The sequence below is a fragment of the Bacillota bacterium genome (assembly GCA_013314855.1).
Lineage (GTDB): Bacteria > Bacillota > Clostridia > Acetivibrionales > DUMC01 > Ch48.
The window spans coordinates 1-46,089 of the sequence record JABUEW010000018.1 but is presented as its reverse complement, the minus strand read 5'-3'; the positions used below and the strand labels follow the sequence as shown (position 1 = coordinate 46,089).

The window sequence follows — 46,089 nt, the reverse complement described above, 5'->3', positions numbered from 1 at the left end:
AACTAAATGCTCCAAGTCTTAAGAGCCTGTAAATTCACTTCGGGGCAAATCAAACTCGCAAAATAATTTGAATGGAATTTAATAATATTTCAATGTAATTATTTTGCTCATACAGTTGATTTGCTTACCCCTCGTCGGATTAACAGGCTCTATAAGACTTTCCGCAATGTTACTTCCAGCATTTTCTTCAAAATTTGAAAATGCGCCCGAAAGAGTTACTTTTAGTTGTTCTAATATCGCCTGTACTTAAATAGATTATAGTAGGATTAATAATTATAATCTGTTGGGGGTACAGGTATGGTTAGACAGACATCTCAAAATGTAAAGAGTCCGAATGTAAAGAATTTAAGTCTTTTTGCTTTATTGAAAGGAGTTATTTTTGCTTATATAATAACAATTCCTTTCTTTATTGCTTTTGCACTGATATTAACTTATACAAATTTCCCTGAAAAATACATCTCTTCTGCAGTTATGGTCACTACAATAGCGAGTATACTCTTTGCCGGATCAGCATCAGCAAAAAGCTTAAAAAGCAGGGGCTGGCTTAATGGAGGTTTTGTTGGATTATTTTATATGTTAATATTATATTTTTTAAGTAGCTTTGTATTTAGGAATTTTCTTGTAGATAGGTATGTTTTAACAATGGTTCTAATAGGAGTATTAGCTGGAGCAATTGGTGGAATTTTAGGGGTAAATTTTGGGACAAGGTCAAAGTCGAGGAAATGGAAACGCAAATAAATGCGCCCCGACTTGTAGGGCTTGTAGGTCTTATACTTTTCAATCCAAAATAACTGTGCTATAATATACAGGGTTACTTATGAAACTTATGAAAATATTTGCAAGGGGGATTATACAATGAAACATATAAAAACAATAAACACTTCTACTCTGAAGAATACGATTAAAAACGGAGGTTGTGGTGAATGTCAGACATCCTGCCAGTCTGCATGCAAAACATCATGTACTGTAGGGAATCAGAGGTGTGAAAAGAATTAGCATTGAAGGTATTTTCTAAGCGTTAAAACTTTACAGATGGAGGTTCTTGAAACCTCCTTAAATTTTCTCAAAATTTGGGGATGGTTGGAGAATTAAAATTATGCTGCATAAATTTACCCTTTATGGAACAAACATTGTATTGGATATTAACAACGGGGCTGTCCATGTATTTGATCCTGTTGCTTTTGAAGTATTGGACTATATTAAGGATTATTCTGAAAGGGAAATAATTGAGATATTAGGTGGCAAATATGGGACGAGCCAGGTGTATGAAGCTATTGAAGAAATTAAGCAATTAAAAGATAACGGTTTGTTGTTTTCCGAGGATATATATATTAATATGGATATTAATGGGATCAATAACAGAAAAAGCGTTTTAAAAGCTATGTGCCTTCATGTTTCCCATGACTGCAACATGCGTTGTAAATATTGTTTTGCATCAAAAGGAGACTTTGGTTCAGGAAGAAAGTTAATGAGCAGTGAAACAGGAAAAAAGGCAATTGATTTCCTTATTAAAAATTCCGGGAACAGGAGAAATTTGGAAGTGGACTTTTTTGGCGGAGAACCTTTGATGAATTTCCAGACTATAAAAGATATTGTTTCTTATGCAAGGAATAAAGAAAAACAACACGGTAAAAATATCAGGTTTACAGTTACAACCAATGCATTACTTCTTAATGAGGAAAATATTAAATATATTAACGAAAACTTTGTGAATATAGTTATGAGCCTGGACGGGAGAGAATCAGTTAATGACAGAATGAGAGTAAGAATGGATGGCTCAGGCACATATAGACATATTTTAGAAAAAATAAAAAAGGTTGCAGAGTTAAGGGAACAAAACAATTATTATGTACGTGGGACTTTTACAAGAGAAAATCTGGATTTTTCAGAGGATGTATTACATCTTGCAGATGAAGGATTTAAACAGATATCTATTGAACCGGTAGTTGCTCCGGATGGTTCAGGTTATGAAATTAGGGAAGAAGACCTGCCTGATATCAAGAAAGAGTATGAAAAACTGGCTTTTGAATATGTAAAGAGAAGGAAAGAAGGGAGAGGATTTAATTTTTTTCATTTTATGATTGATTTAGAACACAGCCCTTGTATTGAAAAAAGGTTTAAGGGATGTGGCTCCGGATTTGAGTATATTGCAGTGACCCCTGAAGGCTATATTTATCCCTGCCATCAGTTTGTTGGCTTAGAAGAGTTTAAGATGGGAAATATTTATGATGGTGTTTTAAACCATGATATAGTTGATATGTTTATGAACTCAAATATTTTAAACAAAAATGAATGCAAAAAGTGTTGGGCAAAATTTTATTGTGGCGGAGGTTGTGCAGCTAATGCATACCACTTCAATAATAGTATTGATCGCCCATATGGAATTGGTTGTGAACTAGAGAGAAAAAGAGTAGAATGCGCTCTTTGGATTAAGACACAATTGCTATGATATTCCATGTAATAATGAAGCTTATAAGTATTGACTCATTATTACCATAGATATATAATATCCACATATGAAAATGATTAAAGGGGGAATTTTTTGACATGAAACAAAACAACTGGCTCGGTTTTTTGTTTGTTATAGTAATGATCTGCCTTCTGATATATTTAGCTTTTGATGGAGGTAATGCAATAGGCATACCTGGTATTAAGGACACCAGGTTAGGAATTGATATAAAAGGTGGTATATATACGACTCTTTACCCTGATATTCCTGAAGGTCAAAAACCAAGTGAAGCAGATTTAAACTCTGCCAGGAGGATTATAGAGACAAGACTTGAGAGTAAGGGTATTTTTGATAAAAATGTAACTGTCGAAAAAGAAAATGGAAGAATAATTGTTGAAATACCTTTTGCACCTGGAGAAGAGGATTTTAATCCTCAAAAGACAGTTGATGAGATTGGAAAAACAGCACTTCTTACATTTCAGGAAGTTGATGAAGAAAAGGTGGATGAAAATGGCAGATACCTTCCTACAGGTAAAATAATAATTGAAGGTAAGGACGTAAAAAACGCCGGTGTAGGAACAAACCCAGATACTGGCGAGGTTGTAGTCACTTTGGAATTAAATAAGGAAGGTGCAGAGAAATTTGCTGAAGCTACTGAAAGATTATTGCAAAAGAAAATTGCGATATTTATGGACGATGTGCTAATAGTAGCACCTACTGTTAATAATGTAATAACAGACGGAAATGCAATAATTACAGGACAGAGAACCGCAAAAGAAGCTGGAGAATTAGCTGATACAATAAGAGCAGGTGCTCTTCCCTTCAGAATGGTTGCAAAAGAGATTAACTTAATAAGCCCCATTCTTGGTGAAGGAGCTCTTAAAGTTACAATAAGGGCAGGTATAGTTGCTTTAATTCTTGTAGCTCTTTTTATGATTGTATACTATAGATTAGCAGGACTTATTGCAGACATTGCCCTTACAGGGCTTATTGTGATTACATTGCTTATTCTTTCTGCAATGGGCATAACACTTACTTTACCGGGTATAGCTGGTATTATTCTTTCCATTGGAATGGGTGTTGATGCTAATGTTGTTATATTTGAAAGAATTAAAGAGGAGATAAGAAATGGAAAAACTGTAGGTGCAGCGGTTGATGACGGTTTCAGGAGAGCATTTACAGCTATCCTGGACTCCAATGTTACTACGGTATTGACAGCTGCCATACTATATTGGCTTGGTTCCGGCCCAATTAGAGGATTTGCAATAACACTTGGGATGGGTGTAGCATTAAGCTTCCTTACGGGGGTTACTGCTACAAGAATCATGTTAAAATCAATAACCGGTGCAAAATTTACCAGAAGTCCTAAGACGTTTGGCATATAAGGAGGTGTAATAATGATTGATTTAATGAGCAAAAGAAAGTGGTTTTTTGTACTACCAATTATTATAATTCTTGCAGGAATTATCGGACTTATAATAAATGGATTGAATTATGATATCCAGTTCCAGGGAGGTACTATTATACAGATAGAAATGAACGACAGCAATTTTGATGTAAATAAAATTGGTGTTATATTAACAGAAATGCTGAATAAAAAGGTATCTTCTCAAAAAATTCAGGCATATAATCCTCAAAATGAAGATGAAAAGATTAATATTCTGATGCTAAAAGTACCAGGAAGCGATACTTTAAGCGATGCTGAAGTGAATAGTATAATTGACATGTTATCAAAAGACTATAATGCTAAAAGAATTTACCAAATGCAGAATGTTCAGCCTTTTATTGCAGATGAAATAAAACAAAAAGGAATAAAAGCCATATTGGTAGCTTCTGTATTAATTATTCTCTATATATGGTGGAGATTTAGTACTATATCAGGACTACCTGCAGCTTTAACAGCGCTGATAGCCTTGATACATGATGCATTTATAATGCTTTCCGCTTATACAATTTTCCAAATACCTTTAAATGAATCATTTATTGCGGCTGTGCTTACCATACTGGGATATTCATTGAATAATACAATAATTATATATGACCGTATAAGAGAAAATAGTAACAAGATGAGAAAAGTGCCTGTAGATGAACTTGTAAACAAAAGCATAATACAAACTCTTAGAAGGACAATAAATACATCTGTTACAACAATTATAGCGATATTTATTGTTTATATATTTGCGGCATTAAACAATATACAGTCTGTTAAGGAATTTGCTTTTCCTTTAATAATTGGGCTTATAGCCGGAACTTACTCTTCATTGTTTATTGCGCCAACATTATGGATGATGTGGAAACAAAAGGAATCAAAAGAAAGAATTGTAGCAAAGCAAGTGAAAGCGAAAGCCAGATAATTTTAGGCAATCAAACAATTGCATTGTAAAATTAATAATTGAACTGGTTTAAGACTTAAACTTAAAACTTAAAACTGCTTTGATCCTTTTAATGAGGACAGAGACAGGATATGGGTTAATTAATTACTTAACAGTCAGAATTAAGGAATTGATATTTGCGTATTATTATCATTTGGGTAGCATAAATTATAGGTGATAAATACTTTAAATTATATTAAATTAGCCAATCCTGTCCGGGATTTCCTGTCCAGGATTGGCTAATTTAATTTACAGGAGGAGGTAATTTAAGTGAAAGAGAAATTTACGGTTGCTGATTTCAAAAAAGCAAAATTGAACGGGAGAAAAATAACAATGCTTACCGCATATGACTATCCTACGGCAAAGATAATAGAGGATGCAGGGATAGACTCCATATTGGTAGGTGATTCTTTGGGAATGGTTGTACTTGGATATGAAGATACAACAAAAGTAACCATGGATGATATGGTACATCATATAAAAGCTGTTTCCCGGGCTGCAAAAAGAGCCATGGTTATAGGAGATATGCCTTTTCTCTCATATCATGTAGGTATACATGAAAGTGTAAAAAATGCCGGAAGGCTTGTGAGTGAAGGGGGTTGCAGGGCGGTAAAGCTTGAAGGAGGAAGAGAAGTAGTTGAAGACATAAAAGCAATTATAAGTGCAGGTATACCTGTTATGGGACATTTAGGTTATACGCCTCAATCTATTAATATTTTTGGAGGTCACAAAGCCCAAGGGAAAACTATGGAAACAGCACAAAAAATTCTTGAGGATGCCCTTATACTTCAAGAAGCAGGTGTATTTTCCATCGTCCTCGAATGTGTACCGTATAAACTTGCAGCATTAATAACTGACAGGCTTGATATTCCTACAATTGGTATAGGTTCGGGCAAGGGATGTGATGGCCAGGTTTTGGTAACACCGGATATAATTGGGATGTTTAGAGATTTTTCTCCTAGACATTCTAAAAAATATATTGATTTTGCAAATATGCTTGAGGATACTGTAAAGAAATATATTTATGAAGTAAAAGATGGAATATTTCCCACAGAAGCAAATTCTTTTACAATAGATGATCATATAATTGAGTCATTAAAGTAGAGTTAACCAAGTTTGCTTTTGGTATATCGATATAATTAAAGATAAAATAAGTATAAAAAATGTATGAACAACTGGGAGGAGATAAATTGTGAAAATAATTAAAAGTATAAAAGAAATGAAAGACATTATAAAACAGGAAAAGACATTTGGCAAAACTATAGGACTTGTACCTACAATGGGTTTCCTGCATGAAGGACATCTTTCATTAATAAGGACATCTTCAAGTAAAGATGACATTATAATCGTAAGTATTTTTGTTAACCCTACTCAATTTGGGCCAAATGAAGATTATGACAAATATCCCAGAGATTTGAAAAGAGATGTTTCTCTTGCAGAAGATGCAGGGGCTGATTTAATCTTTGCACCTGATGTAGAAGAAATGTATCCCCAAGGGTATAAAACTTATGTCAATGTTGAAAATATAACTGAGGTTTTATGCGGCAAATCCCGACCAGGACACTTTAGGGGAGTCACAACAGTTGTAGCAAAACTATTTAATATTATACAGCCTGATAGAGCATACTTTGGACTTAAAGACGCACAGCAGTATATTGTTATAAAAAAGATGGTAGAAGACCTAAACATGAACCTGGAGGTAGTTCCATGTCCGATTGTTAGAGAAGCGGACGGGCTTGCCATGAGTTCAAGAAACATCTATCTTTCAATAGAAGAAAGAAAAGCCGCATTAATTTTATCCAAATCTCTTTTTGAGGCTGAAGATATGGTTAAAAGTGGGGAGAGGAATGCAGAAAAAATATTGGAAAGAATATATAGTATAATAAGCAGCGAGAAATTGGCCAATATTGATTATATTGAAGCAGTTAATGCAGATACACTGGAAAAAATAAGTGAAATCAAGGGTAAAGTACTTATTGCATTAGCAGTTAAAATTGGAAATACAAGACTAATTGATAATATTATTGTGGAGGTGTAGAGCTATGTTCATAACTCTTATGAAATCAAAAATTCACCGTGCTGTTGTCACTGAAGCAAATATAAATTATATGGGCAGTATAACTATTGATAGGGATTTAATGGATGCAGCAGGGCTTCTAGAAAATGAAAAAGTCCAGGTATTAAACGTAAATAATGGGAATAGGTTTGAGACATATGTAATACCAGGAGAAAGAAAAAGTGGAATAATATGTATTAATGGGGCAGCTGCTAGACTTGTCCAGCCTGGCGACATTGTAATCATTATTTCTTATGGACTTTTTGATATAAAGGAGGCACAAGATTTCAAACCCAACGTTATTTTTGTAGATGAAAAAAATAAAATAATTTAAGGTACGAAGGATTCTATCTAATATTAAAACTAAAATAGATATTTAATTTGTTTTAATATGATGGTTTTTAAAGGTGTGCATAAGCGTATGCCTATTTTGTGTTGTCCATTTTTGAGAAAAATAATTAATGATGATGCTTTTAATATTTAATAACAAACAAAACGATAATGGCAATTTTTCAGTATTAAATTAATTGATTTTGAAAAATGCAATTGATTTTTATGTTGTTGTATGTTATAGTTTTTAATGAGCAAGTGAGAAGGATGGTATTATGACTAAGGGACAAGCTGAGGCAAAAATAAGCGAAGCGGTGAGTAAGTTTGAGATTGAATTTATGGGCAGAGGGCCAAAGCAAATACGGACATTGATTATTCAAGACCTAATAGTGATTAGACTCAAGGGCTTTCTAAGCCAGTCAGAACAAAAATTGGCAGAGAACAGTCAAGGAGTTGAATTGTTAAAGAAGGTCAGGGTAACACTTTTTGAAATTGGCAGAAGTTATTTAGAGGCTCTCATTAAAGAAGTTGTAGATGTAGATATTATAAGTACTCACTCTGATGTCAGTACTAAAACTGGTGAAAAAATCATAGTAATAACTGTTGGTGAGAATCTTGAAGATAGATTTAACAAATAGAATAGTTCAAATTGGAAGACCAACCGAAAGGTTATAAATAACCAGTCGGAGCGTAAGCCAATGTTTACTTTCTCGTAGGGGATGTAGATATTGGCTTTTGTTATATTAAAACGTAAAAATTTAAATTTGGAAGACCAAGCGAAGGGTTGAAAAACCAGACGTAGTGTAATCCAATATTTGTTGGCTTTTAATGTGCCGATGGATATTGGATTTTTTAATTTGAAGTATTATTGTACTACAGATGAAGAGAAACCAGTCGCAGCGTAATCCTTTATGCACGAAGAGTTGGGAGGTGTTTTCAGTTTAGTTTGGATTTGCTGAGTGTAAGCTTTTATATCAATTAAAATTTGAAAGGAGTTTTGGATTATGCTAAGCAGCAAGGTTTGTTTTTCTAACAGTTTACTTTCTGATGAAAAGAAAATTTGCGATACTGGCAAGGATTTAATTCAAAGCAAGAATTTTTATATCCTGATGGAAAGGTTTTGTAACATAATTTCCAAGGAAGATGCCCAGTTCGATTTATTTCTGAACAAGTATTTCAATGATGAAGGATATGTTGATGTCTGGAGAATTCCTTATCTGCTGATGGATATTTATAATTGCAACTTTAAGTTTCACAGCAAGACCCTTGACAGTTATGAATTTAAAAGCTATTTTACCCGGTTTTTAGGACTTTTTTACAACTATTGCTTATCCGAGTATAAGCCGTATCTTATTGATGAGCATAATCTAAATGAAGAAAAAAGGACTGTACTGCAAATAAAAACCAACCAGCACCTAATGAATATTGTAATGGATACTTACAGCAGAATTATAGAAAATCTTGAATCGTATAAAAGAGCAGAATAGGATGTGGTATGCAATGGAGAATGTTTTAAATAAAATGATTTTACCTGATGAATTGAAAACAATATTGGCCAAGGGTATGAAGATTACGGTTCCTGAAAGCCGCAGTGAACTTCTTGACCTTGCGCTGGGCGGAAATGACAATAACTTTTTTGAGGTTGCTTACGCTGTGCCCGGAAAAGGACGTGTCGTTGAAGCTACAGTTGCAAGATGCAAAAACGGTGCTGTCATTAATTACACCGACCCTTATATAAGAAGACGTGACCCTGACTGCATGGTTATTGCAGACAATGGAAAATCTGACAAGCAACGCTACAGGGACAGGTATGGCAGTGAATTTGCCTCTCTCAGAAAAATGACCTTTGAATGGCTATCTGAACAAAACCTTATACTCATGCCGTTTATGGCGGGAGGAGAAGAACTTGGCTATCCCGTTCTTCTTGTCGCCCCGGACAATGCAGGCTTTTTTGCAGGGGGACTTGCCGATTTGCAGGGTTTCATACCTGGCAGCAAGCTGGAGGAAGGCTTTAAACCAAAAGCAATCATATACCTTGCTCCGACTTTCAGACACACTCATTTCAAAGGAAAGCAAATGGTTGTACACAACAGGCTTGATGACGTATATGAGCTGTTTTCATACAACCTATACCCTGGTCCAAGTGCAAAAAAGGGTGTATATGGGGTGCTCTTGAAAATTGGCGAGGATGAAGGATGGGTAACCGCACACGGTTCAACCGTTATGGTGATTACTCCTTATGAAAACGTTATAACAATAATGCATGAAGGAGCAAGTGGCGGTGGTAAAAGCGAGATGAATGAGCAACTCCACAGGGAACTTGACGGAAGAATACTCATCGGTAAAAACCTTGTAACTTCAGAAAAAATATACCTTGAACTTAAAGAAACATGCGAACTAAGGCCTGTAACTGATGACATGGCTTTATGCCATCCGAAGCTGCAGAACGGTAGCAGGAAGCTGGTTGTAAAAGACGCAGAAAACGGATGGTTTTTAAGAACAGACCATATAAAGAAATACGGAACAGACCCATATCTTGAAAGTATGTGCATCCATCCAGTGGAGCCTTTGATTTTTTTGAATTATGATGCTGTACCGGGTTCAACATGCCTGCTCTGGGAGCATACCATGGATGCTCCGGGAAAGCCATGTCCAAATCCAAGGGTAATAATGCCGAGAAGGTTTATTCCGAACATTGTTGATGAACCTGTTGAAATTGATGTTAGAAGCTTTGGTATACGTACACCTCCCTGTACTAAAGAAAAACCCACTTATGGCATAATTGGGCTGTTTCATATACTTCCCCCAGCTCTTGCATGGCTGTGGAGATTAGTAGCACCACGGGGGCATGACAATCCTAGTATTACGGACACCGAAGGGATGACCAGTGAAGGTGTCGGTTCTTACTGGCCTTTTGCCACAGGCAAGATGGTAGACCAGGCAAATCTCTTGCTAAAACAGATAGTAGATACATCAAACACAAGGTATATATTAGTACCGAACCAACACATAGGAGCTTACAAGGTTGGTTTCATGCCCCAGTGGATTGCAAGGGAATACCTTGCCCGCCGTGGCAGTGCAAAGTTCAGTCAGCAGCAATTGGTTGAATCAAGGTGTTCTCTTCTAGGATATGCATTAAGTAGCATAAAAGTGGATGGAACATTTCTGCCAAAGGATTTATTGGAGGTTGATAAGCAGCCGGAGGTTGGCAACGAAGGGTTTGATGCAGGAGCAAAACTACTAACCAATTTCTTTAAAAAACAGCTGGCAAAGTTTGTTACTCCCGAGCTTGACCCGCTGGGCAAGCAAATAATTGAATGCTGTATATGCAATGGCACGGTTGAGGAATATTTAAAATTTATACCAATGAAGTTTTAAACAGGGTGATAGAAATGGCAGAGGAAAAAAAACACAAGGTGTTGCAGCCTCCAGCAAGAATTGGAATCATAGGCGGTGGGCAGCTTGGCAAAATGATAACTGTTGAAGCCAAAAGGATGGGGTATCATGTAACAATACTTGACCCGACCCCATCCTCACCAGCCGGTCAGGTAGCGGATGAGCAAATAACAGCTTCATTTATGGATAGGAGCGCCATTAAAAAGCTTGCTGGAGAGTGTGATGTCATAACTTATGAGTTTGAGCATATAGACGCTGATATGTTGATTGATCTGGAGGTGAAGGGATATAGTGTATATCCCTCCGGTAAATCCCTTATATAACAGTAGGTCTGATAATTGTTACTGTCATCACGTTTTTATCTACATATGTTTTATAAGGCAGGTAGTGCAAAGGATTTATGAAATGAAAACCTCATGAGAGGATGCAACTATGTAGTTCCAAATATAAAGGCACCAGGTATATTATCAAAAGCAGGGATACAGGTTTCAATTTGGAAAGGAGAGTATATATGACAAAAGGACAGATTGAAGCAAAAATCAGCGAAGCAGTGAGTAAATTCGAAATTGAATACATGGGACGCGGACCCAAACAAATCAGGACAATCATTATACAAGATTTGATTGTTATTCGTCTTAAAGGCTTTCTCAGTCAGTCTGAACAGAAACTGGCTGAAAACAGTCAGGGCATAGAGCTTGTGAAAAAAGTAAGGAACACCTTGTTTGAAAGCGCTCGAGAGCATCTGGAAAGCCTCATTAAACAGGTTGTTGATGTAAACATTGTAAGTACACATTCAGATGTAAGTACAAAAACTGGTGAAAAAATTATTGTAATTACTGTTGATGAAAACTTGGAGGAGAAACTGCGGAATAAGTAATTTGAACAAAGTTAACATATAATTAACATAGAAATATCCTGCATTTCGCAAATAAAAAAATTCAACATGTAATTAATTAAGGTTTTATAATTATGATTTATTAAAAACATAATCTACCAACAGACTGCCAATAATAATTTCTGCCAGTATTGTAAAGCTGGCTTTTATTATTGAGGTTGCAATAAATTCGATGTATGAGCCGTAATTAAAGACTATACGGTTAAGGACAACAAGTAGAGTACCAAGGGCAAAAAACACAAGGAAAATATTGATCCCCCACTTAATTGCTGTTTTAGTATGATTATTTAGTTTACTTAATTCTGTAACAATTTTTTTAATATTTTTATTTATAGCTGTTTTGATACCCAATTAATACACCCTTCCTAAAGAAAAGAAAAATATAATTGTTCTTTTATGTTAACATAAAGTCATGTATTCATCAACAAGAAAAGTTTTCCATGAATAAATCATATTGTCGGACGATAGGTTATATACGCAGATAGTTGTATATTATGCCTAATAATGCAGGAAAATTGTTAAAACGGGCAACAGATTTTTACTTTAAACGCTGTGGCTTTTCTCTATAATATACTTATGCTTTAAATAACCATAAATAAAATACTAATGACAAAGGGGGATAAAACTAATGGTAAACAAGTATTTTAAAAAAAGGATGAATGTTTCAATGAAAGATTATTTACCAGATTTTAAGGGTCCAATAAGTTTGGAGTATTATTTACTGGAATGTGAAGATTATGAAAATACTTATGAATTTGGACCAATTATAGGTTATGGAGTTGAAGTAGTAAAGGTATTTAAGAATGAGCCTGTGGAAAGTAAATCATTTAAAAATATAACCCACTGTAAGGACACTGCAGTAAACATTATTGATGTACTTGCAGAAAATACTGTCACACCCATAGAACTTCCTTATGTATTAGATAATATTATAGGGCTATAATTATCAATTAAAAGGGAAAAGCACACCTGTTATGTTTAGGAATCTTAACAAGTGTGCTTTTTATTTATATAGTATAAAAATGTAAAAATACGAAAAAAATATCAATAAAATTATTTTATATAAATGAAGGAGATTTAGCTTGTTATGTAGAATATATTTTATAAAACGTCACTCCTCTCATCACCTATGTATAAAAAGGGATGAGTTTTATTTTGGAATTATTTTTAGATTATTTGTTGAAAAAAGGAGGATAATTAATAAATTATGTCGAAAAAATAATATATAAATTAATAAGGAGATGAGTAAAGTTATAAGATGATAAATGTATAATTATTTACCGGAAGAACTAATCGAAGAGGTTAGATTGAGTAATGATATTGTAGATGTGGTCTCTGAATATGTAAGGCTTGAAAAAAGAGGGAAATATTTTTTTGGATTATGCCCTTTTCACAATGAAAAAACACCCTCTTTTAGTGTTACACCGGCAATGCAGATTTTTAACTGTTTTGGCTGCAATAAGGGAGGAAATGTTATTCATTTTATAATGAATATAGAGAACCTTGATTTTATAGAAGCAGTGAAGTATCTTGCAGATAGAGCTGGAATTAAGCTACCTGAAGGAAAAAGGGCAAAAGATGATGAAGCAGCTAGGTTAAGGCAGGAAATATTGGAAATAAATAAGACAGCTGCCCGTTACTTTTATGAAAACATTGTTTCTTCAACGGGAGCAATGGCAAGAGAATACTTAAAAAAAAGAGACATCCTTGATAGAACTATGAAAAGGTTTGGGTTGGGGTATTCTTTGCCTGAAAATGATCATTTGTATAAATACCTTCTAAATAAAGGATTTAGTAAGAAAGCAATAATAGAAAGCGGGTTGATACTGAAAACTAATAAGGAAGATTATATTGACAGATTCAGAGATAGGTTGATGTTTCCTATATTTGATGTAAGAGGCAATGTAATAGGATTTGGAGGAAGAGTGCTAGGCTCTTCGATGCCTAAATATATGAATTCTCCTGAAACTCTGGTATACAACAAGGGCAGTAACCTTTATGCATTGAATTTTGCCAGAAGTTCAGGTGAACGAAAACTGATTGTTGTGGAGGGATATATGGATGTTATATCCCTTCACCAAAATGGAATAATAAATAGTGTAGCTTCATTAGGCACAGCACTTACTGAAAATCAAGGCCGTTTGTTAAGAAAATACGCAGAAGAAATTATAATGTCTTTTGATGCGGATACGGCAGGACAGACAGCTACTATAAGAAGCCTGGATTTACTCTCGGGAATGGGTTGTGTTGTAAAGGTTTTGACTATCCCTGAGGGAAAGGATCCTGATGATTTTATAAGAAAAAGTGGAGCTGATGAATTCAGGAAATTAATTGATAATGCAATGACCCTTGTTGAATATAAAATCAACTATTTAAAAAGGCAAATAGATACTAATAATGTAGAAGGAAAAATTAGATTTATAAACAGGGCTGCAGAGGTTCTGTCAAAGTTGAATAGCCGTGTTGAAATAGAGATTTATGTTAAGAAAATTGCCGGGGAATATGGTATAAGTGAAGAGTCATTGTATGCAGAAGTATTAAAACAATTATCTCCAAAAAAAATTTTTAAAGAGGTGAAAACCTATACCGATAATAAAGAAATAAAAAGTTTAAAACCGAAGGAGTCCAATAAGGAAAAAGATATATGCTATGCTGAACTGCTGTTGTTTGCAATATTGTGTATTGACAATAGCTTATATAAATTGATAAAGGATAAAATAAGTATTAATGACTTTACTAATACTAACAAAGAAATTGCCACAGTCGTCTTCAGGAGACTTGATGAGGGTGCAGGCATTATTACGGGAGAACTCCTTAATATTATGGATACTGAAACGGCCGGCGAATTTGCAAGAATAATTGAAAAAGATTGCAACTTTGAAGATATTGGCAAAGCTGTACTTGATGTAGTCAATAGAATAACTGTTACAAAACTGAAGGAAAGAAAGAAGGAAATATTAAAAATTCTGAAAAATAGGGATAGTATGGAAAAAGAAGAAGTACGACAATTATTAGAGGAAATAAATATATTAGTCAGAGAACTAAAAAACCATTAGTACTTCCAAAGAAAGGAGGGGTAATACTTGAAGGCTAATAACGAAGTAAGAAAAGCCATTTTAAAAGAACTTATAGAAAAAGGGAAAGCAAAAGGCATGCTTACTTATAAGGAAATAATGGATGCTTTTGAAGAAGTTGAGTTGGAGCCAGATCAGATTGATAAAATATATGAGACTGTAGAAAATATGGGCATCGATGTTGTTGGTGACCTGGAAGAAGAAGTTGAAGATATTCAGATTATTGACGAGGAGATCGATTTAAGCATCCCTGAAGGGATAAGTATAGATGACCCGGTAAGAATGTATTTAAAAGAAATAGGAAAAGTTCCTCTCTTAACTGCCGAAGAAGAGATTGAGCTGGCTAGAAGAATGGAAGAGGGGGATCCTGAAGCAAAGCGGAGACTTGCTGAAGCAAACTTAAGATTGGTTGTAAGTATTGCTAAAAGATATGTAGGAAGGGGTATGCTTTTCCTTGACCTTATTCAGGAAGGCAACTTAGGCCTTATAAAAGCAGTGGAAAAGTTTGATTACAAAAAAGGTTACAAATTCAGCACATATGCGACCTGGTGGATAAGGCAGGCAATTACAAGAGCCATAGCCGACCAGGCAAGGACAATAAGAATACCGGTCCATATGGTTGAAACTATTAATAAGTTGATAAGGGTATCCAGACAATTGCTGCAGGAATTAGGCCGAGAACCATTGCCAGAGGAAATTGCTAAGGAAATGAATATGCCGGTTGAAAAAGTAAGAGAAATAATGAAAATTTCTCAAGAACCAGTATCCCTTGAAACGCCTATCGGCGAAGAAGAAGATAGTCATCTTGGTGATTTTATTCCTGATGAAGAAGCACCTGCACCAGCAGAATCAGCAGCTTTTACTTTATTAAAAGAGCAGTTGATGGAAGTATTAGATACACTTACACCAAGAGAAGAAAAAGTATTAAGGCTAAGGTTCGGCCTTGATGACGGTAGGGCAAGGACTCTTGAGGAGGTTGGCAAAGAATTCAATGTTACCAGAGAGAGAATAAGGCAAATAGAGGCAAAGGCTTTAAGAAAACTGAGACATCCAAGTAGAAGTAAAAAATTAAAAGATTATCTTGATTAATATTAAGATATAATGTAATATCAGTAGAAATAAGTAGCTATAGAGTTATAAATTAATAAAAATGGTTATTATCAATAATTATAATCTTGACCGCATATAGTGGTGCAAGTATAATATAATCTGTACAAAGGCTAATTTATTCCTCAATAGCTCAGTCGGTAGAGCATGCGGCTGTTAACCGCAGGGTCGTAGGTTCGAGTCCTACTTGAGGAGCCAAGTGGGCCTTTAGCTCAGTTGGTTAGAGCAACCGGCTCATAACCGGTTGGTCCGGGGTTCGAGTCCCTGAAGGCCCACCATTTTATTTTATACACGCTTTTCTGTGTAGCTTTCAAAGTTTTCTATATAATTTAGCTGAAGAGTAACATTTGTTTTGGATGGAGATTTGTAGTTTTTGGGTGGATTAATTATATAGCTATTGTTTAGGATTATTGTTTCTTCTGGAGATTCCGTATCTTTTATATTTTTTCCCCTAAAATTTTGGATCATAGCTTATTTACACCTCTAACATAATAAAAAGTGGACACTGCTAATAATATTGTGTACAATAAGATTAAAAAAATTCACTGAAAAATATCAGTATATTTATGTAGGAGGTGCTTTTAAAGGTACAATATACAATGTGCCGGGAAATATGGAGTTAAAAGGAAGGCTTGGTTCAATTGCTAAAAAAGTTCCTAAATGCAATATAGTGTGTGATATAGGTACTGACCATGTGTATATACCTATATGCCTTTTAAAAACGGGCATATGCAAGAGAGCTGTTGTAACAGATATAAATGAAGGTCCTGTTGCTAGAGCTCAGAAAAATATTAAAGAATATCACTTGGAAGAGTATATTGAGGCAAGAGTTGGAGATGGATTAGAGCCCATAAAGGACAATGAAATAGATGTTATAATAATTGCGGGTATGGGAGGAAAGCTAATTGCAAAAATACTTGGTGAGGGAATAACAAAAGCAAAAAGGGCACGCCTTTTAGTGCTGCAGCCTATGAATTCGGAAGAACTGGTTTCTGCTTGGTTGTATGAAAATGGATTTGAAATACTAGATGAAGAGTTAATAAAAGAAGGGAATAAAATTTATAATATAAAAGTAGCAAAGTGGACGGGTAAATTAAAAGCATATAACGAAATTGAGATATATTTAAGTGAGAAGTTGATTTCTAAAAAAAGCCCGGTATTAGAAGAATACATAAGTAAGAAAATAACCATGCTAAATAAGAAAATATCGGGCATGAAATTATCTAAAAGTATTGACATAATTGAGCTACAAAAGTATATTTCTTTAAAAGGCGGGATACTGGAAGTATTGAAGCAAATAAAGCAAAAAAACGTGGTTGAAGGAGGCTGCAAATAATGGCAATTAAATGCAAAGAAGTAGTAGAGTTCATGGAGGAAATTGCTCCGACATACTTGGCGGAGGAATGGGATAATGTAGGACTGATTATAGGGAACTTTGAGAAGGCGGTAAAACATATTCTGGTATGCCTTGATATTACTTCACCTGTTGTAGAATATGCTGAAACGGGAGATGTAGATATGATAATATCCCATCATCCTCTGATCTTTAAACCAATTAAGGGTATACATATGAATGATTGGAAAGGGAATTTGATTTCACGTTTAATAAAGAAGGATATTTGTGTTTACTGCACTCATACCAATCTTGATTATGCAGAAGAAGGAGTAAATTGGCATCTTGCACGTTCTATCGGCTTAACTGAAATAAAAGACCTTGAAATAACCAAATCGGAGAAACTTTATAAAGTTGTAGTATTTACACCAGCTAATAGCGTAGATACTGTAAGAGAGGCTATGAGCAAAGAGGGAGCGGGATGGATAGGGAAATACAGCGATTGTTTTTTTATGGCAAAAGGAATCGGCACATTTAAACCTTTAGATAATGCAAATCCATATATAGGAATTCAAGGGATTTTGGAGAAAGTGGAAGAGTACAGACTTGAGACTATAGTACCAGGAAGAAAGCTTAAAAAAGTAATTGGCGCAATGCTTAAAGCTCATCCATATGAGGAAGTCGCTTATGATATATATCCTCTGGAAGCAAAGGGAAAAGGTTATAGCCTTGGAAAGGTGGGAATACTGTCACCCCCACAGAGTCTAACAGAATTTATAGGTAATATTAAAAAGAGTTTAAAAACAGATTGTATAAGATTAATTGGCAATATTGATGAAAAAATTAATAGAGTAGCGGTTTTTGCAGGAAGCTTTGATGAAACAATTTTGAAAATAATGACAGGTAATATTGACATTCTTATTACAGGAGATGTTAGATATCATACTGCAATTGAAATGGCTGAAATGGGAATGTGTGTAATTGACGCCGGACACTTCAGTACTGAAAATATTATTATTCCTCAAATAGTTGATCAGCTTAAAAATAGATTTCCTGAAATTAGTATTACGGGAAATACAATGGAAATGGCTCCTTTCAAATACTATTGACAATGTATATCTTCAGGCTTATAATAAAAATGCAATAAAGCAATAAATTTGAAATAATGATGAGTAAGCCAGACAGCCGCGTATACAAGCCTAAAGGCTTTATATGAGGAAAGTCCGGGCTCCGTAGGGCAAGGTGCCGGGTAACTCCCGGTGAAGGCGACTTCAAGGAAAGTGCATAGAAAATAACCGCCTGATTTGTATCAGGTAAGGGTGGAAAGGTGAGGTAAGAGCTCACCAGCGGTCAGGCGACTGGCCGGCTTAGAAAACCCCACCTGGAGCAACACCATAAAGAGGGACATTAAGGTGGCCCGCCAGTCCTGGGTAGGTGGCTTGAGCCATACAGTAATGTATGGCCGAGATAGATGGCTGTCTAATACAGAACCCGGCTTATAGGCTTACTCAAATTAAATTGTGAAAACTCAAGGGTTACACCCCTTGAGTTTTTGTTGTTAGTAGATTTTTACATGATAAAGATTAAAAACCGGTATAAATGAAAATAATATTACCGGACCTGTATTAAAAACAAGGAAGTTAAGAGAAGGAATATGGTGGAGAGTGGTAGGTAGTATGACAGGAGAAAACAAGGTTACATTTAGCAAGATTATTGATAAAGACAAATGTGAAGGAAAAATCAGTGAAAAGGCCAATGGGTCTCAAGGACATGAAGAAATAGTTGATGCAAGCGAAATAAGCCGTAGCCCTGCAGTAAAAAATTCTAGGGGTAATATTCATTGCCTTACCATAATAGGGCAAATAGAAGGCCATATTATATTGCCGCCGCAAAATAAGACGACAAAATACGAACATGTGATACCTCAGCTGGTAGCAATAGAAGAGGAAGAAGAAATAGATGGACTTTTGTTGATTTTAAATACTGTAGGAGGAGATGTGGAAGCAGGGCTTGCAATTGCAGAAATGATTTCAAGTATGTCAAAACCCACGGTTTCTTTGGTATTGGGAGGAGGTCACAGTATTGGTGTTCCTATGGCAGTAGCAGCAGACTATTCTTTTATTGCACCTTCAGCAACAATGACAATACATCCTTTAAGGCTAAATGGACTTATTATTGGAGTCCCGCAGACATATGAATATTTTGACAGAATGCAAGAAAGAGTTGTACAATTTGTCTCCAAGAACTCCAATATAAGTAGGGAAAAATTCAGGGAATTGATGCTTAAAACAGGTGAGCTTGCAAATGATGTTGGGACTGTTTTGTTTGGAGAAGAAGCGGTACAATACGGACTCATAAAAGAATTGGGGGGACTTTCACAAGCTCTTGAAAAGCTTTATGAGCTGATTCAAATCAGGAGAAAAGAAAAACTTGAAAAACAGTTGCAAGGAGAGGGTTTGATGTGATACTTTACACAATCGTGCCATACAATGTTATTTTTGGATATAGTGCCGATAAATACAGTGAGTTATTTGAAGTTGAATATTTGGGAGAAAAAGTGGAAGTTTATTCTCTTCAAGATAATGAATATGTTATTAACAGGATAGTCAGCACATCACCAAAAACATTTTTGAAACCTGAATTACAGCCCGGTACCATTATTAAAGCCAATTTTGAGAAAATTTAAACAACGCCTGTTTTTCTTTAGCTGTCTTTTAGCCTGGATTATACTCTTTGTAATTCATTGCAGGCGTTGTTAAGTATGTAAATTAAATATAGTTGATTATTTATAGTTGATTATTCAATTTTAAAAATGCTAATCTCATTCATAAGTTTATTTGCAGCTTCGTTCAACTCTTTTGCATAAGAAGCCAGCTCTTCTATGCTGGATACCTGTTCTTCAATTGATGCTGTAACTTCCTGTGAGTATGCGGCAGTCTCTTCAGAAACTGAAGAAATATTTTGTATGGCAGTAAGGGCGTCTTCCTTATTCTTTTCCATTTCGGAAATGGAATTCATTATCTGGCCTATTTTTTGAACGAGGAGGTCCATAGAAGATGATATATTTTTGAAAACCGAAGCAGTATTTTGGACAGCAGTATTTTGTGAATTAATTATACCCTCTGCCATTGTAGCCTTTTCAACAGTTTTAACGGTCTGGGACTGAATAGATTTTATCAGTGCTGCAATTTCACGGGAGGCGGCCATAGTCTGTTCAGCAAGTTTCCTTACTTCACTGGCAACAACGGAAAATCCTCTGCCCATTTCACCGGCTCTTGCGGCTTCAATAGCTGCGTTTAATGCCAATAAATTAGTTTGGCTGGCAATTTTTGATATTACATCTACAATTTCACCAATGGAATCAGAATTTTTCCCTAGTGCCTGTATATCTGAAATGATCATGTTAGCAATATCAATGGTTTTCATAGATTTATCTGTTAATTCTTCGACAGAAGATATTCCCTTGTGTGTCAAAGCCAGTGTTTCTTTGGAAAATTTTTCGATTGACCTGGCATTTTCAGCTACATTATTAATTTTAAGTGCTAATTCGCTCATTTTTATTGTACCCTGTTCTGCATCACTTGCTTGAGAAGATGCACCCTGGGCAATTTCCTGTATTGCAACGGATATCTCATGTGAAACTTGAGAAACGTCCTGGCTAGTATTTGAGACTACAGATGCTGATTTAGAAACAGTTTGAGTAAGGTCAATTACTTGCTTTATAAGTCCTCTCATATTGGTAATCATGGAAGAAATACTACCTGACAAAAATCCCAACTCATCCTTTCGGTCAGATTTGGATTCTACAGTGAGGTTGCCTGTTGAAGCTTGCTCTGCAACATAGGTTATCTTATTAATAACCCGTCCGATTCCAGTTGCCATAACTGTTACAATTACTAATGCAAAGGCTATTGAAAGTATGACCAGAACAGCAGTTACACTTGCAATCCTCTTTGCGGCACCAAGAAGGGCAGATTCCGGAATAAGGCTCATAAGAGTATAACCGGAACTGCCGATTTTTTGATACAACATAAGATATCTCTTTTTATGTATAGACACTGTTGATGAACCATTAATATCTTCGCTTTCCTTAATTGACTTATAAAAAGAATGACTTGTTACATCCAATGGCGTAACGGTTTCATCTTCTTTGCCGCTTTTTACACAGGAATAATCATAACCGTCGGGACTTATGAAATGAATTTCACTGCCTTCATTGAGATTCATATTGTCAAACAACGAATCAATAATTTCAAGCTTAAGGTCTATTAGCAAAAGTCCTATCGGTTTTGAAGAATTTATACTTCTTATAATTCTGGCAGCGCTTATTGAAAAATCAGATTTTTTATCATATACAATTTCATCCAGTTCGCTGTGATTCCCAAGCCATACCAGTTTCCCCTCTCCTGAAGATATCAACTGGTACACTCTTGTCTCTTTTATTGCATTGTAATCAAAATTGTATTTTATGTTGGACGCCATTGAAAAATACTTGCCTTCCTCTCCAACAATCAATACATTTGAAACATCCTTATTTGAAAAAGTGTACCTGGAAAAAGCTTTTTCTACGTCCTGCCTTAGTTGGAACATCTCATAGTCGGTTTTGGTCAGCCTGCCGTCCTTATTTGAGAGATAGTCTTGAATAGTCTGATCCAGATAAATTTGCATGGAAAATGAATCAATATTTTGGAACAATAATTCTAAGTACTTGGAGGCTTGGAGCATAGTATCTTCCGTTGAGTTTCTAGTAATATTTTTAATAGAGCTTGCGGCGGTTGAATAAGAAATAATACCTAGTAGAACCATTGGGATGATTAAGGTTGTAAATGCAACAATCAATTTATTACGGATACGGTAAAACGTAACTCTGCTAAAAAGTCTTTTCATTGAAGGTAAGTCTTTAACAACTTTTGAGGCTGCAGTGACAACGCTTTTAGAAGACTTTTTTGTAGACTTCTTTGAAGATTTCCCAAATAATTTCATAAGTAACTTTACCCCTCTTTCTGCAGATATTAACATAATATACATTATCTGATTATCATTTTTAATTATAATACATATTGTATTGGTTTTCCATATAATTTTCAAAAATTTTTTGAAATTGTGTAATATTTTGTAGATTATACTTAAAAACACACTCTGGAAATTTCAGTTAAACTATGATATCATAATAAATAAAATATATATAATTAAAAAAATATTAGTTGCAATATTTTCGGAGGTGTAACAGTGAGTCTTCAAAAAAAACAAAAGAAAAAATATCAAATAAAGAAAAAGCTTGATAAAAAAAACAATAAAAAACTTAATAAGGGAATTTATGCTGAAATAGCCGGAATACTAATTTTAGCCTTAGGGTTACTTATATTTCTAGGTTACTACATAGATAATTCAATAGGAATTTTTGGACTTTTGATAAGAAAACTACTTATGGGTATAGCAGGAATACCATCTTTCCTAATCCCTGTATTGGTAATAATTTACGCAGTGCTTATAATATTTAGAAAGGATAAAGCTTATATAAAAACGAAAGCCACATATACATTTACGTTGTTGGTTTTAATCTCGTCAATTTTTCAAGTAGGCACCTACCAATATAGCTATTATCAAAACCGTACTCCAATAGACTGTATCCTTATGTTTTACAGGGAAGGCCAAAATCTTGTTGGAGGAGGAGTTTTGGGAGGAATTGTTGCACTACCCCTCCTTTTGGTTTTTCAACCATTAGGTACTATCATTATATTAACTTCTTTGTCCATAATAAACATAATATTGTTAACTGATATTTCAATATATGGATTAGCAAAAAAAATAAGAGCTGATTTGGTAAATGGTGTGAAAAAACTTATTGAAGGCATTAGAGAGGGAAAAGAGAGTAAGGATGTTTATAACATTGAAGAAAATAATATGTTATTAAACGATGAATTACACAACGACAGTGTAGAAATTAACGTTAATTTGCCGGGAATTCAGGTTAATCCTGAAATTGATACATCAAATAAATTAGATGAATTAAAAGTTATTGATTTCCAAAAACGAAAAGGATCTAAATCTAACGGGAAAATACGGGAAATACTTTATAAATATCCTCCTATAAGTCTATTAAATAGTAATACGGAAAATGGTAAAAGTGTCCGTGTCTATAAAAGCATTGCCCTTGAAGGAGCGAAAAAGCTTGAAGAAACGCTTAGAAGCTTTGGTGTAGAAGCAAAAGTTGTTAATGTTACCATGGGGCCTACAGTTACCAGATTTGAAATTCAGCCTAATACAGGGGTAAAGGTTAGTAAAATTGTGAGTCTGGCAGATGATATTTCATTAAACCTTGCTTCTTCAGGAGTACGAATAGAAGCTCCTATCCCTGGGAAAGCAGCAGTGGGAATTGAAGTGCCCAATAAGGAAATCACCCCGGTCTTTTTAAGGGAAGTTATTGAATCAAAAGAGTTTAACCAACACTCTTCAAAAGTAGCTTTTGCGGTAGGAAAGGATATATCCGGAGAATGTATAGTAGCCGACATTGCAAAAATGCCGCATTTACTAGTTGCAGGCGCTACAGGATCAGGGAAAAGTGTGTGTATCAATAGCTTAATTATGAGCATTCTTTATAAATCATCTCCTGATGAGGTAAAATTGCTTTTAATTGACCCAAAGGTAGTTGAGCTTAGTGTATATAATGGTATTCCCCATTTGCTCATACCTGTAGTAACCGACCCTAAAAAGGCTGCAGGTGCCTTAAATTGGGCTGTACAGGAAATGGTAAACAGGTATAAATTGTTTGCTGAAAAAGGAGTAAGGGATATAAGAGGATATAATGAAGAGGTTGCCCAGTTAGGAGAGCAGGATTTTTTGCCTTTGGTTGTGATTATTATTGACGAGTTGTCTGACCTAATGATGGTGGCTCCGGGTGATGTAGAAGATGCTATCTGCCGTTTGGCACAGATGGCAAGAGCAGCAGGAATGCATCTTGTAGTAGCCACTCAACGGCCATCGGTTGATGTAATTACAGGTCTTATAAAAGCAAATATCCCTTCAAGAATATCATTTGCAGTATCGTCTCAGGTAGATTCCAGAACTATACTGGACATGGGAGGAGCTGAAAAATTATTAGGTAAGGGAGATATGCTTTTTTATCCTGCAGGGCAGCAAAAGCCTATAAGGGTACAAGGAACTTTTGTGAGTGATAAAGAAGTTGAAAAGGTTGTAGAGTTTATCAAGTCACAGTGCAATACAGAATACGATAATAGCATAATAGATGAGATTGACAACAATATTTCGAATGATGATAATATAGAAGAAGAATGTGATGAGCTTCTTCCACAAGCTATTGAAATGGTTATCGAGGCAGGACAGGCATCGGTTTCTCTGCTGCAGAGAAGGTTTAAAGTAGGATATGCAAGGGCGGCAAGGATGATTGACCAAATGGAGGCCAGGGGTATAGTAGGAGGATTTGAAGGGAGTAAACCTAGGCAAGTACTTATAACAAGACAGCAATGGCTGGAAATGAAAATGTCGGAAGGCTTTAAATGACAACAGTATTTAATTCTTGACACTTAGTTTAAAAAAGATTACAATTAATTTGTGCTAAGAACACCAATAATTTAACCAATAGTTTAGGTAATATAAAAATGTCCATTGAAAACTGAATATTGAGGAGGTGTGAGTTATTATTGAGTTTTTTACAGGATTAGCAGTAGGCATATTAATTGCAGTTATTGCTTCATTTATAATGTTCCGGTTTGGGATTAATTATAGAAAAAGGGTTGCTGAGGCTGAAATAGGTAGTGCCGAGCAGGAATCAAAACGGATATTAAGTGAAGCCCTAAAAGCAGCTGAAAGTAAGAAAAGGGAGGTTCTTCTTGAGGCTAAAGAGGAAATTCATAAAAGCAGAATTGAGCTTGATAGGGAAATAAAGGAAAGAAGAAATGAAATTCAACGTTTTGAAAGAAGACTTATGCAAAAAGAGGAAACTCTTGATAAAAAACTTGAATTACTGGAACAGAGAGAAGAGCTTCTTAATAAGAAAATTAAAGAAGTTCAAGAGCAGCAGGTGAATGTTACAGAGCTTCAAGAAAAACAATTAAAAGAGCTTGAAAGGATATCAGGGCTCACAACTGATGAAGCCAAAGAGTTTCTTTTAAAAAGTGTTGAAAGTGAAGTTAAACATGAAATGGCAATGCTTGTTAAAGACCTTGAGGCTAAAGCAAAGGAGGAAGCCGACAGAAAAGCAAAAGAAATAATTGCTTGTGCAGTACAAAAGTGTGCTGCTGACTATGTATCGGAAATTACTGTATCAGTGGTACCACTTCCCAATGATGAAATGAAAGGAAGAATAATAGGCCGGGAAGGAAGAAATATCAGGACTCTGGAAACATTAACAGGTATTGATTTGATAATCGATGACACACCAGAAGCTGTAATCCTTTCGGGATTTGACCCGATTCGTAGAGAAATAGCGCGGATAGCCCTTGAAAAACTGATTCTTGACGGAAGGATCCATCCTGCAAGAATTGAGGAAATGGTGGAAAAGGCTAAAAAAGAAGTAGAAAATATTATAAGGCAGGAAGGGGATAATGCTACATTCGAAACAGGAGTACATGGATTGCACCCTGAATTAATCAGACTTCTTGGAAAGCTTAAGTTCAGAACAAGCTATGGTCAGAATGTTTTACATCATTCCATTGAAGTTTCCAAAATTTCCGGGATGATTGCAGCAGAACTTGGTGTTGATGTAACGCTTGCAAAAAGGGCAGGTTTGCTGCACGATATAGGAAAAGCAATCGACCATGAAGTTGAAGGCTCACATGTAAATATCGGAGCCGATTTGGCAAAGAAATATAAAGAAGGAAATGATGTTATAAATGCAATCCTGGCACATCATGGAGATATAGAAGCAACATCTATTATTTCTGTAATTGTCCAGGCAGCTGATTCAATGTCGGCGGCAAGGCCGGGAGCAAGGAGAGAAACGTTAGAGTCATACATCAAGAGAATTGAGAAATTGGAAGAGATAGCCAACTCTTTTGATGGAGTTGAAAAGTCTTATGCTATCCAGGCAGGAAGAGAAATCAGGATTATTGTTAAACCTGAAGATGTTTCAGATGAAGAGGTTGTACTGAAGGCACGTGAAATAGTCAAAAGGATTGAATCTGAACTTGAATATCCAGGTCAGATTAAAGTAAACCTTATTAGAGAAACTCGAGCTATTGAATATGCAAAGTAGGGATTTTAATAAAAAGCGTGGAAACACGCTTTTTTGACTTTTTTGAGGAAACAAAGAAATGGAGGATTATATATTGAAAATATTGTTTGTTGGTGATATAGTTGGAAATCCTGGAAGAAAAGCAGTGAAGGCAATTATACCTGAAATGAAGAAAAGTATGTCGATAGATTCCTGCATAGCAAACTGTGAAAATGCTGCAGGGGGGATTGGCATAACATATGCTGTGGCACAGGAATTATTTAACACAGGTATTGATGTGATTACTTTAGGAAACCATGCTTGGTCCAAAAAAGATATTTTTAATTTTATTGATACAGATACAAGAATTGTTAGACCCGCCAATTATCCCCAGGAATTGCCCGGAAAGGGTTCCACTATTGTTCGTACTGAAAAGGGCGTAGTAGGTGTCCTAAATTTAATGGGCAGAGTTTTTCTGGAAAATACTGATTGTCCTTTTAAAGCAGCAGAAAGAGAAATTCAATACCTGAAAAACTTCACAAAATTAATTGTTGTAGATATGCATGCCGAAGCTACCTCGGAAAAATACGCTATGGCCTGGTATTTGGATGGCAGGGTAAGTTGTGTGTTGGGTACGCATACCCATGTCCAGACAGCAGATGAAAGGATTCTTCCTTTAGGGACTGGATATATAACTGATGTGGGAATGACAGGGCCTTATGATGGAATACTTGGAGTGGATAAAGATATTATTATAAAAAAGTTTTTAACCTCTATACCTATGAAATTTGAAATAGCAAAAGGGAGTGTGCAGTTTAATGCTGTTGCTCTGGATATTGATGATAAAAATGGATGGACAACTAAAATAAGTAGAATAACGCAAATATTAAATGTATAAAATTTATAATAAAATCTTAGTTAAAAAAAAAGGATTTTTGAAATATTTGTAGAATATGTATATTTAGTAATGTAATAAACATTAATAATGTAATAAACATTAATTAAAAACTATTATTTTTGCTCGGGAGGTAAACTTTTATGGATGTTTTAAAGGTCTCAGCAAAATCCAATCCAAATTCTGTTGCAGGGGCATTAGCAGGTGTTATTAGAGAGAAAGGTACAGCTGAAATGCAAGCGATAGGTGCCGGTGCAATTAACCAGGCTATAAAAGCTATTGCAATAGCTCGCGGCTTCGTAGCACCTTCTGGAATGGAGCTTATATGTATACCTGCATTTACAGACATAGTAATTGATGGGGAAGAAAGAACTGCCATTAAGCTAATAGTTGAACCCAGAAAATAGCTGTAGAAATAGGTTGTATAAGGAGTGAAAATTTTAACAGCTTGAGAACTCAAAAAACATTTAATAATTTGGGCACTATTCATGCATTGTTTTTTATTATAACGGTTTTACTGTTGAGTGTGTCTGCCTGTGATATCAATGAACTCGGCAATGGAGACAATAAACAAAATATTACATTGCTCAATAAACAAAATTCCGTCAATATAGTGGACAAAGGTCCTGTTAAAGGCGGGACCCTTAAATTATTCAGCACATATCCGGATACCCTTGACCCAATTACTACTAAAAATATTTATATTCAAAAATATATAGGTCTTGTATATGAAAGCATGGTAAAGCTTGAAAAGGATCAGCGCCCGTCAACCTGGCTTTCTGATGGTTGGTATGTATCAGAAGACGGGTATACCTGGACATTTCATATAAGAGAAGGTGTTACTTGGCAGGACGGTTTCCCGTTAACGGCTGAAGATGTGGAATTTACAATAAAAACCATAATGAGTCTTGAAAATGATTCAATCTATAAATTCAACCTGTCAAATGTCAATTCTTTTGCAGCTGTTGATAATAATACAATTAAGATTATATTGAAAAAACCAAATTCATTTACACCTGAGTTAATGACTTTCCCAATAATACCAAAACGTTTTTTTACTAAAGGAAACATGGAAGATGCTTATAAAACCAAATTTCCGCCAGGTACGGGGCCTTACAGTATAAACTCATATGAAGAGAGAAAAAATATTACACTTAAAGCAAGCAGGACATGGTGGTATAAAAAAGTTAATAATGCTGAAGATATACCTTATATTCCTGAAATAAGTATTCAGTTATATGAGTATTCAAAAGATCTTTTCAATGCTTTTCAGATGAGAACAGTTGATGTCATTAATGTTGAAAACGAACAATTCAATAGATATTTTAATAAACCTGATGTGTTTGCAAAAAAATTTATTAGTAATAAATTTGATTTTTTGGTTTTAAACCTTTCAAATTCATTTTTAAAGGATAAGGCAGTAAGACAGGCAATAGCTTCATCTATAGATAGGAAGGAAATAATAGAAACGGTTATGCTGGGGCAGGCTGTACCTTCCGGTATACCGGTAATTCCAGGGTCGTGGATTTATAACTCAGATAATGCATTTGAAGCAGAAAATGTTGAACTTGAAATTTTAAATCAGGGGAGGCCTGTTAAATTAGAAATATTAGTAAATGAAGAAAATGAAACTAGAGTAAAAGTTGCAGAAAAAATCAGTGATTGTTTAACGGAAATAGGGATTAACGCTAGTGTCCGTAAAGCAAAGTGGGAAGACGTTTTAAAGCTTGTTAATGGGAAAAGATATGATATAGCCCTATTGGGATGTACAGTTCCTTCTTTCCCGGATATATCATACCTGTATTCAACCTGGTACATGCCCTATTCTTTATATACCGGCAATACGACGGTATATAATATTGCGGGTTTTAATAATGAACAGGTAAATGATTACATCCATCGCATATTTGAGGAAAATGATTATGAGGTTAGGAAAATATTGTTTTCAGAAATGAAGAATATTATTGATGATGAAGTTCCATACATTGGATTGTACTTTTACTATGATGCAATCTTTTATAATAAGAATATCAGGGGTGACCTTGACCCTTATACATGGGATGAGTATAATAATATAGTCAAATGGTATATTACTGAATAAGGGGATTAGTAATGGGAAACTTAATTTGGATTATTACAATTGCACTAATTATTGTATTTGATCAGGCAAGTAAATATATAATTGTAAAGAATGTAGAATATAATAGTTTAATACCGGTTATTGATAAGTTTTTTTATATTACTTACCATGAAAATAAGGGTGCTGCTTGGGGAATACTGCAAAATAGGGTGTATATTTTTATACCTTTAACGATTATTTTTTCTGTTGTAATGGGATATATTCTCTTTAAGACAGAGAACAAGATGCTGAAACTGTCATTGTCGTTTGTCCTTGGAGGAGCAATAGGAAATTTGATTGACAGGGTTTCAAAGGGCAGTGTTGCGGATTTTTTAGATTTTTATTTCGGCACATATAATTTTCCAACATTTAATGTTGCTGACTCGTTTATAGTAATAGGTACAATTACCCTGGCCATATTTATTTTATTTTTTTACCAAAAACAAGCGTGACGCCATGGAGGTTTAATGAAGGAACAAATAAATCTATTGTCGGATGTAGATAATAAAAGAATAGATACTTGGCTTGCCGGCAAACTGACATGGCTTTCCAGAACTTATATACAAAAGCTTATCAATAACAACCTGGTCCTTGTTAATGGCAGCCCTGTCAAGACAAATTATAAGCTTAAGATTGGGAATGAGGTATGTGTAACCATCCCTGAAGCGCAAAAACTTGATATTGTACCTGAAGACATTGAATTGGATATAATGTATGAAGATGACTCCATATTAATAGTAAACAAACCTAAGGGAATGGTTGTGCACCCTGCTGCAGGAAATTATTCTGGCACTTTGGTTAATGCCCTTATGAGTTACTGTGGAGAAAACCTTTCGGATATAAACGGCATTATAAGGCCCGGCATTGTTCATAGGCTGGATAAAGATACCTCGGGTATCCTTGTTATTGCAAAAAATAATGAGGCTCATAGAGAGCTTTCCCGAAGCCTTAAAACACACAGTATAAAAAGAGTATATGTTGCACTGGTTAAAGGAATAATAAAAGAAAACACTGGAAGAATTAACCTGCCCATAGGACGACATCCTGTTAATAGAAAGAAAATGTCTGTTAATACTAAGAACGGTAGAGAAGCAATAACATATTTCAGAGTGCTTGAAAGGTTTAACAGGGCTACATATGTAGAGTTAACGCTTGAAACGGGCAGAACTCATCAAATTCGTGTCCACATGTCTTATATCGGCCATCCGGTAATAGGAGATGAAGTTTATGGGGGAAAGGACAAAGATTATGGATATGTAATAAAAGGTCAGGCCCTTCATGCAAAATTGCTAGGGTTTAATCATCCTGTAACAGGTGAGTATATGGAGTTTGAAGCAGAACTTCCTCAAGATTTCAAAGAGTTATTGGACAAACTGAGAGTAGAAAAATGTCAAAAACTATAGACAAGGGATAATACATATGATAATATAATTATTAATTAAATAGGAACCTTTTAAATAAGTCCTGTGAGGCTGCAAAGGTGTGTAGTGTTTGGTCCGGTTAGCGCTGGACATTAATTGTAAATAATAATTAGCTTCTTGTATTCTTTGCAGGGAGCTTTTTTAATACTAGGAGTGGAGAATATGCTGGAAAAGGCTCAAATAATGGATGAAATTGAAATAAAAAGAGCAATTTCACGGATAGCTCACGAAATAATTGAGAGAAACAAGGGAACAGATAATGTAGTATTAATAGGAATACAAAGAAGAGGCGTTCCTCTTGCTAAGAGAATAGCCCGAAAAATAGCTGAAGTGGAGAGTAAATCTGTCCCCGTAGGTATATTGGATATAACTTTTTATAGAGACGATTTGAGTATGCTGGCTGAGCATCCTGTTATTAATGCAACAGAAATTAATTTTACTGTTACTGATAAAATAGTTATACTTGTTGATGACGTCCTATATACAGGAAGGACGGTTAGAGCAGCCATTGAGGCAATCATGGACCTTGGAAGACCTAAAATGATCCAATTGGCAGCGCTGATAGACAGAGGCCACAGGGAATTACCGATAAGGGCAGACTATGTAGGAAAAAATGTCCCCACCTCAAGGAATGAATTAGTTAATGTTAAGCTGGCGGAAATAGATGGAGTAAACAAGGTAACCATAACCCAACCGGGTAAAGGCTAAAGTTTCCGGGAAAATAGTAAGGATAAAATCCTTACTATTTTTTTAATAATATTTTAATAATATAATGAGGAAAACTATACTCTTTAAAAGGATGGGAGAGAATGAACCTGAAAAGAAAAGATTTACTGGGACTTAAGGATATATCTGCTGAAGAAATTGAATATATTCTGGATACAGCAAAGACAATGAAAATGATATTAATGTCAAACAATAAAAAAACTCCTCACCTGCAAGGTAAATCAATTGTAACTTTGTTCTATGAAAACAGTACAAGAACGCGTCTTTCTTTTGAACTCGCATCTAAGTATATGGGAGCAAGTTCAGCAAACATTTCATCAACCGCCAGTAGCGTAGCAAAAGGTGAATCCCTTATTGATACAGGAAGGACCATAGACAGAATGGGTACGGATGTCATAATAATAAGACACCCTATGTCCGGTGCACCTGCTTTACTGGCAAAAAACGTGAAATCTTCGGTCATTAATGCCGGCGATGGAATAAATGAACATCCTACACAAGCCTTGCTTGACATGTTCACTATAAAGGAAGTCAAAGGAAGTTTGAAAGGCCTTAAAGTAGCTATTATTGGAGATATTTACCATAGTAGGGTTGCCAGAAGCAACATATGGGGGATGACTAAACTTGGAGCTAATGTTTGCGTTGCAGGTCCTGCAACTTTGTTGCCTCCATTGATGGAAAAGTTAGGAGTTAAGGTTTACAATACAGTTCAGGAAGCTTTAATTGATGCTGATGTGGTAATGGGATTGAGAATACAATTGGAAAGACAGAAAAAAGGGTTATTTCCTACTATAAGAGAATACTCAAGATTCTTCGGATTAGATGAAAAACGCCTGATGCTGGCTAAAAAAGACGCATTTGTCTTACATCCCGGTCCGGTAAACAGGGGTGTGGAGCTCACAACATCAATAATTGATGGTGAACAATCTCTTATTAATGAACAGGTGACTAATGGTGTAGCAGTAAGGATGGCACTTTTATATCTTTTGACAAGAAGGGGTGGTATGAGTGAAGCTGCTAATTAAAAACGGACATGTTGTTGATGCAAGAACGGGAAGAAATGGAGTTTTTGATATTGTCATAGAAGACGGAATAATTCGGGAAATAGGTAAAGACATTGAAATTACAAGCAGCGACTTGATTGATGCGACAGGGAAGTATGTAATACCTGGGCTTGTAGACGCTCACTGCCATTTGAGGGACCCGGGATATGAGTATAAGGAAGATATAGAATCAGGAACAGCAAGTGCTGCAATGGGAGGTTTTACTTCAGTTGCATGTATGCCCAATACAAATCCTCCAATTGATAATCAAACCGTCATAAAATATATAATTAATAAGTCAAAACAGGAAGGTTATGTTAATGTATATCCTATAGGTACAATAACAAAGGGACAAAGAGGTGAAGAACTTGCGGAAATTGGTGAACTTAAATTTGCAGGTGCAGTTGCAATATCAGATGATGGAAAACCTGTTATGAATTCTTCTTTAATGAAAAAAGCCCTTCAATATGCATCAATGTTTGATATTACTGTAATCTCCCATTGTGAGGATCTGGATTTGGCTGATGAAGGTGTAATGAATGAAGGTTACCAATCTACCATTATGGGGTTAAAGGGAGTTCCTTCTGCTGCCGAATCTGTAATGGTTGCAAGGGACCTTTTGCTTGCTGAATATACAAATACAAGTATTCATATTGCTCATGTAAGTACCGAAGCTTCTGTAGACTTAATACGCAATGCAAAAAAAAGAGGAGTGAAAGTAACTGCTGAAACATGTCCTCATTATTTTTCGTTGACAGAGGACGCTTGTGGAGATTTTAATACAATGGCAAAGGTAAATCCTCCTCTTAGAACAAAAAAGGATGTAGAGGCTGTAATAGAAGGCTTAAGAGATGGGACGATTGATATTATTGCCACAGACCATGCACCTCACCATATTGATGAAAAAAATATTGAGTTTAATCTGGCCGCAAGTGGCATGGTAGGCTTTGAAACGGCCCTACCCCTGGTAATTACATACCTAGTTGACCCTGGAATCCTAACTATTGAAGATGTGGTAAGAAAAATGTGCTTTAATCCTTCCAAAATATTAGGACTGAATAAAGGTGTACTTGGAGAAGGGCGGACTGCTGATATAACTATTATTGATATAAACGAAGAACAAATTATAGATGTAAATAAATTTAAATCAAAAAGTAAAAACTCGCCTTTTGATGGTTTTAGACTAAAAGGTGTTGTTTACCATACAATAGTCAATGGGAAAGCTGTTGTTAGGGAGAAGGTATTATTATAATAAAATGGGAAAATGATTAAAAGGAGGAATTTATAAGAACATGTTTATAGACAGACTCATTACTCAGATAAAAGAAAAGAACAATCCCACGGTTGTGGGGCTTGACCCAAGAATTGAGTTTGTGCCGTCATTTATAAAACAAAAGGCTTTTAATAATTATGGCAAAAATTTAAAAGGTGTTTCCGAGGCAATTTTTGAGTTTAATAAAAGAATAATTGATGCAGTAGATGAGCTGGTACCCGCACTAAAACTCCAATCGGCATATTACGAGCTGTATGGAATATATGGAATTGAAGTACTCGATAGGACTATTCAGTATGGACGCAGTAAAGGACTTGTAATCATATGTGACGGAAAAAGAAATGATATAGGGAGTACTGCTGAAGCATATTCTTCAGCATTCCTGGGTAGAGTTAGGATCGATGAAGATGTGTGTGAAACTGTTTTTGATGCGGATGCATTAACGGTAAACCCGTTTTTAGGTTATGACGGAATAAAACCTTTCATCGATGACTGCAAAAGCTATAATAAAGGCATTTTTATATTGGTTAAGACTTCTAATAAATCCTCAGGACAACTCCAGGATTTGCTGACCCATCAAGGTAAAAGTGTTTACGAAATATTAGCAGAGTATGTTAATGATTGGGGTAAAAGTTTGATTGGGAAATATGGTTATAGCAGCGTGGGAGCTGTAGTAGGAGCTACATATCCTAACCAGGCAAAAATATTAAGAAGTATTATGAAACATGCATATATACTTGTCCCGGGTTATGGAGTACAAGGCGGGACCGCCAAAGATGTAGTGCATTCCTTTAATTGTGATGGACTTGGTGCTATTATTAATGCTTCCAGGAGCATAATGTATGCATATGCTTCTGAAACCTGGAAAAATAAATACAGTGAGGAAAAATTTGACGAAGCTGCGAGGGCGGAAGTCATTAGAATGAGAGATGATATAAACAGAGAATTGGGAGTAGGCAAAACATGTCCTTAATGTTACAAGAAGAAATTGTGTGCAATCGAGAACTTGTCACTGGTATTTACCAACTAACCTTTAGATCGGCATATGTATCCCAAAATGCAAAGCCGGGGCAGTTTGTAAATATAAAGTGTTGTGAGGGGTTTAATGCAATTTTAAGGCGGCCTGTCAGTATTTGTTCAGTTGATAGGGAGAATAAAAATGTGACTATTGTATTCCAGAAAAGGGGTACAGGTACAAGTTATCTTGCTAAAAAGAGAGCCGGCGATGTTTTGGATTTGATTGGTCCCTTAGGGAGTCATTTTGACCTTTCTGAAAATTACAAAAACATTGCTGTTGTGGGCGGAGGTATAGGGATATTTCCACTTCTATTTTTATTGGAACAAAAACAGTGTGTCCACAAAACTGCATACATTGGATTTAGAAGCAAAAACTATGTTGTACTGGAAGAGGCTTTTAAGCACAATTCTCATGAATTGATAATATCTACCGATGACGGTAGCCTGGGTCAGAAAGGTTTTATTACTGATTTACTGGAAAAAAGAATTCTAGAAGAGGGAATTAAAGGGGAAAAGTATGATATAATATATACATGCGGTCCTGGGCCAATGATGAAGAAAGTTGTAGAACTAGCTTCTAAAGCAGGGATAAAGTGCCAGGTGAGCCTTGAACAAAGGATGGGATGCGGTATTGGAGCATGCCTTGCTTGTGCATGCAAGATAAAGTTAAGGGATGATTGGCAATATAAGAGAGTGTGCAAAGATGGTCCCATCTTCTGGGGAGAAGAGGTGGATTTTGATGACTAATATAGATAGTAACAGTAACAGGCTTGAAGTTGACATAGCCGGCATTAAATTTAAAAACCCTGTTATTGGAGCCTCGGGAACTTTCGGTTTTGGACGGGAATATTCTAATTACATAGATTTAAACAAGCTCGGAGGTATTTCAGTCAAAGGGCTTACCATAAAACCCAGGAAGGGAAATAAGCCCCCCAGGATAGCTGAAACTCCTGCGGGAATATTGAACAGCATAGGATTGCAAAACCCCGGGGTTGAAGTATTTATAAAAGAGGAACTGCCCTTTCTTAAAAAATTTAATACGGTTATTATAGCCAATATTGCAGGAAATGTTATAGAAGAATACTGTGAATTGGCAGAAATATTATCGGACACAGATATTGACGCTTTTGAGTTGAATGTCTCCTGCCCTAATGTTAAGGAGGGGTGCGTGGCTTTTGGCAATACCGTGGAAGGTATATCGGAAATAACAAAGCAGGTTAGGAAGTATTGCAAGAAACCGCTTATAGTAAAACTGACCCCCAGCGTAATGGACATTAAAGAGATCGCTCTGGCGGCGGAAGCTAATGGTGCAGATGCCGTTTCCTTAATAAATACTATTTTAGGGATGGTAATTGACATACATAAAAAAAGGCCGGTATTGGCCAATAATTTTGGGGGACTATCGGGTCCTGCAGTTAAACCTATAGCTGTAAGAATGACTTATGAAGTTTCTCAAACCGTTAAAATACCTGTCATAGGAATGGGAGGAATTTCTTCAGGGGATGATGCGGTTGAATTCATGCTTGCTGGAGCTCACGCGGTAATGGTGGGAACATGGAATTTTGTAAATCCCAATGCCTGCATTGAAGTTATAGAAGGTATTGAAAAGTACCTTGAAAGGTACAATTATTGTAGTATATATGATATAATAGGAAAACTGGAGTTGAATGGGTGAAGACTTAAGTTAGATGGGTGAAGATATGGCAACAAGATTAATAATTGTAAGGCATGCTGAAGCAGAAGGAAATGTAAACAGGGTGTTTCACGGATGGACTGATTCCGAAATAACCGAAAAAGGGCATGTCCAGGCTAGGCTTGTAGCAGAACGCTTAAAAAATATGGATATAGATGTCATTTATTCCAGCAGCTTGAAAAGGACTTTGCAAACTGCGGCTTATATTGCAAAGGCTAAAGGTCTTCCGGTAATCCGGACAGATAAGTTAAAGGAAATAAACGGTGGTGAGTGGGAAAATATGCCCTGGGATGTGCTGCCGAAGAAGTGGCCTGAAGAATACGATTCATGGGAAAACAAACCTCACATCCACAAAATGCCCAGGGGTGAATCCATGAAAGAGTTTCAGAACAGGATTGTTGAGGAGTTTAAATATATTATTAACAAGAATAAAGGGAAAAACATTTGTGTTGTTACCCATGGTACAGCAATCAGGTCCTTAATGTGTTTTTTTTACCACTGCAGCCTTGAGGAAATGATTAATTTTCCATGGTATGACAATACGTCTGTTACAATAATCGATTGTGAAAGAGGCAAGTTTAGTATTGTGACTGAAGGGGATACTTCCCATCTAAGTAAGGATATGAAGACACTTGAAAACCAGGAATGGTGGCTGGAAAAAATGAACCGGCAAGGTAAAGGGGAGGATGAAGGTCTTGGATACAATACATGAAAAGCTTGTACAATGGCTTTTTGAAACCGGTGCTTTAAAGGTTAGCCAGGCTGATAAGCCTTTTTGGTATACTTCAGGTACCATAGGCCCCTATTATATTAATACTCATTTTCTTTACGGAAATGAAGAAAAGGCAAATAAACTACTAGAATTTATTAATGATTCAAAAGATGACATATATGCATTCCCTATGGAATTGATGAAGCAACTGTGGGAAAACTATTGTAGTGATAGGATTTATAAAAGCCTTATAGACCAAATGTGTATGTTTATTAAAGAAAATATTGATACAAATACAATAGATTATATTTCCGGAGGAGAGAGAAGAGATTGGTTTTTTTCCTTTTTAACAGCAAAATTGCTTGATAAACCACATTTAACAATATATAAAGACCTTACAATATATGAATTTTATAAGAATGAGGTAAATTTGCCGGATAACTTGAATAGTAAAAATGTCCTCCATATAGCTGATTTAGTAACAGAAGGATCAAGCTATGAGAGGGCATGGATACCTGCAATAAGAGATATTAACGGGCAGATTAGGTGGAGCGCTGTAGTAGTAGACAGAAGACAAGGTGGAAAAGAATTACTGGCACGATATGGAATAAACCTTTACCCAATGCTGGAGGTAGGAAAGGAAACTTTCAGGAAGGCTTTGGATATAGGGTTAATTAATGTTGACCAGTATAATGTGATAAATGAGTTTATAGATGACCCTAAAGGTTCAATGAGAAACTTCCTGATAACACACCCTGAATTTATTAAAAATGCTTTAAATGCAGGGGGAAAAGAGGCTGAAAGGGCAAAACTTTGTATTAAAAATAACATATATGGTATATATTGGCAGATAAAAATGTGAAAGGGTTTTGCAGATGGTGAATAAAGAAAATATGACTGTAACTGCAAAGGAAATGGAATTGCAAAGGAAATTTATGCGGCAAGTTGCAGAATTAAACCAGGGTATGGGTAAGAAATACCATATAGCTACTTTTGGCTGCCAGATGAATGAAAATGATTCTGAAAAGCTTGCCGGAATGCTAACTGAAATGGGGTATGAAGAAACCGATGAAATAGAAGAAAGCCATGTTATTATATATAATACATGCTGTGTTAGGGAAAATGCAGAAAACAAAGTTTATGGGCACTTGGGAGCCTTGAAGAGAATAAAGCATGAGCGGCCTGACACAATTATTGCTGTTTGTGGTTGCATGATGCAACAGGGGGATGTTGTGGATCATATTATTTCGAAGTATAGGCATGTTGATCTGGTTTTTGGCACGCACAATCTGTATAGGTTCCCGGAGCTTTTATACTCACTATTGAAAGACAGACAGGTTTTGGTGGATGTATGGAATTCAGAAGGTTCAATTATTGAGGGTATACCTATAGTGCGTAAAGATGGAGTAAAGGCATGGGTTACTATCATGTACGGCTGTAACAACTTCTGCTCATATTGTATTGTACCCTATGTGAGGGGAAGAGAAAGAAGCAGAAGTATGGATGATATTGTTAATGAAGTAAAAGCATTAGTTATACAGGGTTATAAAGAAATAACACTACTAGGACAAAATGTGAACTCCTACGGGAAGGATCTGAATAATAAATCCAGCTTTGCAGAATTACTTTACAGGATAAATGAAATAGACGGATTAGAAAGAATACGTTTTATGACTTCACATCCCAAGGATTTGTCCGACAGCCTTATATATGCCATGAAAGACTGTACTAAGGTTTGTGAACACTTACACCTGCCTTTACAGGCTGGAAGCAGCAGGATTCTTAAAGAGATGAACAGAAGGTATACAAAAGACCAATATCTTGAGCTGGTAAAAAAGGTTAAAGAAAACATCCCCGGCATTTCCATTACAACAGATATTATTGTGGGTTTTCCCGGAGAGACGGATGAAGATTTTATGGATACCATTGACGTTATAAAAAAAGTAGAATTTGACACAGCATATACTTTTTTATATTCAAAAAGGAAGGGTACTCCTGCAGCAGAGAGGGATGACCAGGTGCCGGAAAATATTAAAAAGAAAAGGTTCGATTTATTAGTTGAAATACAAAACCGGATCAGTAGAAAAATAAACAATTCCCTGGTAAATCAAACTGTTGAGATATTAGTTGAAGGACCTAGTAAAACAAACCAAGAGATGTATACAGGAAGGACAAGAACAAATAAAATTGTGAATTTCAGTGGAAATAAAGCTCTGGTCGGAAATATAGTAAAGGTAAAAATCAATAAGGCTCTCACATGGTATCTTGAAGGTGAGGTAGTATAATGAGCAGCTTGACACCTATGATGCAGCAGTATATTGAGATAAAAGAGCAATATAAAGACTGTATATTGTTTTTCAGATTAGGGGATTTTTATGAAATGTTTTTTGAAGATGCAGAGATTGCATCAAGGGAGCTTGAAATTACTCTTACTGGCAGGGATTGCGGGTTGGAAGAAAGAGCTCCCATGTGCGGTGTACCGTTTCATTCTGTCGAGCCCTATATTTCAAAGCTTGTTAATAAAGGTTACAAGGTAGCAATATGCGAGCAGGTTGAAGATCCAGCCCTTGCAAAGGGTATAGTAAAAAGGGAAGTAATAAGAGTTGTGACGCCCGGTACTGTAACAGAATCTTCAATGCTTGATGAAAAAAAGAATAATTATCTTTTGTCAATATATAATAATAAATACTTTTTCGGACTGGCTGCCGTGGATATTTCCACAGGTGAGTTTTCAACTACTCAGATTGTTTGGGGAAATACAGTAAGCAAGCTTATGGACGAAATAGGAAAGTATTCTCCATCTGAAATAATAGTAAATACAGGACTATACAATGATAATTCAATTATACGAAGTATCAAAAGAAGATTTAGTACTTATATTTACCCTTTTGATGATGAGTACTTTAAACAAAGTAATGCTGTGGAAAGAATAAAGTTCTGCTTTAATGATGTTGAATTCCTTAAAAGTGGAAAAGATTTATCAATTTGTGCATCAGGAGCATTATTGGCATACCTGGAACAAACTCAAAAGGTTAGTTTTACACATATACAGGATATACATTCATATGAGATTGAAGAGTTTATGGTTTTGGATGTATCTTCAAGAAGGCATCTTGAGCTTACTCACACTATGAGAGATATGACAAGGAAAGGGTCGCTCTTATGGGTATTAGATAGGACTATAACTGCTATGGGTGGTAGGACAATAAGAAAATGGATTGAACAACCGTTAATTAAAGTGGATGATATTCAGGAAAGGCTTGATGCTGTTGCTGAAATGAAGGACAAGTATATGGTCCGCATGGAGATAAGGGAGCTGTTAAAAAGTGTTTATGATATCGAACGGCTGATGAGTAAAATAGTAATTGGCACTGTCAATTGTAGAGATCTGGTATCTTTGAAAAACTCTATCGGACAGGTCCCTTATATAAAAAAACTTTTAAAAGAATGCTATAGCAGTTTAAATGTAAAAAATTATCATAGGATGGATACCTTGGACGATATTTATGACCTTATTGATAAAGCAATTGTTGATGACCCCCCTGTTTCTGTAAAAGAAGGAGGAATAATAAAAAGTGGATACAATAAGGATGTGGATAAACTTAGGAAAGCCTCTACAGAGGGGAAAAATTGGATTGCAGCCCTGGAAGCATCAGAAAGGGAAAAAACAGGTATAAAAAACTTGAGAGTGGGGTTTAACAAAGTATTCGGTTATTATATCGAGGTTACAAAATCCTACTATTCTCTTGTGCCTGATAATTATATCAGGAAGCAAACCCTTGCAAATTCTGAAAGATACATTACTCCTGAGTTAAAAGAAATAGAGGATACGATATTGGGAGCAGAAGAAAAGGTAGTAGAATTGGAATATAATTTGTTCATTGAAATCAAGGAAAAGATAGCAGGCCAGGTAAGCAGAATAAAAAACACTGCAGTAAGTATAGGAGAAGTTGATACAATATGTGCCCTTGCCGAGGTAGCTGATAGGGAATCCTACTGTATGCCTGAAGTTAACAGGGAAGGTGAAATAATAATAAAAGACGGGCGTCATCCTGTAGTTGAAAAAATGATTGAAAGTGGGGCCTTTGTCCCTAACGATGTTTTTCTTGACATGGAAGATAACAGAGTTTTAATTATTACCGGACCTAACATGGCAGGTAAATCTACTTATATGAGACAGGTTGCTCTGATAGTACTTATGGCTCAAATAGGTAGTTTTGTACCTGCATCTTTAGCTAAAATCGGAGTTGTAGATAAGATATTTACACGGGTTGGAGCCACTGATGACCTTGCTTCAGGACAAAGTACATTTATGGTGGAAATGTCTGAAGTAGCAAACATTCTTAATAACGCTACCGCAAGGAGCCTGCTTATTCTTGACGAGGTAGGCCGGGGTACCAGTACTTTTGACGGTTTAAGCATAGCGTGGGCTGTGATTGAATACATAAGTGACAAGAGTAAAGTAGGTGCAAGAACGCTTTTTTCTACTCATTATTACGAATTAACTGACCTTGAGGGCAAAATACCTGGTGTAAACAATTACTGCATTACAGTAGAAGAGAAAGGGGATGACATTGTTTTCTTAAGGAAAATTGTACGAGGAGGCGCAAATGACAGTTATGGAATACAGGTGGCAAGGCTTGCCGGACTCCCGGAGCAGGTAATTAAAAGAGCGAGAGAAATACTTAATGAACTGGAAGAGGCAGATATAAGCAAAAAGGAAACCAGGATACGGAAAAGTAAAAAACCCCTGGAAGGTCAGATTGATATATTTTCATACAGTGGTTTCAACAAAAAATATGATGAATTGATAAATGAAATTAAGAAGGTAGATGTTACGTCATTAACTCCTATTGAGGCCCTAAATGTTTTATATAACTTGCAACAAAAAGCTTTAAAGTGAATAAGCGAAGTAAATTTGATGTATAAACTTAACAGATAGATATGGAAGGATTGAACATGCTGTGGGGAAAATTATAACTCTTGATGAAGGTACAATAAATAAAATAGCAGCAGGTGAAGTGGTTGAAAGGCCTGCATCAGTCGTAAAGGAGCTTGTTGAGAATTCCATAGATGCCGGTGCTTCACGAATTAACGTGGAGGTAAAAAATGGTGGTGTTTCTTTTATTAAAGTGATAGATAATGGTAGTGGTATTGAAGAAGATGATGTAATAATAGCTTTTGAGAGGCATTCTACAAGTAAAATAAAGCATTCTGACGATCTTTCCTCTATTTTGAGCCTTGGATTCAGAGGAGAAGCCCTTGCAAGTATTGCTGCCGTTTCAAAAGTTGAAATGGTTACAAGGACACTAAATAAACCATACGGTATACAGATTTATGTACAGGGCGGCAATATTGAATATATTAAACAGACAGGTGCGCCTGTAGGAACTTCAGTTATTGTAAAGGATCTGTTTTTCAATACCCCTGCCAGGTTTAAGTTTTTAAAAAAAGATACTACGGAAGGGGGATATGTATCGGATATTATAAGCCGTATTGCTTTAAGTAATCCTGGGATATCTTTTAAGCTTGTAAGTAATGGGGCTACCATTATCCACACTCCTGGCAACAATGATTTGTTAAGTACTATAGTAAGTATTTATGGAACGGATATAGGAAAATCTGTTATAGAAATAAGTTATAAGGATGACCTAATAAGGATTACGGGTTATGCAGGAGGAGCAGAAATATCCAGGTCAAATAGAAATTATCAGTCATTGTTTGTAAACGGAAGGTATGTAAAGAGCAAATTGGTGACATCTGCAATTGATGAGGCTTACAGGACATATTTAATGAAAAACAGGTTTGCCTTCATAGTATTAAAAATAGAAATAGATCCCTCTGCCATAGATGTAAATGTACATCCAGCAAAGATGGAAGTAAGGTTTTCTGATGAGCAGAGTATATACAGGGCTGTGTACCACGCAGTTAACAACGCTCTTTCAAGAGGAAGCAAAATTATTGAAGTGAAGACCGAAAAGGAAACGTTTTTTAAAGAAAGCAGTCCCGGTTATGTTAATCAGGATATCCAAGCTCAGCCCGGGCAAAATTTGTACAAGTACAGTCCGGATAAGCAAAGTCCAGTTGTGCAAAATCGGGTACAGAAAAATGAGGATATAGAAAATGAGTCTTTAAGAAATCTTGAAGCGCAAAACAGTATTTCCCGGGATATAACAGGTGCACATATTATTGGTCAACTATTCTCTACCTATGTTTTGTTACAAAAAGATGACTATCTGTTAATAATTGACCAACATGCAGCCCACGAACGAATTATTTTTGAGGAAATGAAAAGCAGATTCTCCAGTAATAAACCCATGTCCCAAACACTTATGGTACCTGTAGTAATAAATTTGACTCATCAGGAAATAAAAACATTGGATGAAAATAAAGAATTTTTTAATAGGTTGGGTTTTATTTATGAAGAATTTGGCAATAATTCTATTGTGATAAGAGCTGTGCCATATGGAGGATGTGATGGGAATGAAAAGGAAATGTTTTTGGAACTCCTTGATATTGTTACATCTCCTGTAAAAGAAAATAATAATATTATTACCGACAGGGCACTATATAAAATTGCATGTAAAGTTGCCGTAAAAGCCAATATGAATCTTGACAACAAGGAGACTCTGGAAATGTTAAAAAAGTTGTCAGGGCTTGGGAATCCTTATACATGTCCTCACGGAAGGCCAACTATAATAAAAATATCCAAGGATGAATTGGAAAAAATGTTTAAAAGAAGATTGTAGATGTAGATAAGGTATAATAAGTATAAGGAGGTTAAGAACGGATTGGATAATGTAATTGTTATAGTCGGCCCTACAGCTTCCGGGAAAACAAAAATATCCGTTGAATTGGCCAAGTATATTAATGGGGAAATTATTTCTGCTGATTCCATGCAGATATACAAGTATATGGATATAGGAACTGCTAAGCCCACAGAGGAAGAAAAGGGAGGAATTAAACACTATTTGATAGATGAGGTTACTCCTGACCAAGAATTTAGTGTAGTCCGCTTTCAGAGTCTTGCTTTAAAATATATAGCAGAAATAATAAATAAAAACAAAATACCAATCGTTGTTGGTGGGACGGGACTTTATATAAATTCACTAATATATAATATTAAATTTACTGAAATGGATACAAATTGGGAGCTAAGAAAAGAGTTGCAGTCCCTAGCCAAAGAAAAAGGCAATGAGTTTTTACACAATATATTGATGAAAATTGATGCAGAAGCTGCAAAAAGGATACATGTAAATGATACTAAGAGAATCATCCGGGCCATAGAAGTTTATAGAATGACTGACAGAACTATTTCATACCATCAGCAAATATCCAGATGTGAGCCTCCTATCTATAATTTTATTATATTTGGTATTAGAATGGACCGACAAAGACTTTATGAAAGAATAAACAGGAGGGTTGATGAAATGATAGAAAAGGGATTGGTTAAAGAAGTAGAAAGTCTTGTAAAAATGGGTTATGACAAATGTTCTGTTGCAATACAGGGGCTTGGCTATAAAGAAATTCTTTGGTACTTGAAAGGTGAAGCTACCCTGGATGAAGTTGTAAATTTACTTAAAAGAGATACAAGAAGGTATGCAAAAAGGCAGATGACATGGTTTAATAAAATTAAAGAAGTTATCTGGTTAGATGTTGACGAAGGTTATTCTAAAGCTTTAAAAAAAATGGTAGAATACATAGAAAGATATAGAAAATAAAGAAAATGTTATTAAGTGTATTGAAACTTATGGAATATTCTAGTAAAATTTATTTAAAGAATACTCATGTGAAAGATAAAAAAACTTATACAAGAGGAGGTTTCTTCGTGAATAAAAGTAATATTAATTTACAGGATGTATTTTTAAATCAGGTAAGAAAAGAACACATTACTGTTGTTATTTACCTTACCAACGGTTTTCAGTTAAAGGGAGTAGTAAAAGGTTTTGATAATTTTACAGTTATTTTGGACAGCGACGGGAAACAACAACTTATTTATAAACATGCTATATCTACAGTAAGTCCATTAAAACCGGTAAATCTTATTTTTAGCAATGATAGTGGAAAGGAACAGGCAACACCTTAAAAATAGAGCCTTCAAAGGCTCTATTTTTAGTCAGAATATTATTGTTGTTTGACTGTATAATTTTATTGTTGTTTGACTGTATAATTTTAAAGTTTTCTAAAAACTCCTATAACTTTTCCCAAAATTGGTATATTGTCCTTGACAATAATTGGGTCCATGTAAGGATTTTCCGGTTGCAACCTTATAAAATCCTTTTCACGATAAAATGTTTTTATTGTTGCTTCGTCTTCAATTAATGCTACAACAATATCTCCATTTTCTGCCGAATTCTGTTGTCTGACAACTACAAAGTCACCATCAAGTATTCCTGCATTGATCATACTTTCTCCCTGAACTTTTAGCATGAAAACTTCACCACTTTGTGCAATTTCTGCAGGAAGGGGAAAAGAATCCTCTATGTTCTCTACGGCAAGGATAGGTTGACCTGCGGTTACTCTACCTACAATAGGGACATTTACTATTTTTTTACCACATAAATATATTTCATTAGTTGTAAAAGGCTTATTATCAGCGTTATCAATAATTCTTATAGCTCTAGGCTTTGATGGGTCCTTTTGAATAAGTCCTCTTTTCTTTAATTTTTCAAGATAAGTGTGCACTGTTGAGGTTGATTTAAATCCAACTGCATGGCAAATTTCTCTTACAGAAGGGGGATATCCTTTTTCCTTTACTTCATTATTTAAAAACGCGAGTATTTCTTTCTGTTTATCTGTAAGATTTTCTTCCATCTGCTTTTTCCTTCTAACTTTTTTATCCATAATTCCACCTCGTTTTACGAAATAATTTTAAACATTTAATACTTCTTTACTATAATATTATAACATTTATTTTTGAGTTGTCAAACGTTTGTTCGTTAATGGGCACATTAATGTTACTTTCAGCATTTTCTTCAAAATTTGAAAATGTGCCCGCCATTAGAT

At 35.5% G+C, this 46,089-nt stretch carries 43 protein-coding genes, 2 tRNA genes and 1 other RNA gene; 43 read left to right on the top strand and 3 right to left on the bottom strand.

Annotated elements, in window-relative coordinates:
• Nucleotides 1-297: 297 nt before the first annotated feature.
• The 13 genes from HPY74_04800 (at nucleotide 298) to HPY74_04740 (ending at nucleotide 11,480) form a co-directional block, all read left to right on the top strand.
• Nucleotides 298-738: a TIGR04086 family membrane protein gene (locus HPY74_04800; GenBank protein ID NSW89997.1), complete on the top strand. Its 441-nt coding sequence runs from the start codon at nucleotides 298-300 to the stop codon at nucleotides 736-738.
• A 117-nt stretch (nucleotides 739-855) separates the two neighbouring features.
• Nucleotides 856-996 carry a six-cysteine peptide SCIFF gene (gene scfA / locus HPY74_04795; GenBank protein ID NSW89996.1) on the top strand — a complete coding sequence of 47 codons (141 nt, stop codon included), beginning with the start codon at nucleotides 856-858 and terminating at the stop codon, nucleotides 994-996.
• Nucleotides 997-1,096: 100 nt separating this feature from the next.
• On the top strand, nucleotides 1,097-2,449 hold the full coding sequence (gene scfB / locus HPY74_04790) for a thioether cross-link-forming SCIFF peptide maturase (GenBank protein NSW89995.1): 1,353 nt from the start codon (nucleotides 1,097-1,099) through the stop codon (nucleotides 2,447-2,449).
• Nucleotides 2,450-2,547: 98 nt separating this feature from the next.
• Nucleotides 2,548-3,834, top strand: coding sequence for a protein translocase subunit SecD (secD, locus tag HPY74_04785; protein NSW89994.1), 1,287 nt, complete (start codon nucleotides 2,548-2,550; stop codon nucleotides 3,832-3,834).
• Nucleotides 3,835-3,846: 12 nt separating this feature from the next.
• Complete coding sequence (gene secF / locus HPY74_04780; protein ID NSW89993.1) at nucleotides 3,847-4,803, top strand: protein translocase subunit SecF; 957 nt, start codon at nucleotides 3,847-3,849, stop codon at nucleotides 4,801-4,803.
• A gap of 288 nt (nucleotides 4,804-5,091) precedes the next feature.
• Nucleotides 5,092-5,925, top strand: a complete 834-nt coding sequence (gene panB, locus HPY74_04775) for a 3-methyl-2-oxobutanoate hydroxymethyltransferase (protein NSW89992.1) — start codon at nucleotides 5,092-5,094, stop codon at nucleotides 5,923-5,925.
• Between the two features lie 88 nt (nucleotides 5,926-6,013).
• A complete protein-coding gene (locus HPY74_04770) occupies nucleotides 6,014-6,859 on the top strand; it encodes a pantoate--beta-alanine ligase (protein ID NSW89991.1) in 846 nt (281 codons plus the stop codon).
• 4 nt (nucleotides 6,860-6,863) lie between these two features.
• Nucleotides 6,864-7,211, top strand: a complete 348-nt coding sequence (locus HPY74_04765; protein ID NSW89990.1) for an aspartate 1-decarboxylase — start codon at nucleotides 6,864-6,866, stop codon at nucleotides 7,209-7,211.
• 271 nt (nucleotides 7,212-7,482) lie between these two features.
• The gene (locus tag HPY74_04760) at nucleotides 7,483-7,845 is read left to right on the top strand and encodes a DUF2294 domain-containing protein (protein ID NSW89989.1); all 363 of its coding nucleotides are present in this window, start codon (nucleotides 7,483-7,485) and stop codon (nucleotides 7,843-7,845) included.
• Between the two features lie 366 nt (nucleotides 7,846-8,211).
• A complete protein-coding gene (locus HPY74_04755) occupies nucleotides 8,212-8,694 on the top strand; it encodes a hypothetical protein (GenBank protein ID NSW89988.1) in 483 nt (160 codons plus the stop codon).
• 13 nt (nucleotides 8,695-8,707) lie between these two features.
• Nucleotides 8,708-10,585 carry a DUF4914 family protein gene (locus HPY74_04750; GenBank protein ID NSW89987.1) on the top strand — a complete coding sequence of 626 codons (1,878 nt, stop codon included), beginning with the start codon at nucleotides 8,708-8,710 and terminating at the stop codon, nucleotides 10,583-10,585.
• 14 nt (nucleotides 10,586-10,599) lie between these two features.
• Nucleotides 10,600-10,926, top strand: coding sequence for a hypothetical protein (locus HPY74_04745; GenBank protein NSW89986.1), 327 nt, complete (start codon nucleotides 10,600-10,602; stop codon nucleotides 10,924-10,926).
• 188 nt (nucleotides 10,927-11,114) lie between these two features.
• Nucleotides 11,115-11,480 carry a DUF2294 domain-containing protein gene (locus HPY74_04740; GenBank protein ID NSW89985.1) on the top strand — a complete coding sequence of 122 codons (366 nt, stop codon included), beginning with the start codon at nucleotides 11,115-11,117 and terminating at the stop codon, nucleotides 11,478-11,480.
• Between the two features lie 90 nt (nucleotides 11,481-11,570).
• Here HPY74_04740 and HPY74_04735 read toward each other — a convergent pair whose 3' ends face one another.
• Nucleotides 11,571-11,849, bottom strand: coding sequence for a hypothetical protein (locus HPY74_04735; GenBank protein ID NSW89984.1), 279 nt, complete (start codon nucleotides 11,847-11,849; stop codon nucleotides 11,571-11,573).
• A 277-nt stretch (nucleotides 11,850-12,126) separates the two neighbouring features.
• Between HPY74_04735 and HPY74_04730 the strand changes: the two genes are divergently transcribed.
• From HPY74_04730 to HPY74_04685, 10 genes are all read left to right on the top strand, one after another.
• Nucleotides 12,127-12,441, top strand: a complete 315-nt coding sequence (locus tag HPY74_04730; protein ID NSW89983.1) for a hypothetical protein — start codon at nucleotides 12,127-12,129, stop codon at nucleotides 12,439-12,441.
• Nucleotides 12,442-12,763: 322 nt separating this feature from the next.
• On the top strand, nucleotides 12,764-14,554 hold the full coding sequence (locus HPY74_04725) for a DNA primase (protein ID NSW89982.1): 1,791 nt from the start codon (nucleotides 12,764-12,766) through the stop codon (nucleotides 14,552-14,554).
• A 27-nt stretch (nucleotides 14,555-14,581) separates the two neighbouring features.
• Nucleotides 14,582-15,661 (top strand): RNA polymerase sigma factor RpoD, encoded by a 1,080-nt coding sequence (gene rpoD / locus HPY74_04720; protein NSW89981.1) that lies wholly within the window; start codon nucleotides 14,582-14,584, stop codon nucleotides 15,659-15,661.
• A gap of 140 nt (nucleotides 15,662-15,801) precedes the next feature.
• Nucleotides 15,802-15,877 (top strand) — tRNA-Asn (locus HPY74_04715).
• 3 nt (nucleotides 15,878-15,880) lie between these two features.
• A tRNA-Ile gene (locus HPY74_04710) sits at nucleotides 15,881-15,957 on the top strand.
• A gap of 239 nt (nucleotides 15,958-16,196) precedes the next feature.
• Complete coding sequence (locus tag HPY74_04705; protein NSW89980.1) at nucleotides 16,197-17,015, top strand: SAM-dependent methyltransferase; 819 nt, start codon at nucleotides 16,197-16,199, stop codon at nucleotides 17,013-17,015.
• Nucleotides 17,015-18,121 carry a Nif3-like dinuclear metal center hexameric protein gene (locus HPY74_04700; protein NSW89979.1) on the top strand — a complete coding sequence of 369 codons (1,107 nt, stop codon included), beginning with the start codon at nucleotides 17,015-17,017 and terminating at the stop codon, nucleotides 18,119-18,121. Before HPY74_04705 ends, HPY74_04700 begins: the two co-directional genes overlap by 1 nt.
• Before the next feature lie 60 nt (nucleotides 18,122-18,181).
• An RNA gene (rnpB, locus tag HPY74_04695) (RNase P RNA component class A) lies at nucleotides 18,182-18,527 on the top strand.
• Between the two features lie 161 nt (nucleotides 18,528-18,688).
• Complete coding sequence (locus tag HPY74_04690) at nucleotides 18,689-19,477, top strand: ATP-dependent Clp protease proteolytic subunit (GenBank protein ID NSW89978.1); 789 nt, start codon at nucleotides 18,689-18,691, stop codon at nucleotides 19,475-19,477.
• Entirely contained in the window at nucleotides 19,474-19,698 is a 225-nt protein-coding gene (locus HPY74_04685) for a YlzJ-like family protein (protein ID NSW89977.1), read from the top strand. The genes HPY74_04690 and HPY74_04685 overlap by 4 nt, the downstream gene beginning before the upstream one ends.
• Before the next feature lie 110 nt (nucleotides 19,699-19,808).
• Here HPY74_04685 and HPY74_04680 read toward each other — a convergent pair whose 3' ends face one another.
• Complete coding sequence (locus HPY74_04680; GenBank protein ID NSW89976.1) at nucleotides 19,809-21,995, bottom strand: methyl-accepting chemotaxis protein; 2,187 nt, start codon at nucleotides 21,993-21,995, stop codon at nucleotides 19,809-19,811.
• A 246-nt stretch (nucleotides 21,996-22,241) separates the two neighbouring features.
• Here HPY74_04680 and HPY74_04675 point away from each other — a divergent pair, with 246 nt between their 5' ends.
• The 20 genes from HPY74_04675 (at nucleotide 22,242) to hfq (ending at nucleotide 45,169) form a co-directional block, all read left to right on the top strand.
• Nucleotides 22,242-24,533: a DNA translocase FtsK gene (locus HPY74_04675; protein NSW89975.1), complete on the top strand. Its 2,292-nt coding sequence runs from the start codon at nucleotides 22,242-22,244 to the stop codon at nucleotides 24,531-24,533.
• A gap of 199 nt (nucleotides 24,534-24,732) precedes the next feature.
• On the top strand, nucleotides 24,733-26,226 hold the full coding sequence (gene rny, locus HPY74_04670; GenBank protein NSW89974.1) for a ribonuclease Y: 1,494 nt from the start codon (nucleotides 24,733-24,735) through the stop codon (nucleotides 26,224-26,226).
• 73 nt (nucleotides 26,227-26,299) lie between these two features.
• Nucleotides 26,300-27,082 carry a TIGR00282 family metallophosphoesterase gene (locus HPY74_04665; protein NSW89973.1) on the top strand — a complete coding sequence of 261 codons (783 nt, stop codon included), beginning with the start codon at nucleotides 26,300-26,302 and terminating at the stop codon, nucleotides 27,080-27,082.
• 140 nt (nucleotides 27,083-27,222) lie between these two features.
• Entirely contained in the window at nucleotides 27,223-27,486 is a 264-nt protein-coding gene (locus HPY74_04660) for a stage V sporulation protein S (protein ID NSW89972.1), read from the top strand.
• A 113-nt stretch (nucleotides 27,487-27,599) separates the two neighbouring features.
• Nucleotides 27,600-29,180 (top strand): peptide ABC transporter substrate-binding protein, encoded by a 1,581-nt coding sequence (locus tag HPY74_04655; protein NSW89971.1) that lies wholly within the window; start codon nucleotides 27,600-27,602, stop codon nucleotides 29,178-29,180.
• 11 nt (nucleotides 29,181-29,191) lie between these two features.
• Nucleotides 29,192-29,650, top strand: a complete 459-nt coding sequence (gene lspA, locus HPY74_04650) for a signal peptidase II (protein NSW89970.1) — start codon at nucleotides 29,192-29,194, stop codon at nucleotides 29,648-29,650.
• 15 nt (nucleotides 29,651-29,665) lie between these two features.
• A complete protein-coding gene (locus HPY74_04645) occupies nucleotides 29,666-30,601 on the top strand; it encodes an RluA family pseudouridine synthase (GenBank protein NSW89969.1) in 936 nt (311 codons plus the stop codon).
• A 180-nt stretch (nucleotides 30,602-30,781) separates the two neighbouring features.
• Nucleotides 30,782-31,327, top strand: coding sequence for a bifunctional pyr operon transcriptional regulator/uracil phosphoribosyltransferase PyrR (pyrR, locus tag HPY74_04640; GenBank protein NSW89968.1), 546 nt, complete (start codon nucleotides 30,782-30,784; stop codon nucleotides 31,325-31,327).
• Between the two features lie 101 nt (nucleotides 31,328-31,428).
• Nucleotides 31,429-32,370, top strand: coding sequence for an aspartate carbamoyltransferase catalytic subunit (locus HPY74_04635; GenBank protein ID NSW89967.1), 942 nt, complete (start codon nucleotides 31,429-31,431; stop codon nucleotides 32,368-32,370).
• Nucleotides 32,354-33,640, top strand: a complete 1,287-nt coding sequence (locus tag HPY74_04630) for a dihydroorotase (protein NSW89966.1) — start codon at nucleotides 32,354-32,356, stop codon at nucleotides 33,638-33,640. The genes HPY74_04635 and HPY74_04630 overlap by 17 nt, the downstream gene beginning before the upstream one ends.
• A 40-nt stretch (nucleotides 33,641-33,680) precedes the next feature.
• Complete coding sequence (pyrF, locus tag HPY74_04625; GenBank protein NSW89965.1) at nucleotides 33,681-34,634, top strand: orotidine-5'-phosphate decarboxylase; 954 nt, start codon at nucleotides 33,681-33,683, stop codon at nucleotides 34,632-34,634.
• A complete protein-coding gene (locus HPY74_04620; protein NSW89964.1) occupies nucleotides 34,625-35,425 on the top strand; it encodes a dihydroorotate dehydrogenase electron transfer subunit in 801 nt (266 codons plus the stop codon). The genes pyrF and HPY74_04620 overlap by 10 nt, the downstream gene beginning before the upstream one ends.
• A complete protein-coding gene (locus HPY74_04615) occupies nucleotides 35,418-36,353 on the top strand; it encodes a dihydroorotate dehydrogenase (GenBank protein NSW89963.1) in 936 nt (311 codons plus the stop codon). The genes HPY74_04620 and HPY74_04615 overlap by 8 nt, the downstream gene beginning before the upstream one ends.
• 25 nt (nucleotides 36,354-36,378) lie before the next feature.
• The gene (locus HPY74_04610; protein ID NSW89962.1) at nucleotides 36,379-37,083 is read left to right on the top strand and encodes a histidine phosphatase family protein; all 705 of its coding nucleotides are present in this window, start codon (nucleotides 36,379-36,381) and stop codon (nucleotides 37,081-37,083) included.
• Nucleotides 37,067-37,945 carry an orotate phosphoribosyltransferase gene (locus HPY74_04605; protein ID NSW89961.1) on the top strand — a complete coding sequence of 293 codons (879 nt, stop codon included), beginning with the start codon at nucleotides 37,067-37,069 and terminating at the stop codon, nucleotides 37,943-37,945. The genes HPY74_04610 and HPY74_04605 overlap by 17 nt, the downstream gene beginning before the upstream one ends.
• A 13-nt stretch (nucleotides 37,946-37,958) precedes the next feature.
• The gene (gene miaB, locus HPY74_04600) at nucleotides 37,959-39,368 is read left to right on the top strand and encodes a tRNA (N6-isopentenyl adenosine(37)-C2)-methylthiotransferase MiaB (protein ID NSW89960.1); all 1,410 of its coding nucleotides are present in this window, start codon (nucleotides 37,959-37,961) and stop codon (nucleotides 39,366-39,368) included.
• Entirely contained in the window at nucleotides 39,368-41,986 is a 2,619-nt protein-coding gene (gene mutS, locus HPY74_04595; protein NSW89959.1) for a DNA mismatch repair protein MutS, read from the top strand. The genes miaB and mutS overlap by 1 nt, the downstream gene beginning before the upstream one ends.
• Nucleotides 41,987-42,047: 61 nt before the next feature.
• On the top strand, nucleotides 42,048-43,832 hold the full coding sequence (mutL, locus tag HPY74_04590; protein ID NSW89958.1) for a DNA mismatch repair endonuclease MutL: 1,785 nt from the start codon (nucleotides 42,048-42,050) through the stop codon (nucleotides 43,830-43,832).
• Nucleotides 43,833-43,874: 42 nt separating this feature from the next.
• Nucleotides 43,875-44,804 carry a tRNA (adenosine(37)-N6)-dimethylallyltransferase MiaA gene (gene miaA / locus HPY74_04585; GenBank protein ID NSW89957.1) on the top strand — a complete coding sequence of 310 codons (930 nt, stop codon included), beginning with the start codon at nucleotides 43,875-43,877 and terminating at the stop codon, nucleotides 44,802-44,804.
• Between the two features lie 107 nt (nucleotides 44,805-44,911).
• Nucleotides 44,912-45,169 carry an RNA chaperone Hfq gene (gene hfq, locus HPY74_04580; protein ID NSW89956.1) on the top strand — a complete coding sequence of 86 codons (258 nt, stop codon included), beginning with the start codon at nucleotides 44,912-44,914 and terminating at the stop codon, nucleotides 45,167-45,169.
• A gap of 86 nt (nucleotides 45,170-45,255) precedes the next feature.
• On the opposite strand, the gene lexA is transcribed toward hfq, so the two are convergent.
• Nucleotides 45,256-45,897, bottom strand: coding sequence for a transcriptional repressor LexA (lexA, locus tag HPY74_04575; GenBank protein ID NSW89955.1), 642 nt, complete (start codon nucleotides 45,895-45,897; stop codon nucleotides 45,256-45,258).
• Nucleotides 45,898-46,089: the final 192 nt, after the last annotated feature.

Bases quoted from the DNA above. Each gene is read 5' to 3' on its own strand.
- HPY74_04615 (NSW89963.1), top strand. From the start codon at position 35,418: ATGACTAATATAGATAGTAACAGTAACAGGCTTGAAGTTGACATAGCC.
- HPY74_04680 (NSW89976.1), bottom strand. From the start codon at position 21,995: ATGAAATTATTTGGGAAATCTTCAAAGAAGTCTACAAAAAAGTCTTCT.
- secF (NSW89993.1), top strand. From the start codon at position 3,847: ATGATTGATTTAATGAGCAAAAGAAAGTGGTTTTTTGTACTACCAATT.
- HPY74_04610 (NSW89962.1), top strand. From the start codon at position 36,379: ATGGCAACAAGATTAATAATTGTAAGGCATGCTGAAGCAGAAGGAAAT.
- HPY74_04620 (NSW89964.1), top strand. From the start codon at position 34,625: ATGTCCTTAATGTTACAAGAAGAAATTGTGTGCAATCGAGAACTTGTC.
- mutS (NSW89959.1), top strand. From the start codon at position 39,368: ATGAGCAGCTTGACACCTATGATGCAGCAGTATATTGAGATAAAAGAG.
- pyrF (NSW89965.1), top strand. From the start codon at position 33,681: ATGTTTATAGACAGACTCATTACTCAGATAAAAGAAAAGAACAATCCC.
- lspA (NSW89970.1), top strand. From the start codon at position 29,192: ATGGGAAACTTAATTTGGATTATTACAATTGCACTAATTATTGTATTT.
- scfB (NSW89995.1), top strand. From the start codon at position 1,097: ATGCTGCATAAATTTACCCTTTATGGAACAAACATTGTATTGGATATT.
- HPY74_04645 (NSW89969.1), top strand. From the start codon at position 29,666: ATGAAGGAACAAATAAATCTATTGTCGGATGTAGATAATAAAAGAATA.
- pyrR (NSW89968.1), top strand. From the start codon at position 30,782: ATGCTGGAAAAGGCTCAAATAATGGATGAAATTGAAATAAAAAGAGCA.
- rny (NSW89974.1), top strand. From the start codon at position 24,733: ATGTTCCGGTTTGGGATTAATTATAGAAAAAGGGTTGCTGAGGCTGAA.
- HPY74_04700 (NSW89979.1), top strand. From the start codon at position 17,015: ATGGCAATTAAATGCAAAGAAGTAGTAGAGTTCATGGAGGAAATTGCT.
- HPY74_04635 (NSW89967.1), top strand. From the start codon at position 31,429: ATGAACCTGAAAAGAAAAGATTTACTGGGACTTAAGGATATATCTGCT.
- secD (NSW89994.1), top strand. From the start codon at position 2,548: ATGAAACAAAACAACTGGCTCGGTTTTTTGTTTGTTATAGTAATGATC.
- scfA (NSW89996.1), top strand. From the start codon at position 856: ATGAAACATATAAAAACAATAAACACTTCTACTCTGAAGAATACGATT.
- HPY74_04740 (NSW89985.1), top strand. From the start codon at position 11,115: ATGACAAAAGGACAGATTGAAGCAAAAATCAGCGAAGCAGTGAGTAAA.
- HPY74_04745 (NSW89986.1), top strand. From the start codon at position 10,600: ATGGCAGAGGAAAAAAAACACAAGGTGTTGCAGCCTCCAGCAAGAATT.
- miaB (NSW89960.1), top strand. From the start codon at position 37,959: ATGGTGAATAAAGAAAATATGACTGTAACTGCAAAGGAAATGGAATTG.
- HPY74_04690 (NSW89978.1), top strand. From the start codon at position 18,689: ATGACAGGAGAAAACAAGGTTACATTTAGCAAGATTATTGATAAAGAC.
- HPY74_04725 (NSW89982.1), top strand. From the start codon at position 12,764: ATGTATAATTATTTACCGGAAGAACTAATCGAAGAGGTTAGATTGAGT.
- HPY74_04760 (NSW89989.1), top strand. From the start codon at position 7,483: ATGACTAAGGGACAAGCTGAGGCAAAAATAAGCGAAGCGGTGAGTAAG.
- HPY74_04750 (NSW89987.1), top strand. From the start codon at position 8,708: ATGGAGAATGTTTTAAATAAAATGATTTTACCTGATGAATTGAAAACA.
- HPY74_04800 (NSW89997.1), top strand. From the start codon at position 298: ATGGTTAGACAGACATCTCAAAATGTAAAGAGTCCGAATGTAAAGAAT.
- lexA (NSW89955.1), bottom strand. From the start codon at position 45,897: ATGGAAGAAAATCTTACAGATAAACAGAAAGAAATACTCGCGTTTTTA.
- HPY74_04755 (NSW89988.1), top strand. From the start codon at position 8,212: ATGCTAAGCAGCAAGGTTTGTTTTTCTAACAGTTTACTTTCTGATGAA.
- HPY74_04730 (NSW89983.1), top strand. From the start codon at position 12,127: ATGGTAAACAAGTATTTTAAAAAAAGGATGAATGTTTCAATGAAAGAT.
- HPY74_04660 (NSW89972.1), top strand. From the start codon at position 27,223: ATGGATGTTTTAAAGGTCTCAGCAAAATCCAATCCAAATTCTGTTGCA.
- HPY74_04765 (NSW89990.1), top strand. From the start codon at position 6,864: ATGTTCATAACTCTTATGAAATCAAAAATTCACCGTGCTGTTGTCACT.